The following is a 40,453-nucleotide window of genomic DNA, read 5'->3' as shown; positions in this document are numbered from 1 at the left end:
ATCCCCGCCCCACCCCACGCACCACCACGGAACAGGGAGAACCCACGTGAAGACCCGAGTCCTCGCCGGCCTCGCCATCGCGGCAGCCGCGACCGTCGCACTGTCCGGCTGCGTCCAGAGCGCCAACGCCTCGAACGCTGCCGACGGCAACGGCACCACCGACCTCACCGTGTTCATCAGCGGCGACACCAACGTCCAGGACCTCTGGGACAAGTCGCTCATCCCCGCCTTCGAGAAGGCGAACCCGAAGATCCACGTCAGCACGAGCATCGACCTGCACGGCGAGCACGACGCCCAGACGCAGGCGAACCTCGCCACCGCGGTCAAGGCCGGCAAATCCGTCGCGTACGACCTCGTCGACGCCGGCTTCGTCACCACCGCCGGCAAGGCCGGGTTGATGGCACCGGTCAGCGACAGCACGATCCCGAACCTGAAGGACGTCCCCGACGCCACGAAGCAGCAGGGTGGCGACAGCGCCATCCCGTACCGCGCCTCGAGCGTGCTGCTGGCGTACGACGCGAAGAAGGTCACGGACCCGCCGAAGACCCTCGACGACCTGCTCGCCTGGATCAAGGCCAATCCGGGCGAGTTCGCCTACAACTCCCCGTCCTCCGGCGGTTCGGGCGGCTCGTTCGTGGCCACGGTGCTCGCGAAGTACCTGACGCCCGCCGAGCAGGAGACGATGCAGACGAAGTACGACAAGTCGCTCGAGTCGAAGTGGGACAAGGGCTTCGCCGCGCTCAAGGACCTCGGCCCGTCGACGTACCAGAAGGGCGTCTACCCGAACGGCAACGACCAGGTCGTGCAGCTGCTCGGCAGCGGTCAGATCGCGATGGCTCCGGTCTGGAGCGACCAGTTCATCACCTCGCAGAAGACCGGCATCATCCCGAAGACCGTCAAGGCCGTGCAGATCGACGACCCGTCCTTCACCGGCAGCGCGAGCTTCCTCGGCATCCCGAAGACCGAGCCGAAGGCCAAGAAGGCGGCAGCCGAGAAGCTCGCCGACTTCGTGCTCAGCTCGAAGGGGCAGCAGCTCGTCGCGAGCGCCGTCTCCGGCTACCCGGTGATCCCGCTCGACAGCCTGCCGAAGTCCGTCGCCGAGCAGTTCGCGGACGCGAACCCCTCGCAGCTCCGCCTCGGGTTCCAGAGCGACTTCGCCGCCGACATGAACGCGGCGTGGGACGCGAAGGTCCCGCAGTGACCCAGACCGTCCAGGACGGCCCGGCAACCGGCCGGGAGGCCCGTGGCGACTCCGAGCTCGCAGGCTCGCTCGGCGCGTCCCGCGCGTCGCTGGCGCGCCGCCGCTCAGCGGGACGCGCGGGCCTCCCGCCCGTCCCGCCCCACGCCCAGGGCCCGGCGCAGCCCGGCAGCGGGCGCACGGCGCAGGAGCGACTGGCCCGCCGCCGGCGGTGGCAGGGCCTCGCCCTCGTCGCTGCCCCGGTGCTCGTGGTCGTGCTGTTCGTCGGCGTCCCGGTGGTGAACGCCGCCCTGTTCAGCCTCGGCTTCACCGGCGGCCTGAACCAGGCGCTCGCGGACATCGGCGGCGACACCGTGCGCGGCTTCTCGTTCGCGGTCTACGCCACCCTGCTCGGCAACGCCACGTTCCTGCGCGACCTGGTCGCGACGCTCGGGGTGACGGCACTGTCGACCGGCCTGACGGTGGGGCTCGCCGTCGTCGTCGCGGTGATCCTGCGGCTCCGCGGGGGCTTCCTCGGCAAGACCCTCAGCGTCCTCGCCGTGGTGCCGATCTTCGTGCCGGTGGTCATCGCGAGCTGGTCGATCCTGACCTTCACGGATGCGCAGGGCTTCCTCCGGAGCCTCGGCGCACAGTTCGGGCTCGACGTCCCGGTGTGGGGGTACACCCTCGTCGCCGTGGTGTTCGGCAGCGTCTGGACCAGCCTGCCGTTCGCGGTGCTCATGATCGCCGGGGCGCTGCAGGGCACCCCGGACGCCCTGGTCGAGGCTGCGAAGGACGCCGGTGCGAGCACCTGGCGCGTCGTCTGGCAGGTGCTCCTGCCGATGGCGGCCACCCCGCTCGTCATCGCGACGACGTTCACGGTGATCGGGGTCCTCGGTTCGTTCACCGTGCCGTACTTCACCGGTCCGAACGCCCCGACGATGCTCGGCGTCGACATCTCGAAGTACTTCCAGGCCTACAACCGTCCGCAGCAGTCGACCGCGATGGCGTTCATCGTGTTCGCGTTCGCCGCGGCCGCGAGCATCTTCTACCTCCGCTCGACGGTCCGCTCGAACGCGGGCGAGCTCGACAAGAAGCGTCAGGAGCAGCAGTGATCAAGCGTCTGACCGGCACCGCCCTCGTCTGGGCGACCGCGATCGTGCTGGCCGTCTTCATCCTCGGGCCGCTCGTCTGGCTGGCTGCGCGGGCCTTCGCCACGACGTGGACGTACCCGAACCTGCTGCCCGACGGCTGGACCCTGCAGTGGTGGGGCACGGTGTTCGAGGACCGCAGCCTGGCCGTCGCGGTGCAGAACTCGCTCGTCCTCGCCCCGCTCACGGTCCTCATCGCCGCGGCGGTCTGCCTGCCCGCCGCGTGGGCGATCAGCCGCATCGAGTTCCCGGGGCGACGGCTCGTCCTGGTCGGGCTGTTCGCCACGAACGCCTTCCCGAAGATGGGCCTCTTCGTCACGATGTCGGCGATGTTCACCGCGCTGAACCTCATGAACACCGTGACCGGCATCCTGATCGTCCACGTCCTGGGCTGCGTCGTGTTCATGACGTGGTTGCCCGCCGCGGCGTTCTCGGCCGTGCCGCGGTCCCTCGAGGAAGCCGCCCGCGACGCCGGGGCGAGCCGGTGGCGCACCTTCTGGAAGGTGACGTTCCCGATCGCCTGGCCCGGGATCCTCGTCGCGATGGTGATGTCGTTCCTGGCGTCCTTCGACGAGGCGCAGGGCACGTACCTGGTCGGCGCCCCGACGTACATGACGATGCCGACGGCGATGTACTCGCTCGTCCTGAACTCCCCACGCCAGGTGTCGGCGGTGTTCGCGATCGCGCTGAGCATCCCGTCCGTGGTCCTGCTGCTGCTCGCCCGGAAGCACATCATGGGCGGCCGACTGGCGGACGGCTTCCAGATCCGATGACGCAGCCCCGATGACGCAGCCCCACATGACGCAGATCCCGATGACCACACCAGCACGAAAGGCGACCACATGACGGACGCAGCGCTCGTCACGGAACGCACGCAGGGCCTCCAGGCCGACGGCAGCACGACGGACCGGGCCCGCACCGGCGGACTCACCATCCGCGGACTGCGCAAGACGCTCGGCGGACGCGACGTCGTCGCCGGCATCGACCTCGACGTCGCGAAGGGCGAGCTCGTCTCGCTCCTCGGGCCGTCCGGCTGCGGCAAGACCACGACGCTCCGCATGGTGGCGGGGTTCCTGCCCGCCGACGGCGGCGTGGTCACCATGGGGGACCGCGACGTCACGTCGCTCGGCCCGGAGCGCCGACCGAGCGCGATGGTGTTCCAGAACTACGCCCTGTGGCCGCACATGACGGTGACGCAGAACGTCGCGTTCCCGCTGCGGACCCGACGGGTGCCGAAGCAGCGGATCGCCGAGCGTGTGCGGGACGCGCTCGAGCTCGTCGGGCTGAGCCACCACGCCGGTTCGAAGCCGACCGCGATCTCCGGTGGCGAGCAGCAGCGCGTCGCCCTGGCCCGTGCCATCGTCCAGGAGCCGGACGTCCTGCTCCTCGACGAGCCGCTGTCGAACCTCGACGCGAAGCTCCGCGTGAGCGTCCGCGACGAGATCCGGCGCATCCAGCAGCGTCTCGGCATCACGACCGTGATCGTGACGCACGACCAGGACGAAGCGCTCAGCATCTCCGACCGGATCGCCGTCATGCACGACGGGCGCATCGAGCAGATCGCCACCCCGACCGACCTCTACGCCCGCCCTGGAACGAGCTTCGTGGCGTCCTTCATCGGGTCGACGAGCGTCGTCACCGGTCGGTTCCTCGCCGGCACGTCCGTCAGCCCGACCGCCGCCGACACCGTGCTGATCCGCCCCGAGCAGGTCGTGCTCACCGACGACTCGTCGATCCGGGCGACGGTCGCGCGGGTGCTCATGCGCGGCCACTTCGCCGAGGTCGTCCTCGCCACGGACGGCGCGGAACTCCGCGCCTACGTCACCGGGCCGCCGCCGGCGGTCGGCACCGAGACCGGGGTGCGCCTGGGTGAAGTGCTCGTGCACCGCGACGGCGTGCTGCTCGAGGTCGCCCGATGAGCGCCGGGGTCCCGACGTCGGTTGCGGCCGTGTCGGCTTCGGTTGCGTCTGCGTCTGCGTCTGCGGTCGACCAGGTGGTCGCCACCAGCCCGGACGGGAGGCCCGGCGTGCGTCCGCCACGCCTCGTCGCCCACCGTGGTGCGCCGCGCGTCCGGCGCGAGAACACCCTGCCCGCCATCGCGGTCGCCGAAGCGCTCGGCGCCGAGGTGATCGAGGTCGACGTCCGTCGCACCGCCGACGACGTCGCCGTCCTGCTGCACGACGAGACCCTCGGCCGGATGTGGGGCGACGCCCGCCGGGTGTCCGACGTCGCCTGGTGCGACGTCGCCCGGCTCGGCAACGGCCTCGACCGGATCCCGCGGCTCGACGGTGCGCTCGAACGGCTCGACGGCTGCCGGTCGACACTGCTGATCGACCTGACCGACGCCGAGGACGCCCTGGTCGCCGCCCGGACCGTCGCGGGGTTCAGCGGCTCCACCGAGGTGGCCTGGTGCGGAGCCCCCACGGCGATGGCCGCCGTCCGGTCCGTGCTGCCCGACGCCGACGTCTGGCTCGCGTGGGAGTCCCTCGACCCACCGGTCCCCGCAGACCTCGAGGCGCTGGCACCGTCGACGCTCAACCTCGACGTCGCCTTCCTCACCCCGCGCACCGTCGAGGTGGCGCACGCCCTGGGCCTGCGCGTCGCGGTCTGGACCATCGACGACGTCGAGCCCGCGATCTGGGCAGCCCGGCTCGGTGTCGACTCGATCACCACGAACGACGTCGGCTCCATCGGCGCCGCGCTGTCCGCCGCGGAGCGGGACGGCTGGCCGGAGCGCGACCGCGAGCCCACCGAGACCGAGGTCGCCTCGCGCGCCCAGGCCCTGGCCCACCGCATCGCCCACGAGGTCATCGCCTACACCCGGGAGCACCCCGTCAGCGAGGTGCACACGAAGGCCAACCCCGCCGACCTCGTCACCGACGTCGACCGCCTGGTGGAGCAGCACGTGCGCTCCCGCGTGCGGATGGTGTTCCCGACGCACGGCTTCACCGGCGAGGAGTACGGCGAGGCCCCGGGCGACCGGCACCGCTGGTTCCTCGACCCCGTCGACGGCACCACGAACCTGGCCAACGGGGTCCCGTGGACCTCGATGTCGCTCTGCCTGACCCGTGGCGGACGCCCGCTCGTCGGCGTCGTGGCTGACCCGTGGCGCGGCGAGGTCCTCGAGGCCCGGCGCGGCCGCGGTGCCACCCTGCGCGACCGGCAACTCCGGCTCGACGACGCACCCCGGCCGCTCGCCGGAGCCGTCGTCGGAACCGAGCTCGACGGACACCGGCCGTGGCCGGGCTTCGGGGCGTTCCTCGACGCACTGGCCGACCGGTCCTGCACGCTCCGGGTGCAGGGATCGGGGACGCTGACGATCGCGCAGGTCGCGGCCGGGCGGGGGATCGGCGGCTGCGTCTCGGCGTTCAACCCGGTCGACCACGGGGCCGCGGTGCTGCTCGTGCACGAGGCCGGGGGTGTCGTGCTGACGCGGTCCGGCCCCGTCGACGGCTTCCCGCCCGTGGGGGAGCCGTTCCTCGTGGCGCACCCGGGGGCCGCGGACGAGCTGCACGCGGTGTGGACGGCGGCGCTCGCCGCGGGGTGAGCACGGTGCGGGGTCTGCGATTCGGTGCGGGGTTGGCTGCCGGGTGCGGCGCTGCAAGCGCGCACGGGGCCGCCAAGCCGCCACGGGTTGCGCAAGTGCGCACGGTGCGGACTGGAGGCGCGGGGCGGGGTCGTACCGTGCCTCCCGTCCGGTGGGTGGTGAGCACGGTGCGGGATCGGCGATCCGGTGCGGGGTTGGCTGCTGGGTGCGGCGCTGCAAGCGCGCACGGGGCCGCCAAGCGGGCACGGGTCGTGCAGGTGCGCACGGCGCGCTTGCCGCCGCCGCTCGCTCCGCTCCCGGCCGACTCTGAGCGGGCGCTCAGTCATCCGACGCCGGGGCTTCGTAGTGTTGCAGTCCACGACCGGTCCGACCGGACCGACCGTGCACCCGAAGGAGCATCGACCATGGGATTCCTCGACCGCCTGCTCGGACGTCCGGAGCGCGACCGATCCGCCGACGCACAGCAGAACCAGTGGGGGCAGCCGCCGCAGCAGCCGGGCTACCGGTACGGCCAGCAGTCCTACCAGCAGCCGGCGCCGTCCGCACCGCAGGGCGGGGGCGACCAGTACGGCGTCCCGCAGTGGGGCGGCGCACCCACGCAGCAGCAGGGGGCGACGACCGACGACGAGCGTGCCGTCGAGCGCTACCGGTACCTGCTCCGCACCGCACCGCCCGAGCGCATCGAAGAGGTGCACGCCGAGGCCTTCGCGAAGCTGACCGACGAGCAGCGCCGGATGGTCTACGACGAGTTCACCCGGACGGCCCCTCCCGGTGAGGCACCCCGAGGCGACGACCCGCGGTCGCTCGCGCAGTCGGCGACCCGCTCCGAGATCCGCCAGCCGGGCTTCATGGAGCGATCGCTCGGTGGCGTCGGCGGTGGGGCCGGCGGACGCTTCGGCGGCCAGCGCGGCGGGCCGTCGTTCGGCAGCATGATCGGAGCCTCGATCCTCGGGACGGTGGCCGGGTACGTCATCGGTTCGGCGATCATGAGCGCCTTCCTGCCCGACCCCGGATCGTTCGATGGCGGTACCGACGCTGCGGGTGACGGTGGTTCGGAGGACACTGGTGCTGATTCCGGCGACGCCGGTGCGTCGGACGCTGGCGCATCCGACGGCGGCGGCTTCGAGAGTGCGGGCTGGGGCGACAGCGGATCCGACTTCGGTGGCGGTGGCTTCAGCGACTTCGGTGGTGGTGACTTCGACGTCTGAGTGACGTCCGTCGCTCCACCGACCCACTGATATTCTCCGTGGTCGACGAAGGAGCGACATGGCCATCATCGAAGCCTCCGGGCTGACCAAGACCTACCGGTCGAAGTCCGGGCCGGTGCATGCACTGGCCGGACTCGACCTGTCGGTGCCGCAGGGCACCGTGACGGCACTGCTCGGGCCGAACGGTGCGGGCAAGACCACGGTGGTGAAGGTGCTCACCACCCTGATCACGCCCGACTCGGGCACCGCGACGATCGACGGCATCGACGTGATCGCCGACCCGCAGGCCACCCGGCGGTCGATCGGGGTCTCCGGCCAGTACGCGGCGGTCGACGAGAACCTGACCGGGTTCGAGAACCTCGAGATGATCGGGCGGCTGTACCACCTGGGGCGCCGGACCTCGCGCGAACGTGCTCGCGAGCTCATCGACGTGTTCGACCTCTCCGAGGCGGGGGACCGTCCGGTGAAGGGGTTCTCCGGCGGCATGCGGCGGCGCATCGACCTCGCCGGCGCGCTCGTGATGAACCCGCGCGTGCTGTTCCTCGACGAACCGACGACAGGCCTCGACCCCCGCAGCCGGCTGGCGCTCTGGGGCATCATCGAGGACCTCGTGGCCGAGGGCGCGACGGTGCTGCTCACCACCCAGTACCTGGAAGAAGCCGACCGGCTCGCCGACGACATCGCGGTCATCGACGGCGGGGCGGTCATCGCCGAGGGCACAGCCGACCAGCTCAAGGCGCAGGTCGGCGGGCACCGGGTGGTCGTGACCCTGGTCGACGAGGCCGACGGTGACGCGGCGACCACGGTGCTCGGCCGGTACGGGGTCGGCGAGGTCGAGACCTCGGGCGACGGCCGCACCCGCGCCATCGCGGTGGAGGCCGGTCCGGCAGCCCTGCAGCGCGTGCTCGCCGACCTGGGCGAGGCCGGCATCGGACTCCACGACGCCGGCATGCGCCGTCCGACGCTCGACGACGTCTTCCTGCGCCTGACCGGGCACGCCGCGACGGACGACGACGCCGACGGACCCGCGGCCACCAAGCAGAAGGAGGCGGCACGATGACCGCCACGTCCCTCGCCCCGGGCCGCCAGCTGCCCGTCGTCGTCACCTCGCCGCTCGCCGTCTGGCTCGAGGACGGCTGGACCGTCACCAAGCGGAACCTCATCAAGCTCAAGCGGTCCCCGGACATGCTCGTGTTCGCCGTGCTGCAGCCGATCATGTTCGTGCTGCTGTTCAGCCAGGTCTACGGCGGCGCCATCCAGGTGCAGGGGACCGACTACACGCAGTTCCTGATGGCGGGGATCTTCGCGCAGACCGTGGTGTTCGGTGCGACGTTCTCCGGGTCGGCGATGGCGCAGGACCTGAAGGAAGGGCTGATCGACCGGTTCCGCACGCTGCCGATGTCGGCGTCCGCGGTGCTCGTCGGGCGCACCAACTCCGACCTCGTGCTCAACTCGATCTCGATGGCGATCATGATGCTCACCGGGCTGGCGGTCGGGTGGCGGGTGAACTCGTCGCCGCTCGAGTTCCTGGCCGGCATCGCCCTGCTGCTGCTCTTCAGCTACGCGTTCAGCTGGGTGATGGCGCTGCTCGGCATGAGCGTCAAGACGCCGGAGGTCATCAACAACGCCTCGTTCATGATCCTGTTCCCGCTGACGTTCATCTCGAACGCGTTCGTGCCGAGCGACACCCTGCCGCTGGTGCTGCGTGTGTTCGCGGAGTGGAACCCGGTGTCGTCGCTCGTGCAGGCCGCGCGGGAGCTGTTCGGGAACGTCGGGTCCGCCCCGGTGCCGGACATCTGGACGATGCAGCACCCCGTGCTGACGGTGCTGATCGGCATCGCCGTGATGCTCGTGGTGTTCGTGCCGTGGGCGGTGAACAAGTACACCCGCATCAGCGCGAAGTGAGGCCATGGGCGGTCAACAAGGCTGCGCAATCCACCCCCAGGATCAGCGCGAAGTTAGGCCATGGGCGGTCAACAAGGCTGCGCAATCCACCCCCAGGATCAGCGCGAAGTGAGGCCGGCGTGGGCGCTCAGAGCAGCTTGCGCTGCAGCGCCCACGCGGTCAACTCGTGCCGGTTCGACAGCTGGAGCTTCCGCAGGACCTTCGACACGTGCGTCTCGACCGTCTTCACCGAGATGAACAGCTCCGTCGCGACCTCCTTGTAGGCGTACCCGCGCGCGATGAGCCGCATGACCTCCTGCTCGCGGTCGGACAGGCGGTCCAGCTCGGCGTCGTGCTGGGCCGTCTCGCCACTGACCGCCCCGAAGGCGTCGAGGACGAAGCCGGCGAGCCGCGGCGAGAACACCGCGTCCCCGTCCGCCACGCGGGTCACGGCCTCGGCGACCTCGGCACTCGACGAACTCTTCGTGATGTACCCGCGGGCGCCGGCGCGGATGACCCGCACCACGTCGTCGGCGGCGTCCGACACGCTCAGCGCCAGGAACCGGGTGTCCGGGTTCTCCGGTGCCGACCGCGTGATCACCTCGGCACCGCCGCCGCCGGCACCGCCCGGCAGGTGCACGTCGAGCAGGACGACGCGCGGTCGCGTGGCCGCGACGACCCTCACGGCCTCGTCGACGGTCGCCGCCTCACCCACGACCTGGAGGCCCGGTGGCAGCCCGGCGCGCACGCCGGCCCGGAAGATGGAGTGGTCGTCGACGATCGCGACCGTCAACGGGGCGGGCTCGGTCATGCGTGCTCCTCGTCGTGGCTCGCGGAGGCGAGCGGCAGGGTCAGTCGGACCTCGGTGCCGGTGCGGCCCGGTCCGGGCGCGATGGTCGCGTGGCCGCCGAGTCGCTGCATGCGGCCGACGATCGACTCACGGACGCCGTACCGGCCGACCGGCACCGTGTCGACGTCGAACCCCGGGCCGCGGTCGCGGATGCTGATCTCGGCCCGGTCGCGAGCGGTCTCGGCGTAGACGCTGACGGTCCCACCGGCGTGCCGTGCGGCGTTCAGCATCGCCTCGCGGGCGGCGGAGACGAGCCCGTCCGGCAGGTCGCTGCGGGCGGGTCCGACCGCGATGACCTCGATGCGGGCGGGGTACTCGGCCTCGATGTCCACGGCCGCGTCCCGCAGCTGCGTGCCGAGGTCGCGCGCCGGTTCCGCCTGCTCGGTGAAGAGCCAGGACCGCAGCTCGCGCTCCTGCGCCCGTGCCAGCCGCGCCGCGTCCGAACCCGGCTCGGCCTTCTGCTGGATGAGGGCCAGGGTCTGCAACACCGAGTCGTGCAGGTGCGCCGCGAACTCGGCCCGCTCGAGGTCGCGGACGCGGGCGGCGCGTTCCTCGGCGAGGTCGCGGACGAGCCGGACCACCCACGGGGCGACGACGACGGCCACACCGACCAGGACGGCCACCGCGGCGGTCAGCACGGTCCAGACGTTCGGCCGGGTGCTCGTCGTGAAGAAGAGCAGGATGCCGAGGACGACCAGCACCAGGGCACCGAGTGCCCGGACGACGAGGGTGGAGGACGCGGCCGAGCGGACGTTTCGGAGCGCGTCGAACTGCCGCCAGGCGAGCGCGGCCCCGGTGACGACCACGACGCCGGGCACGATGACCTCGAGGGGGACCGCCACGCCCATCCGCGCGGCGACGACGGCCCCGGCCGCGGCGAGCAGGGCGACCCCGAGCAGGATCTCGACGACCGGGGTCCGACGGGCGGACACGGGGTCCTCGTCGACGTCGGCTGCCGGGGTCAGCACGGACCCGCGCGCCGCGCTTCCGGCGGCTGGCCCTGCGGCCGCGCTCGGCACGGTCGCCCAGAGCCAGGCGTAGAGCAGCAGCCCGGCGCCGCCGCAGATCACGAGGACCGCCGTGGCGAGCCGGACGGCCCCGACCGGCAGACCGGTGTGGGCCGCGAACCCGCTGCAGACACCACCGACGACCCTGGGGATCGGGCGCGTCATCGTCGCGGTGGCCATGGGCCAATCCTGGCACCCGGACGGCCGCAGCAGCAGGGTCGCGGGGCCGGGATCAGGGTCCGGTCAGGGGGAACCCCGATGGTGTCGGCGCGCCGCTGCCGGGATGCTGGTGGCCATGACCGATCACCAGCACGACTCCGCTCCCGGCACCGCTGCCGGCAGCGCCGACTCGACGACCCGGTTCTTCGACTGGGTCCGCGGCCTCGGCATCACCCGCACCGACGACCGCTGGCTCGCCGGTGTGTGCGGTGCCGTGGTCCGCCGCACCGGCCTCGACCCGCTCGTGGTCCGTGGGGTGACGATCGTCGTCGCGCTGCTGGGCGGCCCGGTCTTCCTCGCCTACGCCGTCGGCTGGGCGTTGCTCCCCGACACCGCCGGACGCATCCACGTCGAGCGGATGATCCGCGGGGTCCTGGACCCGGCGCTCATCGCGATCGGCGCCTTCGTGGCGCTCACCTTCGTGCCCGCCGCCCGCGGCCTCTGGTGGCAGGGGGTCCCGGACGCCTGGGGGATGCCCGGCTGGCTCGAGGCGACCCTGGCCACCGCGTGGAGCATCATGCTCGTCGGCGGGATCGTCTGGCTCATCGTGGTCCTGGCCCGACGCGGGGTGGACGGTGAGCGGACCGCGAGCACCGGCACCGGCACCGGCACCGGACCGACCGCTGCACCGCGGGGCGACTTCTGGACCAGCCCCGAGGAGCCGCACCCGGCCCGGAACGCGTGGACCGCGGAGGCGACCGGCGCGACGGACGCGGGACGGGCCTCCTGGCAGTGGGGTGCACCCGCGAGCCCCGAGGACCGGCGACGGCAGCAGGAGGAGCGGATGCGCGCCGAACGGGAGCGGGCGGCCGAACGGCGGGCCGAGCGGGTGGAGCGGCGACCCGGGGCGGCGTACGTCGCCGTGTCCCTCGGACTCGCGCTCGTCGCCGGAGCCGGGGTCGCGTTCTGGGCGCAGCAGGCCGGGTGGTCCGTCCCGGTCCTCGGGATCGCCGCGGCGCTCGCGGTGCTGGCGATCGCCACGATCGTCGCCGGGATCCGCGGTTGCGATGACGACGTGCTCGGACTGTTCTCGACGGTCGCAGCGGTGGCCCTGGTGGTCACCGGGGTCCTGCCCGCCGGCACCCAGGTCTCGCTGATCGGCGGCACCACGTGGCAGGTGGAACGGGCCGCCCCGGGGACCGAACGGAACTTCGCGATGCTGGCCGGCGGTCCGACGCTGGACCTCCGCGAGCTCGAACCGTCGGCGGTCGGGGGCGACGTGAACCTCTGGCTGGGCGCCGGCGGGGCCGACGTGCTGCTGCCGACCGACGTGCCGGTGCGGGTCGAGGTGAGCGGCGTCGGCTACGGCGTCGACACCGGCGGAGGCGACGACGACGGCGCCGGTGGAGTGCTCCGGACCACCACGCTCGAGAACCGTGCGGCACGCACGGCCGATGCGGACGAGACGACGACGGTGCACCTGTGGATCCTCGGCGGCGGCGTCGACGTGCCGCGGGCGATCACGGTCGGCGAGTGAGGAACGGGACGATGACGAACGACGGAACGACCAACGACGAGACGACTGCGCCGATGGCTCCACCGGCGGCTCCCGACGAGCCCGTCCGGCGGCCCGCGCGCCGTGGCGCGCGCTTCGGCACGATCCTGTGGGGTGTCCTGATGCTCGTGTTCGCCGGGGCGATGGCCGTGAGTGCGCTGCCGATGTTCTCAGTGGACACCACGACCCTGCTGCTCGCCGCCTGCATCGCCGCCGGCGTGCTGCTGGTCGTGGCCGGGATCGTGGCGACACTGTCCCGCACACGGCGGTAGGGGGAGCACCCCGTCCACAGGACCGTCCGGGTGTGCACGTGGGCCACCCGGACGGCTTAGCATCATCCACGTGACCGCGACAGAAGCCGAGCGGGCCGCCCAGCGCGACGCCACCGAGCAGCCCCTCGACCGCAGCACCCGCCTGCGTCGGTGGATGCTGCACGGGGCCGACCAGGGCGCCTCCCACCAGGGTCCGCACCAGGTCGAGGTCGAGAAGACCCACCCGTGGTGGCGGGTCATGTGCCTGACCGGCGTCGACTACTTCTCCACCCTCGGGTACCAGCCGGCCATCGCCGCGCTCGCCGCGGGCCTGCTGTCGCCGATCGCGACGATCGTGCTCGTCCTCGTCACGCTGTTCGGGGCGCTGCCGGTGTACCGGCGGATCGCCCACGACAGCTTCCGGGGCGCCGGGTCGATCATGATGCTCGAGAAGCTCCTGCCGTGGTGGGCCGGCAAGCTCCTCGTGCTCGTGCTGCTCGGGTTCGCCGTGACGGACTTCATGATCACGATGACGCTGTCGGCCGCCGATGCCACAGCCCACATCGCCGAGAACCCGTACACCCCGCACTGGTTCACCGAGATCCCGGTGCCGCTCACCCTGGCGCTGCTGCTCCTGCTCGGCATCGTGTTCCTGCGTGGGTTCAAGGAAGCCATCGGCATCGCGGTGGGGCTCGTCGCCGTCTTCCTCGCGCTGAACGCCGTCGTCATCGTCGTGTCCCTCTGGCACGTGTTCGAGAACCCGATGGTGGCGAGCGACTGGTGGTCCGGGCTCACCGCCCAGCACGGCAACCCCCTCGTGATGGTCGGCATCGCCCTGATCGTGTTCCCGAAGCTCGCGCTCGGCCTCTCCGGCTTCGAGACCGGCGTCGCGGTGATGCCGCAGGTCCGCGGGGACGCCACCGACGACACGAGCGACCGACCCGAGGGCCGGATCCGTGGCACCAAGCGACTCCTGACCGTCGCGGCGCTCATCATGAGCTCGTTCCTCATCACCTCGTCGATCGTGACGACGTTCCTCATCCCGCAAGCCGAGTTCCAGCCGGGCGGCGGGGCGAACGGCCGTGCGCTGGCCTACCTGGCGCACGAGTACCTGGGGGGCGTGTTCGGGTCGGTCTACGACTTCTCGACCGTCGCCATCCTGTGGTTCGCCGGTGCGAGCGCGATGGCGGGGCTCCTCAACCTGGTGCCGCGGTTCCTGCCCCGCTACGGCATGGCGCCGCAGTGGGCACGGGCGGTGCGTCCCCTCGTGATCATCTTCACGCTCATCGCGTTCGTCATCACGATCATCTTCCAGGCCGACGTCGACGCCCAGGGTGGCGCGTACGCCACCGGCGTGCTGGTGCTGATCACCAGCGCAGCGGTCGCGGTGACGCTGTCCGCGCGCCGCAAGCAGCAGCGCAAGCGCACCATCGCGTTCGGCGTGATCTCGGTCGTGTTCGTCTACACCACGGTCGCCAACGTCATCGAGCGGCCCGACGGCGTGCGGATCGCGGCGATCTTCATCATCGCGATCGTCGTCGTGTCGCTCATCTCGCGCGTGCGCCGCTCGTTCGAGCTCCGTGCATCGTCGATCGAGCTCGACGCGACCGCCCGGCAGTTCGTCGAGGCCGACGCCGACCAGTTCAGCTCCGTCTGCATCATCGCGAACGAACCCGGTGCCGGCACGGCCGAGGCGTACCGGTCGAAGGGGCGCGAGGAACGTCGCGACTCCGGCATCCCGGCGCGCGTGCCGACCATGTTCCTCGAGGTCCTGCCCGCCGACTCCTCCGACTTCGAGGAGGACCTGCTGGTCGAGGGTCACGTCATCCACGGGTTCCGCGTGCTGAAGGTCCGGTCCGGCAACGTCCCGAACACCATCGCGTCGACGCTCCTCGCCATCCGCGACATCGCCGGGGTCGTGCCGAGCATCTACTTCGAGTGGAACGAGGGCAGTCCGATCCGGAACGCCCTGCGCTTCGTGTTCACGGGGGCCGGCGACGTCGCCCCCGTGACCCGCGAGGTCCTGCGTGAAGCCGAGCCCGAGGTCAACCGGCGGCCGAGCGTCCACGTCTCGTGAGCCGCGGACCGGGCGCGGGGCGTGCCTCCAGGCCGATCGGCGGTCTGGCGGCGATCGCCGTCGCCGCCGCGGTGTGGGGAACCACCGGGACCGCGACGCACTTCGCGCCCGGCGTGCCCGCGTTCGTGTTCGGTGCGGTGACCTTCGGGCTCGGCGGGCTGGTGCTCGCCGCGACCGCGGGGCAGGGGACCCTGCGTGCCGTCGCACAGCGCCGCACCCGCGGCTGGGCGCTGCTCGGTGCCGCGTCACTCGTGGTCTACGCGGTCGCGTTCTACGCGGCCCTCGCCGATGCGGGGGTCGCGCTCGGCACGACGCTGGCCATCGGGTCGTCACCCGTCTTCGCCGGCCTCGTCGAGTGGGTCGCTGACCGGAGGCGCGTCTCCCGCCGCTGGGTCGTCGCCACCCTGGTGAGCGTGGTCGGCATGGTCGTCGTCACCCTTGCGCGCTCGGAGCACGACGACGGCGGGCGGTCGCTCGCGGTCGGCGTCGGCAGTGCCCTGGTCGCCGGTCTGACGTACGCGCTGTACTCGTGGGCGGTGGTGCGGGGGATGCACGCCGCGACGAGCCGGATGCCGATCGCCGTCGGTCGCGCGGAGTCCGACACCATGCCGGTCGGCGGGGACGTCGGGGTCGCGGCCGCGCGGGCTGCCCGCGGGCCGAACGAACGCGGGCTCGTCGGCGCGGTGTTCGGGGTGGCCGCGGTGCCGCTCGTCGTGCTCGCCGTGGTGGCGGGCGGGCCGTTCCTGACCGACGCCGGCAACTGGCCGGTGTTCCTGTACCTGGCGCTGGTGCCGACGGTGATCGGGCACTCGCTGTACGCGCTCGGCCTCCGGACGGTGACCGCGTCGGTCGCGACGCTGCTGTCGCTGCTCGAGCCCGTCGTGGCCGCGGTGCTCGCGGTGCTCGTGGTGGGGGAGCGCCTGGGCGTCGGCGGATGGGCCGGCATCGTGCTGGTGGTCGCCGGGCTGTCCGTGCTGGCGCTGCCTGCGCGGCGCGCCCGCTGATCAGCGGCGGCGCCCGGCGCCCGCGCGTCAGCCGTCCAGGATCTGGTCCCGCACCTTCCGCCGCAGCACCTTGCCGATCATCGAGCGCGGCAGGTCCTCGACCACGACCACGCGACGCGGCACCTTGTACGCCGCCAGGTGCTCGCGCGACCAGGCCCGCAGTGCCGCGGGGTCGAACGAAGACGGGTCCTTCGGCACGACCGCGGCGACGACCTGCTCGTTGCCGCCCTGCGTGATGCCGACGACCGCGACCTCCTTGACGCTGGGGTGCTTGAGCAGCGTGTCCTCGACCTCGGACGGCGAGACGTTGAAGCCGCCGGTGATGATGAGTTCCTTGAGGCGGTCGACGATCCGGACGTACCCGTCGGCGTCGATGGCCACGATGTCACCGGTGCGGAACCAGCCGTCGGGCGTGAAGACCTCGTCGGTGGCCTCGGCCTTGCCCCAGTAGCCGCGGAACACCTGCGGGCCACGGACCTGCAGCTCGCCGGGCTCGTCGATGCCGAGCACCTTCGTGTCGTCGTCGGGGTCGACCACGCGCGCCTCGGTGGAGGACAGCGGCAGGCCGATCGACCCGAGTCGACGCTCGGGGGAGACCGGGTTGGCCATCAGGACCGGGGAGCACTCGGACAGGCCGTAGCCCTCGACCAGGTAGCCGTCGGTCCGGGCCTCCCACGGTTCGACGATGTCCTGCGACAGCGGCATGGCGCCGGAGATGCCGATCTCGATGCCCTTGAGCGACACCTTCGCCGAGTCGGCCGCGTGCTGCAGCCGGGCGTAGATCGGCGGCACCGCCGGCAGGAACGTCGGCGGGTGGCGCTTGATCGCCGTCAGGACGAGGGCGGGGTCGAACGCGGGGAAGAGCACGAGCCGCGAGGCCATGCTCATCGCGAAGGTCAGGCAGAGCGTCAGGCCGTAGGCGTGGAACATCGGCAGCACCGCGTACACGACGTTGTCGCCGCGGCGGATCTGCGGCACCCACGCCCTGGCCTGCGCGGCGTTCGCCAGCAGGTTCCGGTGGCTCAGCACCGCGCCCTTCGGCGTCCCGGTGGTGCCGGACGTGTACTGGATCAGTGCGACGTCGTCGGTGTCCGGCCGCGGGTGCCGCTTCGACAGCTTGCGGGTGTCGGCGAGGTCGTCCCACTTGACCGTGCCGCGGACCTTCGCCGTCAGCTTCGCGCGGGACTCGCGGGCCTTCGCGACCGGCAGCGACAGGGCGAGCCGGGTGCTCCGGGGCATGGCCCGGGTGATGTCGACCGAGACGATCGCGTCGAGGTGCACGTCGGCCGGGAAGTCCTGCAGCGTCGCGACGGACTTGTCCCACGCGATGGCGACCTTGGCGCCGTGGTCCTCGAACTGGTGGCGGAGTTCCCGCGGCGTGTACAGCGGGTTGTGCTCGACCACGATCGCGCCGAGCCGCAGCACCGCGTAGAACGCCACGATGTGCTGCGGGCAGTTCGGCAGGACGATGGCGACGCGGTCACCCGCGCCCACGCCGAGCTTCCGCAGGCCGTTCGCCGCGCGGAGGATCTGCTCCTCGAGGTCGGCGTAGCTCGTGGTGCGCTTGAAGAACTCGAGGGCGACCTGCCTGGGGAACTTCCGGGCCGACTGCTCGACCAGGTCGTACAGGGAACCACTCTGTTCCTCGATGTCGTGCGGGACCCCCGGTGCGTACGAGGCAAGCCAGGGACGAGGCGTGTCGATGCTCACCCGACCCAACCTAGTGGGCCACCCCCGTGCACGCTGGGAGGGCCACTTTGCGCGATGCCACCCCCGCGCCCAGGTGACGGACGGAACATGACGACATGTCCACTGTCTCCGACGTCTTCCGGTCCCGCCTCAACCAGACGTTCACGGGTGGTTCGACCGGCACGGAAGCCTGGATGGACGACCTGGAACACGGCACCGACGCGGGCTTCTTCGGTCCGGGCTCCGCCACGTGGGCGGTGCACGGCGGGAGCCACGGCATCGTCGCCGGCGTGCGGGCACTGCTCGTCCAGGCGCTGCACCCCGGCGCGCTCGCCGGCGTCGCCGACCACTCCCGGTACCGCGAGGACCCGTTCGGTCGCCTGGCGGGCACCAGCCGGTGGATCGCGACCGTGACCTACGGCGACCGCCAGACCGCCCGCAGCGGCAGCGACTGGGTGCTCCGGCTGCACGAGCGGGTCCGCGGGCAGTACGTCGACGCGCACGGCACCACCCGTCCCTACGCGGCCAACGACCCGGACCTGGCGCGCTGGGTGCACCTCGCCTTCACCGACGCGTTCCTCCGCGCCGCCCAGCGCTGGGGCGGCCCGATCCCCGGAGGCGCGGACGCCTACGTGCGCGAGTGGGCCGAGGCCGGGCGCCTCATGCGCATCGTCGACCCGCCCGAGTCCGAGGCGGAGCTCCGTGCCCAGATGAACGGGTACCTCGACCGCGGCGAACTCCTGGTCGACTCGCGCACCCGCGACGTCGTCCGGTTCATCAAGGACCCGCCGCTCTCCCGCCTGCTGCGACCCGGCTACCGCGCCGTGTTCCAGGGAGCGGTGTCCACGCTCGACCCGCGGCACCGCTCGCTCCTCGGCCTCCGTGCGCCGATCGTCGGCCCGGTGGAGCTGCCGGTGGTCCGCACCACGAAGCTCGTGCTCGACGGGATCGGTGCGGTGCTCGACGACCAGACCGGTTCCGAACGAGCCGCGCGGCGGCGCATCGCGCGCCTGCAGCGCACCGACGGCAGCGCGGTCGCCTGACCACGGCCCGCCCGAGTCCCGCTCCGGCGTCGAAGACGCCGGCGTCTCGACGAGACGCCGGCGAATCCGGCGGCGTCTCCTCGGTGTGGCGGCGTCGTGCGGACACGCCGGCGTCTCCGCGGCGGTGCGCGTGACGAGATGACGGACGGGAGGCACGGTGCCAGCTGGCACCGTGCCTCCCGTCCGCTCGTGGGGCGTCAGAAACCGGACGGCACCCGGGGCGTGTACGCGGACTCGAGTCGCGTGACCTCGTCGTCGGTGAGCGTCAGCGAGGCGGCTGCGACCGCGTCGTCGATGTGGTGCTCCTTCGTCGCGCCGACGATGGGCGCGGAGACCGCGGACTTGCCGGCGACCCAGGCCAGGGCGACCTGCGCCATCGGGACACCGCGCTCGGTGGCGACGGCCTCGACCGCGTCGACGATCGCACGGTTGGCGTCCTCGTCCTGCTTGTACAGGGTCTTGCCGAACTCGTCGGTCTGCGCGCGCGAGCCCGACCCGGAGGCGTCCCAGGGGCGGGTGACGCGGCCGCGGGCGAGGGGGCTCCACGGGATCACGCCGACGCCGGTGTGTTCGCAGAAGGGGAGCATCTCGCGCTCCTCCTCGCGTTCGAGCAGGTTGTACTGGTCCTGCATGCTCACGAACTTCGTCCAGCCGTGGCGTTCCGCGGTGTGCTGCATCTCGGCGAACTGCCACGCCCACATGCTGCTCGCGCCGATGTAGCGCGCCTTGCCGGCCTTCACGACGTCGTGCAGGGCCTCCATGGTCTCCTCGATCGGCGTCACCGGGTCGAAGCGGTGGATCTGGTACAGGTCGACGTAGTCCGTGCCCAGGCGGGTCAGGGAGGCGTCGATCTCGTGCATGATCGCCGCACGGGACAGCCCGGCGCCGTTCCGACCGGGGCGCATCCGGTTGAAGACCTTCGTGAAGACCTGGACGTCCTCGCGCGGGGCCAGCTCGGCGAGGAGCGTGCCGGTGATCTCCTCACTGCTGCCGTCCGAGTACACGTTCGCGGTGTCGAAGGTCGTGATGCCGGCCTCGAACGCGCGGCGGACGAAGGGGCGGGCCTCGTCGATGCCGACGCTCCAGGCGTGCGAGCCCCGGTCCGGGTCGCCGTAGGACATCATGCCGAGGACGACGCTGCTGATCTCGAGCCCCGAGTTGCCGAGGCGCTTCGTGTCGGTGGTCATGTTGCTCGTGTCGCTCGTCTCCGTGGTCGTGCCGCTCGTGTCTGAGGTCATGCCGTCACTCTGGCATCGCGGCCTGTGACGGCGAGCAGGCGGACCTGGAGCGGGGCGTCCTCGGTGACGTCGACCGGGGGTGCGTACAGGCCGGTGGCCGCGAGGTCCTCGATCTGCGGCTCGAAGTACTCCCACACCGCGCGGACGAGGTCGTCGGGCAGTGACTCCTCGGTGCCGGTCGCCCGCGCGAGGTCCCAGGTGTGGATCGTGATGTCGCTCGTCTGCTCCGTGAGGTACTGCGCGGCGGGCACGACGTCGGTGCTGAGGTGCACGGGGGTGTCCTGCGGGGCGTTCCGCCAGGCCTCGGTGGCGGCGGTGGCGAAGCGGTGCCACTCGGCCACCAGGTCGTCGCCGATCGGCTCGAGGTCGGCCTGGGCCTGGGCGTAGTCGCACCCGGTCAAGAGCTTCGGGATCCAGCGCTGCTCGTCGACGACGTGGGCGACGAGGTCACGGGTGGTCCACTCGGAGTCGGGTGTGGCGGCGTCCCAGTCGGTGACGGCGGCGACGCGGCGGCCGAACTCGGCTGCCGCGAGGGCCTGCATCGCGATCCAGTCGGTGGCCATGGGTGCTCCTGTTCGTCGTGCGGGTGGTGCGGGGCTGGGGGTGGTGCGGGGGCGTGCTCTGCGTGCAACTCGGGGTCCGTCGTGCGGATTCCCGGGCGTGCTCGTACGGCCCAACGGTACGCGGGCCGGGCGCTCCCGTGCCGTCGCGGTTCGGGCCGGGGCGGGGCAGGGCAGCTGCGAGCGGGCGAAATGCCGTGGTCGTTGTCTCGGTGAGCCGGGGTGTTTCGCCCGCTCGGGCCTGGCTGTCCGCTCCGTTTCGCCTCCCCCTGCGCGAGTGGGCGAAATGCCGAGGTCCTCCCCGTCGCGTCCCGGGTCTTTCGCCCGCTCGGTCGTGCCTCCCCGCATCCACTCCTGCTCGGGCTCGTGTCCACGGCCTCGCGTCCATGGCCGAGCGGGCGAAATGCCGGGCGGGTACGAGCGGTAGCCCAGGTGTTTCGCCCGCTCGTGGCCGGCGAGTGAGCCAGCGCGCAACGAAGAACGCCCCGACTCCGTGGGGAGTCGGGGCGTTCTTCTCGGGTTCGGGTGGTGCGTTCGGTGCCCTCAGTCGGGCGGCGAGGCCGAGGAGGCTCAGGCCGCCTGGAGGACGAACTGGACGTCGAGGTTGATCGTGACGTCGTTGCCGAGCGTGAAGCCGCCGGCCTCGAGCGCCGCGTTCCAGTTCACACCGAACTCGGTGCGGTCGATCTTCGTGGTCGCCTCGGCGCCGAACTTGACCTGGCCGTAGCCGTCCGTCGTGAAGCCACCGAGCTCAGCCTTGAGCACGACGGGCTTGGTGACGCCGCGCAGGGTCAGGTCGCCCGAGATGTGCAGGTCGTCGCCCTTGGCCTCGATGCTCGTGGAACGGAAGGTGAGCTGCGGGTGCTCCTCGGTGAGGAAGAAGTCGCTCGTCTTGAGGTGCTGGTCGCGCTGCTCCTGGCCGGTGTTGATCGACGCGACGTCGATGTTCGCCTCGACGGTCGACTCCAGGGGGTTCTCGGCGGTGACGACCGTGGCGTCGAACGTCTCGAACTTGCCCTTGACCTTGCTGATGGCGAGGTGGCGGACCGAGAACGTGACCTCGGAGTGGGTCGGGTCGATCTTCCAGGTGCCGGTCTGGTAGCCGGGAACGGTGTCAGCGGTGAGCGTCATGGTGGTCCTTCTTCCGAACGAGAGTCTGCGGTGCGACGCGTTCCATGCGCCTGCATCGAGTTGATACTACGCCAGTGTGCACCGTTTTGGTTGAAGCGTCAACCATTGTTCACCGAAGTGTCGCGAACCGCGTGTCGTGCATGCCCCGCGACCCGACCACGAGCAGCCGGCGGACACGTTGCACGAAGCGCTCCACGCCGTCAGCGAGGTCGTCCGCAGTCACCCGGACGAGCCACCAGTCGACGTCCTTGAGGTGCTCGCCGCGCGTGAGGTCCTTCCGGAAGCTGGCTGGATCGGTGCGGTGCAGATCGCTCTCGTACTCGATCGCGACCCTCGAGTCGGGGTAGGCGAGGTCTACGCACGCGATCCACCGACCGTCGACGACGACATCGTGATTGAGGGCGGGCTCGGGGAGTCCACGGCGGACGAGCGCCAGTCGTGTCCTGGTCTCCCCAGGAGACCGAGAGCCCCTCCGGATCTCCTCCAACGCGAGGCGGAGCTTCACGATGCCTCGAATCCCGCGCCGTCGCCGGACTGCGTGGACGAGCTCTTCGAGTGTGGCCCAGCCGAGCCACCCGACGAGCGCGTCCCCGGCGACGATCAGTTCGTCGAGGGTCAGCATCGTGCCGAGCGCTACGAACGTGTCTGCCGGGGTGGTCAGTGGTACGCCGCGGGCGACGGTTGCACGGACCGTCCCGTACTGCGCCCGGTGGCCGACAGCGCCACGAACCCGGAGTGCCTGGTCCGCGCCGATGGTCGTGACGTGCAGCCGTCGGTCGCGCTCGAACCGACGGGGGAGCGGGACACCGAGGATCGCCGCCGCCGTGACGTGACTGAACACCTGGTCGGGACGGAGCCGAGGGGCGAGTGCCCTGGCGCGCTCGTCCACGGACTCGGGTGGGAACGCAGAACGGACGCCGTGGAACGGGCGAACGAGGTCGCGCGCCTCGAGCCGGGCGCGTGACACGCCGCGGTGCAGCGCGTTCCGCACGCGGAACGAAGCGTCGCGGAGTGCCATCGGGAGTCGGTGCCTGGCGGTCATCTGCACAGCGTGACGGCGAGCCGATCTTGCGGACGGGAGTCGGGCCTCCCTTGTGGACAGCGGCATCGCATCCGGCGCGTGTGGAGGGATGCGGTTCCGTCGAGCGGGCGAAACACCGTGGTGGCGGCGCGATCGCACCGCGGTGTTTCGCCCGCTCGCGGGCGCGGACTGCCGACCTGGGGCTGAACCGCAGAGCGGGCGTCGCGCTCGGTGCGAGTGGGCGAAAACTCGGGGTACTCCGCCGAGAACACCCTGGTACTTCGCCCGCTCGGCGGCCACCCAAGCCCGCCACCGCACCCGCACCCGCACCGCACCCGCCACCAGCACGCGCGCCCGACAGGCACTCGCGGGACCCCTCACGTGTGCGCTCACTCCAGTAGCGTCAGGACCATGGAATTCAGGTACCTGGGCAACTCCGGACTCAAGATCTCCGAGATCACCTACGGCAACTGGCTGACGCACGGCTCGCAGGTCGAGAACGACGTCGCCACCCAGTGCGTTCGGGCAGCGCTCGACGCCGGCATCACCACGTTCGACACCGCGGACACGTACGCCAACACCGCGGCCGAGACCGTCCTCGGCGAGGCGCTCAAGGGCGAGCGGCGCCAGTCCCTCGAGGTCTTCACGAAGGTCTACTGGCCGACCGGGCCCAAGGGGCACAACGACGTCGGCCTCAGCCGCAAGCACATCATGGAGTCGATCGACGGTTCGCTCGAGCGACTGCAGACCGACTACGTCGACCTCTACCAGGCGCACCGGTACGACTACGAGACCCCGCTCGAAGAGACGATGCAGGCCTTCGCCGACGTCGTCCGCCAGGGCAAGGCGCTCTACATCGGCGTCAGCGAGTGGACCGCCGAGCAGATCCGTGCCGGTGCCGCGCTGGCCAAGGAGCTCGGCTTCCAGCTCATCTCGAACCAGCCACAGTACTCGATGCTGTGGCGTGTCATCGAGGGTGAGGTCGTCCCGGCATCGAAGCAGCTCGGCCTGTCGCAGATCGTCTGGTCGCCCATCGCGCAGGGCGTCCTGACCGGCAAGTACAAGCCGGGTCAGCCCCTGCCCGAGGGCTCGCGTGCCACGGACGAGAAGGGCGGCGCCGACATGATCAAGCGGTTCATGCGCGACGAGGTCCTCGAAGCCGTGCAGCGCCTGCAGCCCGTCGCCGACCAGGCCGGCCTCACGCTCGCGCAGCTCGCGATCGCATGGACCCTGCAGAACGAGAACGTCGCCTCGGCGATCGTCGGCGCCTCGCGTCCGCAGCAGGTCACCGACAACGTGAAGGCCGCCGGCGTGAAGCTCGACGCGGACGCCCTCGCGGCGATCGACGAGGCACTCGGCGACATCCCGGAACGGGACGCGTCCAAGAACGTGTCCCCGTCGTCGCGCCCCGCGTAGACGCAACCGACCGACCGACGGGAGGCCCGGTGCCAGCTGGCACCGGGCCTCCCGTCCGTCTCGGTGCGCGTCCACCCCGCCGGCACCCAGGCGCGGACCGGTCACGCTGATCGTGTTCGCAGCGCGCTCTTCGGAGGGCCGCAGCCACCGGTCGGTACATTCGGGTGGAGCACGAGGAGCACCATGAGCGAGACCCTGGTCATCATCCCGACCTACGACGAAGCCGAGAACGTCCGGCCCATCGTCGAGCGCACGTTGGCGGCGACCGACGACACGGTGCACGTGCTCGTCGTCGACGACAACTCACCCGACGGCACCGGCGACATCGCGGACGCCATGGCCCGCGAGACCGACCGCGTGCACGTGCTGCACCGCACCGTGAAGGACGGCCTGGGCGGGGCGTACCTGTCCGGCTTCGCGTGGGGTCTGGAGCACGGCTACGCCAAGCTCGTCGAGATGGACGCCGACGGCTCCCACCACCCCGAGTACCTGCCGTGGATGCTCGAGCTCGCGGACTCCAACGACCTGGTCCTCGGCTCCCGCTGGATCAAGGGCGGCACGGTGGAGAACTGGCCCTGGTACCGCCTCATGCTCTCCCGCGGCGGCAACCTGTACACCCGCCTCGCCCTGGGCATCGCGGTGCGGGACGCCACCGGCGGCTTCCGGGTCTTCACCTCGAAGGCGTTCGAGCGGATCGACCTCGCCGGGGTGGCGTCGAAGGGGTACTGCTTCCAAGTGGACCTCTGCTGGCGTGCCCTCGAGGCGGGCCTGCGGGTCGTGGAGACCCCGATCACGTTCACCGAGCGGGAGTTCGGCGTCTCGAAGATGAGCGGCAACATCGTCCGTGAGAGCCTGGCGCTCGTCACGAAGTGGGGCATCGACCGCCGGATCCGCGAGACCCGCTCCCTCGTCAAGGACCACCGCAAGCTGCCGTCCGTGCGGAAGAACGCGCACGCGGTCGCCGACCACACGGCCTGAGCGGACGACGAACGGCGACGGACCCCGGGGTCCGTCGCCGTTCGTGTGTGCGGGGGCCGGCAGCTAGCGCAGCACCACGACGCCCCGACCGTGGAACCGGACCACGCCGGCATCGACCTCGGTCGCGCCGAAGCCGTAGAGCTCCTCGCCCACGGCGTCGGGCACGGGCACCTCGGCTGCATCGTCGGCGAAGTTCACCACGACGTGCACCGGCGCCACGTCAGGGCCGAGCAGACCGCGCGTGAGCACGAGCCAGCGGCGGTCCTCGTCGAAGCGGACGGCGTTCGCCTCGTAGCGGTGGTCGACGAACGCCTGGTCGGTGCGCCGCAGGGCGATGAGCACCCGGTAGGCACGGAGGATCGCCGCACCGCGCTCCGAGCTGACGTCCGCCCAGTCGAGCTTCGAGTTCGTGAACGTCGTCGGGTCCTGCGGGTCCGGCACGGCGGACTCGTCCCACCCGTGCTCGGCGAACTCGGCGATGCGTCCCTCGGCGGTGGCCTTGCCGAGTTCGGGCTCCGGGTGCGAGGTGAAGAACTGCCACGGCGTCGAGGCCGCGAACTCCTCGCCCATGAACAGCATCGGGGTGAACGGCCCGAGCAGCGTCAGGGCCGCCGCGATCACGAGGCCTTCGTCGTCGAGCGTCGCCGCGAGCCGGTCGCCGGCGGCGCGGTTGCCGATCTGGTCGTGGTTCTGGTTCGCCACGACCAGCGCCGTCGCGGGGGAGGTCCCGCGGTCGATCGGCCGACCGTGCCGCTTGCCGCGGAACGACGACCAGGTGCCGTCGTGGAAGAAGCCGTCCTCGAGCACCTTCGCCAGCGCGGACAGCGGGGCGAAGTCGGCGTAGTAGCCGTTCGTCTCGCCGGTGAGCGCCACGTGCACGGCGTGGTGGAAGTCGTCGGACCACTGCCCGGCGAGACCGTACCCGGCGGCCTCGCGCGGCCGGAACATCACCGGGTCGTTGAGGTCCGACTCCGCGATGAGCGACAGCGGCCGGCCGATGAACGACGAGTACGCGTCGGTCTCGTCGGCCATCGACGCCAGCACGTGCGGTCGGGTGGTGTCGCGGATCGCGTGCACGGCGTCGAGCCGGAGCCCGTCGACGTGGTGGTCGCGGAACCACATGCGCACGTTGTCGAGCACGTACCGGCGGACCTCGGGGTGCTCGACGTTCACCGAGTCGCCCCAGGTGTTGCCGAGTCCGGCCAGCAGGTACGGGCCGTACAGCGGCAGGTAGTTGCCGCTCGGTCCGAGGTGGTTGTAGACGACGTCCTGGATGACGCCGAGTCCCAGCGCGTGCGCCGTGTCGACGAACCGGTCGTAGGCGTCCGGTCCGCCGTACGGGGCGTGCACGGAGAACCACCCGACACCGTCGTAGCCCCAGTTCCACTCGCCGTTGACGGCGTTGACGGGGAGCAGCTCGACGAACTCGACCCCGAGCTCGACCAGGTGGTCCAGCTTCTGGGCGGCGGCGTCGAGCGTGCCCTCGGGCGTGTAGGTGCCGATGTGCATCTCGTAGATCACGGCGCCGCGGGCCGGGCGTCCGGTCCACGACTCGTCGGTCCACGCGAACCGCGCGGGGTCGACGACCTCGGACGGGCCGTGCACGCCCTCGGGCTGGTACCGGCTGCGCGGGTCCGGTCGGACCGCGTCGTCGTCGCCGATGCGGAACCCGTACCGGGCGCCGACGACCGGCATCACGGCGTCTGTGGCCCACCAGTCGTCGTCGCCCTTGGTGAGCGGGTACTCGACGTCGTCGACGACGAGCCGGACACGGTCCGGCTCGGGCGCCCAGACGGCGTAACGGTCGGGTGCGGTCATGCGTGACCCTCCAGGATGTCGATCTCGGCCTGCGCGTCGGTCTCGGTGGCGTCCGTCGTGCGGTCTTCGGCGGGCCGGGAGGCGCCGCTCGCGCCGCTCGCGTCGGACGCAGCGGTCGCCGCGTCGGCGTGGCCGGCTGCACCGACCGCGTCGGCGGGCACGAGCAGCGCGACCGGGTAGGTGGTGAGCAGGTCGGCCAGCGCGATCCCGCGGTCAGCGGGGACGTGTCGGCCGGTGAGCAGGTCGATGCGCTCGACGGGGACCGCGTGCACCAGGGTGTCGCCCCAGCCGCCGACCCGGCCGAGGCCGATCGGCAGACGCGTCGCGATCGTCACGGCACCGCCGCGGTCGAACGCGATGACGTGGTCGGCGGCGCTGCCGGTGGCCTCGAGTTCCAGGTACCGGGTGAACAGCTCCGGGCGGTCCCGGCGGAGCCGCAGCGCCCGCGTGGTGACCAGGAGCTTCGCGGCACCGTCGATGCCGATGGCCGGCAGGTCCTCGGGGCCGTCGTCGTCCGGGCCGTCGAGCTCGGCGAGCACGTGGCGCCGCTCGGCGTAGTCGACCGGCCGACGGTTGTCGGGGTCGACGAGCGAGCGGTCCCAGAACTCGGTGCCCTGGTAGACGTCGGGGACGCCCGGGGCGGTGAGCTGGACGAGCTTCTGGGCCAGGCCGTTCGACCACCCGGCGGCGTCGATCTGCTCGTCGAGGGCGTCGAGCACGGCGACCACGTCCGGGTCGTCGAACGCGGCGTCGACGATCGCGTGCATCTGCTGCTCGAACGCCTCGTTCGGCTCGGTCCAGGTGGTGCTGTCCCCGGCTTCGCGCGAGGCCTTCTCGGCGTAGGCGTGCAGGCGTTCACGACTCGCGGGTCGGGCGCCGACGATCGCCTGCCAGAGCAGGTCGGCGAAGACGCGGTCCTCGAGCGGGACGAGCGACTGCAGCCGCTCGAGCGTGTCGGCCCACTCGTCGCCGAGCTCGGCCAGCACTGCGATGCGGGCGCGGGTGTCCTCGCTGCGCTTCGTGTCGTGCGTGGTGAGCGTCGTCATGGTGTGCGGCCAGCTGCCGAGCCGTTCGCGCTGCGCCCGGTGGAAGTCCGGCACGGAGACCGCGAAGACGCTCGGGTCGCCGCCGACCTCGCTGAGGGACGACAGGCGCGAGGTGCGGTAGAACGCCGTGTCCTCGACGCCCTTCGCCATGACCATGCCGCTGGTCTGCTGCAGCCGGACCGCCGCGGCGTTCGTCGGGTCGACGAGTGCCGGAGCGATCCGGTCGATGACGTCGTCGAGGTCCGGACGGGCCTCGGCGGCACGCTCGAGCGCGGTGATCAGGTGGTGGGCGCCCTCGGGCAGGTACGTGCGGTACACGTCGAACGAGGCGACGATCTCGGCCACCGCGTCGACGATCCGTTCGTGCGTGATCGTCTCCGTCACGGCGCTCGGTGCGAGCAGGCGCGCGAGCCGCTCGACCTCGCTGCCGAGGATGCCGTCCGCGATGCCACGCCGGGTGTCGTGCGTGAGCTGCTGCCAGTCGGTCGGCTCGGCTCCCGAGGCTGCGGTCAGGGACTGCTCACCGGCGGGGTCGACGAACACGCGGTCGAGCACCCCGAGGGCGTCGTACCCGGTGGTGCCGTCGACCGGCCAGGAGCTCGGCAGCTGCTCGCCGGGCTCGAGGATCTTCTCGACCAGGGTGTAGGCCCCGCCGGTCAGCACAGCCAGGTCCTGCAGGTAGCCCGCCGGGTCGTACAGCCCGTCCGGGTGGTCGATGCGCAGGCCGTCGACGAGCCCGTCGCGGAACCAGCCGCCGATGACCCCGTGCGAGGCCGCGAAGACCTCGGGCTCCTCGACGCGGATCGCCGCCAGGGTGTTCACCGCGAAGAACCGGCGGTAGTTCAGGTCGTGGTCGGCGCGCTTCCAGTGCACGAACGCGTAGTGCTGCCGCTCGTGGACGGTCTCGACGCTGTCGCCGTCCTGCACGGTGCCGGGCGCGGTCGGGTAGGCGGTCTCACCCACGCGGAGCACGGGGCGCTCGGCGTCGGAGGTGTCGAGCGTCACCGCGTCGAGCAGCCGGTCGTCGAGCACGGGGACCCGGAGCTTGCCGTCGCCAGCGTCCCAGTCCACGTCGAACGCCCACGCGACGGGGGAGCCCTGCCCGAGTTCGAGCAGCGACCACCACCACGGGTTCGACTCGGGGGTGGCGACGCCGACGTGGTTCGGCACCACGTCGACGATCACCCCGAGGCCCACGGCGTGCGCGGCCTCGGACAGCACCCGCATCGCCTGGTCGCCACCGCGGTCGGTGTCGACGCGGGTGTGGTCGACCACGTCGTAGCCGTGGTTCGACCCGGACTCGGCCTGCAGCACGGGCGACAGGTACAACCAGTCGGCCCCGAGGTCGTGGACGTAGTCGACCAGGTCGCGCGCGGCCGCCAGGTCGAAGTCGGCCGAGACCTGCAGCCGGTAGGTGGAGGCGGGGACGCGGTTCGATGCGCCGGGCGTCGTGGCGGTCATCGTGCGGCTCCGCTCGGAGCGGTGGAACCGGCCGGGTTCACCGGGGTGACGGCGTCCTGCGGGGCGACCGGTTCGGGTGCGCCGTCCTGCTCGGCGTCGACCGGGGTGCTCGTGACCTCGTGGTCGGGCTCGGCGCGCAGCACGATCATCGACCGGGCGGGCACGTCGAGCGGAGAGCCCGCGTCGAGGACCTCGTCACGGGCGCCGGGGTTCGCGGTGTCGATGCGGACGGTCCAGCCGGGGGAGTACTCCTCCGGTGGGAGCGTGAAGGTCACGACGTCGTCGTGGGCGTTGAAGTACGTGATGAAGCCGACGTCGGTGACGCGCTCACCGCGGGCGTCGCGTCCGCGGATGCCCTCGCCGTTCAGGTACATGCCGACGCTCTTGCCGAAGCCGGAGTCCCAGTCCTCGGGGTCCATCGCGTCGCCGGAGGGCGTCAGCCACACCACGTCGGGCAGCGGCTCGCCCTCGCCACGACGGACGGGACGGCCGTTGAAGTACCGGGTCCGCCGGAACGTGGGGTGGTCGTGCCGGAGCTTGACGACGTCGGCCGTGAACTGGATGAGTTCTTCGTCCGCGCTGTCCCAGTCGATCCAGCTCAGCTCGGAGTCCTGCGCGTAGACGTTGTTGTTGCCGGACTGCGAGCGACCGAGCTCGTCGCCGTGCGCGATCATCGGCACGCCCTGGCTCAGGAGCAGGGTCGCCAGGAAGTTCCGGCGACGCTGCAGCCGCAGGGCGTTCACGGCCTCGTCGTCGGTCGGGCCCTCGGCCCCGGAGTTCCACGACCGGTTGTGGCTCTCGCCGTCGTTGTTGTCCTCGCCGTTGGCCTCGTTGTGCTTCTCGTTGTAGGCCACCAGGTCGTACAGCGTGAAGCCGTCGTGCGCGGTGATGAAGTTGATGCTCGCCTTGGGCGTGCGGCCGTCGTGCTCGTACAGGTCGGCCGAGCCGGAGATCCGGGAGGCGAACTCGCCGAGCGTCGACGACTCGCCGCGCCAGAAGTCACGGACGGTGTCGCGGTACTTGCCGTTCCACTCGGACCACTGCGGCGGGAAGTTGCCCACCTGGTAGCCACCGGGGCCGACGTCCCACGGCTCGGCGATGAGCTTGACCTGCGACACGATCGGGTCCTGCTGCACCAGTTCGAAGAAGGCCGACAGCCGGTCGACCTCGTAGAACTCCCGGGCCAGCGCCGACGCGAGGTCGAAGCGGAAGCCGTCGACGTGCATCTCCGTCACCCAGTAGCGGAGCGAGTCGAGGATGAGCTGCAGCGAGTGCGGGTGCCCGACGTTGAGCGAGTTCCCCGTCCCGGTGTAGTCCATGTAGAACTTCTTGTCGTCGTCGACCAGGCGGTAGTACGCCGCGTTGTCGATGCCGCGGAAGGACAGCGTCGGGCCGAGGTGGTTGCCCTCGGCGGTGTGGTTGTAGACGACGTCGAGGACGACCTCGATGCCGGCGCGGTGCAGCTCGCGCACCATCGTCTTGAACTCCTGGACCTGCTGGCCCTGGTCGCCCGACGACGAGTACGCGGAGTGCGGCGCGAAGAACCCGATGGTGTTGTAGCCCCAGTAGTTCGACAGCCCCTTGTCCTGCAGGGTCGAGTCGTTCACGAACTGGTGCACGGGCATGAGCTCGAGCGTCGTGATGCCGAGACGCTGCAGGTGCTCGATGACCGCGGGGTGGGCGACGCCGGCGTAGGTGCCGCGCTGCTCTTCCGGCACGTCCGGGTGGGTCTCGGTGAGGCCCTTGACGTGCGCTTCGTAGATGACGGTCTCGCCGTAGGGCGTGCGCGGCGGTCGGTCGCCCTGCCAGTCGAAGAAGGGGTTGATCACGACGCCCTTCATCATGTGCGACGCGGAGTCCTCGTCGTTGGTCGAGTCCGGGTCGCCGAACGTGTACGAGAAGAGCGACTGGTCCCAGTCGATCTCGCCGCTCGTCGCCTTGGCGTACGGGTCGAGCAGGAGCTTCGACGGGTTGCAGCGTGCGCCGGACTCGGGGTCGTACGGGCCGTGCACGCGGAAGCCGTACTCCTGCCCGGGGCCGATGTTGGGGAGGTACGCGTGCCAGACGTAGGCGTCCACCTCGAGCAGGCGGACGCATTCTTCGTTGCCGTCGGAATCGAACAGACAGAGTTCGACGCGCTCGGCGACCTCGGAGAACAGCGCGAAGTTCGTGCCGCTCCCGTCGTAGGTCGCCCCGAGCGGGTACGGGTTTCCGGGCCAGGTGTGCAAACGGTCCTCCAGGTGTGGGTGCGGCCAACATATCGGCGCGGCTCGTCCGCGTCCGCAGACAAGCCCCAGCTGTGGATGCCCACTGCGCCCCGCGGCCTGTGGAGGAACGGACGAGTAGCGTCGCGCGCATGGCCAACATCGTCTCGAAGATCGCAGACCAGGTCCGCCCGCTCGGGGTCTCCACGAACTACGGAGAGCCCGTCGAGGTCGGCGACCAGACCCTCATCCCCGTGTCCGTCAGCTGGTTCGGCTTCGGCGGCGGCGGGGACGACGAGAACGGCGGCGGCGGTGGCGGCGGCCTGTCGGCCCCGGTCGGCGCGTACGTCCGTCGCCCGGGCAAGGACCTCGTGTTCGAGCCCAACCCGATCTCCCTCGTCGTCGTGGCCATCCCGTTCGTGTGGGTGGCCGGGCGTGTCCTCCGCAAGCTGGTGCGCGCGCTCAAGAAGTGACCACCTGAGGGACGGGAGGCCCGTGGCGACGCCGCCACGGGCCTCCCGTCCCTCACGCGGTCGCGACCGCGTCTAGACTGCTGGCACACACACGGGAGTCCGGGACCGCCGGGCTGAGAGGGAGCGAACGGCGCTCCGACCGTCGAACCTGATCCGGATCATGCCGGCGCAGGGAGGAGTCAGCACCATGCCTTCAGGCACGTCAACAACCGTCACCACCGCTCCGCGGCGATCGCTGCGCTGGCGGGTCGTCGACATCGTCGTCGCGAGTGTCCTCGCGGTGGCGCTCGGAGTCGTCTTCCGGCTCTGGGAGTTCGGCTACGAACCCATCAGCGCCGTCATGGACCTGGTGCTCCCCGGCACCAAGGCCCTGTTCGGCGGGGTCTGGCTGCTCGCCGGCCCCATCGTCGCGATCGTCGTCCGGAAGCCGGGCGCTGCGCTGTACGGCGAGATGGTCGCCGCCTCGGTCGAGGCGCTGTTCGGCACGCAGTGGGGCTGGCTCACGCTCGAGGCCGGACTCGTCCAGGGCCTCGGCGCCGAGCTCGTCCTCGCGCTGTTCCTGTACCGCGTGTACCGTCTGCCGGTCGTCGTGCTCGCGGGCGCCGCGGCCGGACTCGCACTCGGCATCAACGACACCGTCCTCTGGTACCCGGGGCTCGACGTCGCCTTCAAGGTCGTCTACGTGATCTGCGCGGTGATCTCCGGTGCCGTGATCGCGGGGGCGGGGTCGTGGCTCATCGTCCGGGCACTCGCCCGTACCGGGGTGCTGTCGTCCTTCGCGGCCGGCCGCGAGCACAGCCGTCGCGAACCCCGCGCCCTGGTGTGACGGTGCCCGCTCCGTCGGCGACGTCCCCTTCCACCGGCGGCGACGCCGGGGCAGGTGTCGGAGTCCCCGGGGCGCGCGTCGCGTTCCACGATTGGGGATGGCGGTACCCCGAGCGGGACGCGTGGGCGGTCCGCGGTGTCGACCTGACCGTCGAGCCGGGGGAGCGGGTCGCGATCGTCGGACCGTCCGGATCCGGTAAGTCGACCCTGCTGCGGGCGGTCGCCGGCGTGCTGCCCGACGAACCGGATGCCACCGACGACACGGCGGCGTCGGTGCAGGGAACACTGCTCGTCGACGAGTCCGACCCCCGCGCGGTCCGCGGGCGTGTCGGCCTCGTCATGCAGGACCCCGAGGCACACACCGTGATGTCCCGCGTCGGCGACGACGTGGCCTTCGGCTGCGAGAACGCCGGCACCCCCCGCGACGAGACCTGGGACCGGGTGCGGACAGCGCTCGACGTCGTCGGCCTCGACCTGCCGCTCGACCGTTCCACAGCACAGCTGTCCGGTGGGCAGCGACAGCGGTTGGCGCTCGCGGGCGTGCTCGCGATGCGGCCGGGTGCGCTCGTGCTCGACGAACCCTGCGCGAACCTCGACCCGGACGGCGTGGCGCAGGTGCACGAAGCCGTCCGGGCGCTGCTCGACGAGACCGGGGCGACGCTGCTCGTGGTGGAGCACCGGATCGGCACCTGGCTCGACCTGGTCGACCGGCTCGTGCTGCTCGAACCGGCCGGCGGCGTGGTCGCCGACGGTCCGCCGGCCCAGGTGCTGGCGGACCACGGCGAGGCGCTCACGGCGGCCGGGGTCTGGGTGCCCGGTGCCGAGCCGGAGCGCGGTTCGGCCCGGCGGCGGCGTGCCCCCGGACGAGCGGGCGAAATGCCCGGAGCGTCCGGTGGGCCGACCGTGGCATTCCGCCCGCTCGGCGAGGGGGAGCTCGGCGAGGGGGTGCGTGGCGATAGGGAGCGTGGCGACGGGGTGCGCGGCGACGACGGCGTGCGTGAACCGAGTGCCCCCGGACGAGCGGGCGAAATGCCCGGAGCGTCCGGTGGGCCGACCGTGGCATTCCGCCCGTTCGGCGAGGGGGAGCTCGGCGAGGGGGTGCGCGGTGCGGACGGGCCCGGGCTGCTCGAGGCTCGGGGACTCGGGACGGCCAGGGGGAAGCACGGCGTGGGGAACGGCATCGACCTCGGGCTCCGGGCCGGGCAGGTCCTCGCCGTCACGGGACCGAACGGCGTCGGCAAGTCGACGCTCGGGCTGACCCTCGCGGGACTCCTGGCACCGGCCGCCGGCGAACTCCGCGCCACCGAGGCGCTCGCGGACGGCATCGGCGCGGCGCCCCACTCCTGGACGAGCCGCGAACTCGCCGCCCGGATCGGCACGGTGTTCCAGGACCCCGAGCACCAGTTCGTCGCCCGCTCGGTGCGAGAGGAGGTCGAAGTCGGCCCCAGTGCCCTGGGCGAGCCGGACGCCGCCGAACGGGCCAGCGCACTGCTCGACGAGTTCGGGCTCGCGCACCTGGCCGACGCCAACCCCTTCACGCTGTCCGGCGGGGAGCAGCGCCGACTCGCGATCGCCTCGGTCATCGCAGCCCGGCCGCCGGTCGTCGTGCTCGACGAACCGACCTCCGGGCAGGACCGTGCCACCTGGCAGGCGGTCGTCGGTCGGCTCGGAGCGCTCGCCGACGCCGGGACAGCGGTGGTGGCGGTCACGCACGACCGCGACCTCGTCCGGGCGCTCGACGCCGACGAGGTCGTGCTCGGGGCGGACGGCGCTCGGTCCGTCGGGCGCGAGCAGGGGCCGTCGACGGCGACCACCCCGGAGACGGGGCGGACAGCGGCAGGCCGCCCCGGGCCTCCAGACCGGATCGCCACGGCGGACGGGACCGACGCGGCGGACCGCGCCGCCGTCGACGCGGCGGACCGGACGAACCGGACCGACGTGGCGGACCGGACGAACCCGGTGCGACGCGCGCTGCCTGCCCGTGCGACCGGCATCCCCGGCGTCCAACCGGTCGCCTCCCTGATCGGCGTGCTCGCCCTCGGCGTCTGCCTGGTGCTCAGCCTCGACGTCGTCTCCGCCGCCGTCGCCCTGGCCCTCGAACTCGTGCTCCTGCCGCTCCTGCGCCTGCCCCTCCGGACCCTGCTGCTGCGGCTCGCGCCCGTGCTCGTCGCCGTCCCGCTGACGGCGGTGAGCATCGCGCTGTACGGCAGGCCCTCGGGACGGGAGTGGTTCGACCTCGGCTTCGCGCACGTCACCGACGGATCACTGACGCTCGCGTTGGCCACCGCACTCCGGGTCCTCGCGGTGGGGGTGCCGGCGATCGCGCTCTTCGTGCGGGTCGACCCGACCGACCTGGCCGACGGACTCGCGCAGGTGCTCCGGCTGCCCGCGCGGTTCGTGCTCGGGGCGCTCGCCGCCGTCCGCATGATGACGCTGCTGGTCGACGACTGGCGGCAGCTCGCGATGGCGCGACGAGCCAGAGGGGTGGCGGACTCCGGGCGGCTGCGACGCGGGGCCACGATGGCGTTCGCGCTCCTGGTGCTCGCGCTGCGCCGGGCGACGACGTTGGCGGTGGCGATGGAGTCGCGCGGGTTCGGCGCTCCCGGGCGGCGGACGTGGGCGCGGGGGGCTCGCTTCGCGTGGCCGGAGTGGGCGATGGTGGCGGTGCTGCTCGGGATCGGCGCGGCGTCGATCGCGGTCGCGGTGAGTCTGGGGACGTGGCGTGCCTGACGTGGAGCGCGGGGACGGGACGACGGCCGACGACCGGACGCCCGGCATGGCAGGCACGGCAGACAGCCGGGCGATCGGGACCGCCACCGCGGACCTCGCCCCCGGTCTCGCCGCTGCCGCCGCCGGTGTGGCCGCCGCCTCGGGCCGGCGCGCCGTCGTGCTCATCGACGGCCGGTCGGGCACGGGCAAGACCACCCTCGGTGCGCAGGTCGCCGAGCAGCTCGGTGCCCAGCTCGTGCACCTGGACGACCTCTACCCGGGGTGGGACGGCCTGCGGGCGGCTGCCGGTGCCGTGGTGACCGACGTCCTCGGAGCGCGGAGCGGGTACCGACGCTGGGACTGGGTGGCCGATGCGCCCGCGGACTGGGCCTCGGTGGACCCGGACCTGCCGATCGTGGTCGAGGGCTGCGGGGCGTTGTCCCGGGCCTCGGCACCGCTGGCGTCGCTGCGGGTGTGGCTCGAGGCCGACGACACCGTGCGGTGGGACCGGGCGATCGGGCGCGACGGCGAGGTCTTCGCGCGCGAGTGGGACCGGTGGGCGGCGCAGGAGCAGGCGTTCATCGCCGCCGAGGACCCGGCCGCCCTGGCCGACGTGGTGCTGCGGACGTAGCGCGCCGCGGGCCCGCGGCAGGCACAGCGGCAGGCACAGCGGCAGGCACGCGGCGGCACCGAGGATTCGCGTTCAGCGACACCTCACGCCCTCCGGAAGGCGAGACTGTCGCTCAGCGCGAAACGTCAGCGTGCGCCCCCGCGCCCGCGTCCGCACGCGCCCCCGCACGCGCCCCCGCCCCCGCACGCGCCTCCCGCCGCGCCGCGGCCCGCGGATCCACCGCGAACACCGCCGCCACGATCGTCAGCACCGCGTACACCCCGAGGTACCCGCACAGGATCCACGGCGAACCGCCCCCGAGCTGCACGAACACCGCGGCCAGCAGCGGTGTCAGCCCGACCGAGAAGATCGACCCGATCTGGTACCCGAGCGACATCCCCGAGTACCGCCTCCCGGTCGGGAACTGCTCCGCGAACCACGCCGCCTGCGGCCCGTAGATGCTGTCGTGGAACACGCACATCCCGATCAGCGCCACGAACGGCAGCAGGACGAGTGGCCCGGCGTCGAGGAACGCGAAGAACGGCCAGATGAGCACGGCGATGCCCACCGCCGACCAGATCGTCAGCACCCGCCGCCCGACCCGGTCCGACAGCCACCCCCAGAACGGCGTCGACACGAGCGACACCGCCGAGATCACGAGCACGGCCTGCAGCCCGGCGTCCGAGCCAGCAGGGCCGCGCACGTTCCCGAGGTAGGTCAGCGAGTACGTCGTCAGGATCGAGTACAGCGCCGGCTGCACGAGGCGCAGGCCCGCGGTCACCAGGATCGACCGTGGGTGCTGCCGGATGGCCTGCCACACCGGGAACCGCTCGACCCGGCCGGAGTCCCGCAGCTCCTGGAACACCGGGGCGTCCTGCACGCCGAGCCGGATCACGAGCCCGACCGCCACGATCACCGCGGAGAACAGGAACGGCAACCGCCAGCCCCAGGCAAGGAACGCCTCGGTGCCGAGCAGCGACCGCACGAGCGTGAAGACCCCGGTCGCCAGGAGCATCCCACCGGCCGACCCCATCTGCGTGAACGCCCCGAACAGCCCCCGGTGCCGCTCCGGCGCGTGCTCGACGGACAGCAGCGCCGAACCGCCCCACTCCGCACCGGCCGCGACGCCCTGCAGCAGCCGCAGGAACACGAGCGCCACGACGGCGCCGACCCCGATGGTCGCGGCGGACGGGATCACCCCGATCAGCGTGGACGCGACGCCCATCAGCACCAGCGACGCGACGAGCAGCTTCTTCCGCCCGATCCGGTCACCCAGGTGGCCGGCGATCACCCCTCCGAGCGGCCGCGCCACGAACCCGACGCCGTAGGTCGCGAACGACGCGATGACCCCGACGGCCGGCGTCACGGACGGGAAGAACGTCGGCGCGAACACCAGCGCTGAGGCCGTCGCGTAGAGGTAGAAGTCGTAGTACTCGACGGTCGTCCCGACGAACGACGCGAGGGCGACCCGACGACGGGTCGCGGTGGTCGACGGTGCGGCGGGACGGCCTGGAGGCGCGGTGACGGTGGTCTGGCTCGGCATGCCTCAGGAGCATGGTCGTCTCCAGGGCCTCGGGGAACACCGCGCGTAACGCAAGGTCACCTCACTGTCGTCGGGCGGTGCCCGCCGTCCACGATGGGACGCATGAGCGATGCACCGAACCGCCCGCTGCGCTTCGCGGCCTTCGTCATGAACACGACGTCGCACATCCAGCACGGCCTCTGGCGACACCCGGACGCTCGGCAGGCCGACTTCGACGACGTGACGCTGTGGACCGACCTGGCGAGGACGCTCGAGCGCGGCAAGTTCGACGCGATGTTCTTCGCGGACGTCGTCGGCACGTACGGCCCCGGTCGCGGCGACTACGCGACCAACCTGCGCGAGGGACTCCAGATCCCCTCGAACGACCCCTCCGTGCTGCTCTCCGCGCTCGCCGTGTCCACCGAGCACCTCGGGCTGGCCTTCACCTCGAGCGTCATCCAGGCGCACCCGTTCGACTTCGCCCGCAAGGTCTCGACGCTCGACCACATCACCCGGGGTCGCATCGGCTGGAACGTCGTCACGAGCGCCCTCGACAGCGCCGCCCGGAACTTCGGCGCCGACCGGCTCGAGGAGCACGACGAGCGCTACGTCTGGGCCGAGGAGTACCTCGAGGTCTGCGCGAAGCTCTGGGAGGGCTCGTGGGAGGACGGCGCCGTGCTGAAGGACCCGGTGCGCGGCTACGCCGACCCCGAGAAGGTGCACCGCATCGACCACCACGGCACCCGCTACGACGTGCAGGGCCCGCACCTGAGCGCGCCGAGCCCGCAGCGGACGCCGGTGCTGTTCCAGGCCGGGTCGTCGCCGGCCGGCCGGGCCTTCGCCGCCCGGAACGCCGAGGCCCAGTTCATCCTGACCTCGAACCGCGACGCCACCGAACAGCTCATCCGCGAGACCCGCGACCTGGCCGAGGCCGCTGGCCGGCAGCGGGACGACATCGCGTTCTTCCTCGGCCTGACCTTCGTCACCGGCTCCACGGAGGCCGAGGCGAAGGCGAAGGAGGCGGAGATCGACGAGTACCTGGCAGCCGACGGGTTCCTCGTGCACTCGAACCTCGGCTTCGACCCGGACACCGGCGAGCCCCTCGACCCGGACACCCCGCTGTCCGAGGTCCGTACCCAGGCTGGGCAGTCGCACCTGCAGTGGCTCCGCGAGGCCGCCGGTGACCGCGAACCGACGATCGCCGACCTGGCCCGGCTGTCCGCGAAGCTCCGCGCCCGGGTCGTCGGCACGCCGGAGCAGATCGCCGACGAGCTCGCCGACTGGCAGCGGGTGGGCGTCGACGGCGTCAACGTCATCAACTGGACGCTGCCCGGCTCGTACGAGGAGTTCGTCGACCACATCGCGCCGACCCTGCAGGAGCGCGGGCTGATGCAGTCCGAGTACCGCGAGGGGACCCTGCGCGAGAAGCTCTTCGGCCACGCACAGCTGCCGGACTCGCACCCCGCCAGGCGGTGGCGCGGGGCGTTCTCCGGCGGTGCGAGCGCGACCGAGGCACGCAACGCGGTGGAGGTGCCCGCATGACGGACGCGACGACGACCACCGGACGCGTGACGGGCCTCCCGGCCGACCGTCTGACGGCCCTGCGCGAACGCTTCGCGCCCGTGTTCGCGACCATCCGCGACGGCGCAGTCGAGCGCGAGCTCGCGTCGGGGACGCCGGGGGACCGGCCGTTGCCGCACGCCGAGGTCCGGGCGCTCGCCGACGCGGGGTTCGGGCGGCTGCGCGTGCCGGAGGACCGCGGCGGGTTCGGGGTGACGCTGGTCGAACTCGCGCACCTGGTGGCGGACCTGGCGGCGGCGGACTCGAACATCGCGCACCTGTGGCGGGGGCACTTCGGGTACACCGAACTGGTGCTGCTGCGGCCGTCGTCCGCTGGCCGGGACGAGTGGCTCCAGCGCATCGTCGACGGAGCGATCGTCGGCAACGCGACCTCCGAGCGGACCGGGACGACCCTGGCTGACATCTCGACGACGGTGACGCGGACTGGTGATTCCCTCCGCCTCGACGGGCGGAAGTTCTACTCGACCGGCACGCTCTACGCGGACTGGATCTACCTGGCGGCGGACCGCGACGGGGAGCGCGTGACGTTCGCCGTCGACGCCTCCGCGCCGGGGGTGACGAGCATCGACGACTGGGACGGGTTCGGGCAGCGGTTGACCGCGTCCGGCACCACCGTGTTCGACGGGGTGTCGGTCGACCCGTCGGTGGTGTCGGCGTACCGGGACGCCCCGCTGTCGCACATCCAGGCCTTCTACCAGCTGTACCTGCTGGCGGTCCTCGCGGGGATCGGGCACGCCGTGTCCGACGACGCCGTGGCCTTCGTGCGGCCGCGGACCCGCACCTACATCCACGCGAACGCGGCGGTCCCGGGGGATGACCCACAGGTGCTCGCGGTGCTCGGCAGGTTGTCGGCCGGGGCGTTCACGGCCCGGTCACTCGTCGCCGCCGCCGCGGGGCTGCTCGACGGGGTCGTCGCCACGAACGTGCCCGGCGTCGGGGTCGACCGTGCCCTGCTCGACGCAGCGGAGAACGCCGTGTACCAGGCACAGGTCGAGATCGGGCCGCGGGTGCTGCGGTCGGCGTCCGAGCTGTTCGAGGTCGGCGGGGCGTCCGCCGCGGACCGGACTCGGGCGCTGGACCGGCACTGGCGGAACGCGCGGGTGGTGGCGTCGCACAACCCAGCGGCCTACAAGGAGCGGATGGTGGGCGAGTACGCGTTGCACGGGCGGGGGCCGGTGGGGGCGTGGGAGAAGTACCACGAGGTGGGGCCGACGCGGTTCTGACGGGGGCGTCGCTCGTGGTGCGCGCGGGCGGGGGC

General features: G+C 72.0%; 33 protein-coding genes and 1 riboswitch. Of the genes, 22 read left to right on the top strand and 11 right to left on the bottom strand.

Annotated features, from left to right (window positions below):
- Window positions 1-46 precede the first annotated feature (46 nt).
- The 8 genes from KK087_RS15960 (at window position 47) to KK087_RS15925 (ending at window position 8,988) form a co-directional block, all read left to right on the top strand.
- On the top strand, window positions 47-1,201 hold the full coding sequence (locus KK087_RS15960) for an extracellular solute-binding protein (RefSeq protein ID WP_214566608.1): 1,155 nt from the start codon (window positions 47-49) through the stop codon (window positions 1,199-1,201).
- Window positions 1,198-2,292, top strand: coding sequence for an ABC transporter permease (locus KK087_RS17990; RefSeq protein WP_214566601.1), 1,095 nt, complete (start codon window positions 1,198-1,200; stop codon window positions 2,290-2,292). Before KK087_RS15960 ends, KK087_RS17990 begins: the two co-directional genes overlap by 4 nt.
- A complete protein-coding gene (locus tag KK087_RS15950) occupies window positions 2,289-3,101 on the top strand; it encodes an ABC transporter permease (protein ID WP_214566599.1) in 813 nt (270 codons plus the stop codon). Before KK087_RS17990 ends, KK087_RS15950 begins: the two co-directional genes overlap by 4 nt.
- Window positions 3,102-3,170: 69 nt before the next feature.
- A complete protein-coding gene (locus KK087_RS15945) occupies window positions 3,171-4,247 on the top strand; it encodes an ABC transporter ATP-binding protein (protein ID WP_214566597.1) in 1,077 nt (358 codons plus the stop codon).
- A 107-nt stretch (window positions 4,248-4,354) separates the two neighbouring features.
- Complete coding sequence (locus tag KK087_RS15940) at window positions 4,355-5,875, top strand: inositol monophosphatase family protein (RefSeq protein WP_214531722.1); 1,521 nt, start codon at window positions 4,355-4,357, stop codon at window positions 5,873-5,875.
- A gap of 404 nt (window positions 5,876-6,279) precedes the next feature.
- Window positions 6,280-7,083: a hypothetical protein gene (locus tag KK087_RS15935; RefSeq protein WP_214545554.1), complete on the top strand. Its 804-nt coding sequence runs from the start codon at window positions 6,280-6,282 to the stop codon at window positions 7,081-7,083.
- Window positions 7,084-7,141: 58 nt separating this feature from the next.
- A complete protein-coding gene (locus KK087_RS15930) occupies window positions 7,142-8,143 on the top strand; it encodes an efflux ABC transporter ATPase subunit, DrrA-related (RefSeq protein ID WP_214531657.1) in 1,002 nt (333 codons plus the stop codon).
- Window positions 8,140-8,988 carry an ABC transporter permease gene (locus KK087_RS15925; RefSeq protein ID WP_214531658.1) on the top strand — a complete coding sequence of 283 codons (849 nt, stop codon included), beginning with the start codon at window positions 8,140-8,142 and terminating at the stop codon, window positions 8,986-8,988. Before KK087_RS15930 ends, KK087_RS15925 begins: the two co-directional genes overlap by 4 nt.
- Before the next feature lie 127 nt (window positions 8,989-9,115).
- Here the strand turns inward: KK087_RS15925 and KK087_RS15920 are convergent, their stop codons facing one another.
- Both KK087_RS15920 and KK087_RS15915 read right to left on the bottom strand, forming a co-directional pair.
- Complete coding sequence (locus KK087_RS15920) at window positions 9,116-9,778, bottom strand: LuxR C-terminal-related transcriptional regulator (RefSeq protein WP_214566595.1); 663 nt, start codon at window positions 9,776-9,778, stop codon at window positions 9,116-9,118.
- Window positions 9,775-11,004: an ATP-binding protein gene (locus tag KK087_RS15915; protein ID WP_214566593.1), complete on the bottom strand. Its 1,230-nt coding sequence runs from the start codon at window positions 11,002-11,004 to the stop codon at window positions 9,775-9,777. The genes KK087_RS15920 and KK087_RS15915 overlap by 4 nt, the downstream gene beginning before the upstream one ends.
- Before the next feature lie 115 nt (window positions 11,005-11,119).
- Here KK087_RS15915 and KK087_RS15910 point away from each other — a divergent pair, with 115 nt between their 5' ends.
- From KK087_RS15910 to KK087_RS15895, 4 genes are all read left to right on the top strand, one after another.
- A complete protein-coding gene (locus KK087_RS15910; RefSeq protein ID WP_214566591.1) occupies window positions 11,120-12,520 on the top strand; it encodes a PspC domain-containing protein in 1,401 nt (466 codons plus the stop codon).
- An 11-nt stretch (window positions 12,521-12,531) separates the two neighbouring features.
- Window positions 12,532-12,810 (top strand): hypothetical protein, encoded by a 279-nt coding sequence (locus tag KK087_RS15905; protein WP_111031136.1) that lies wholly within the window; start codon window positions 12,532-12,534, stop codon window positions 12,808-12,810.
- A gap of 154 nt (window positions 12,811-12,964) precedes the next feature.
- Entirely contained in the window at window positions 12,965-14,866 is a 1,902-nt protein-coding gene (locus KK087_RS15900) for an APC family permease (RefSeq protein ID WP_250893493.1), read from the top strand.
- Window positions 14,863-15,870 carry an EamA family transporter gene (locus tag KK087_RS15895; RefSeq protein WP_214566589.1) on the top strand — a complete coding sequence of 336 codons (1,008 nt, stop codon included), beginning with the start codon at window positions 14,863-14,865 and terminating at the stop codon, window positions 15,868-15,870. The genes KK087_RS15900 and KK087_RS15895 overlap by 4 nt, the downstream gene beginning before the upstream one ends.
- Before the next feature lie 27 nt (window positions 15,871-15,897).
- On the opposite strand, the gene KK087_RS15890 is transcribed toward KK087_RS15895, so the two are convergent.
- A complete protein-coding gene (locus KK087_RS15890; protein WP_214566587.1) occupies window positions 15,898-17,580 on the bottom strand; it encodes a long-chain-fatty-acid--CoA ligase in 1,683 nt (560 codons plus the stop codon).
- A 95-nt stretch (window positions 17,581-17,675) separates the two neighbouring features.
- Between KK087_RS15890 and KK087_RS15885 the strand changes: the two genes are divergently transcribed.
- A complete protein-coding gene (locus tag KK087_RS15885; protein ID WP_176708363.1) occupies window positions 17,676-18,602 on the top strand; it encodes an oxygenase MpaB family protein in 927 nt (308 codons plus the stop codon).
- Window positions 18,603-18,799: 197 nt separating this feature from the next.
- Here the strand turns inward: KK087_RS15885 and KK087_RS15880 are convergent, their stop codons facing one another.
- The 4 genes from KK087_RS15880 to KK087_RS15865 form a co-directional block, all read right to left on the bottom strand.
- Window positions 18,800-19,789, bottom strand: a complete 990-nt coding sequence (locus tag KK087_RS15880; RefSeq protein WP_214566611.1) for an aldo/keto reductase — start codon at window positions 19,787-19,789, stop codon at window positions 18,800-18,802.
- 47 nt (window positions 19,790-19,836) lie between these two features.
- Window positions 19,837-20,403, bottom strand: a complete 567-nt coding sequence (locus tag KK087_RS15875) for a TIGR03086 family metal-binding protein (RefSeq protein ID WP_214531667.1) — start codon at window positions 20,401-20,403, stop codon at window positions 19,837-19,839.
- Window positions 20,404-20,970: 567 nt separating this feature from the next.
- Window positions 20,971-21,531 (bottom strand): YceI family protein, encoded by a 561-nt coding sequence (locus KK087_RS15870; protein ID WP_214531646.1) that lies wholly within the window; start codon window positions 21,529-21,531, stop codon window positions 20,971-20,973.
- Window positions 21,532-21,640: 109 nt separating this feature from the next.
- Window positions 21,641-22,153: a putative endonuclease domain-containing protein gene (locus tag KK087_RS15865; RefSeq protein WP_214566585.1), complete on the bottom strand. Its 513-nt coding sequence runs from the start codon at window positions 22,151-22,153 to the stop codon at window positions 21,641-21,643.
- Window positions 22,154-22,240: 87 nt separating this feature from the next.
- Here KK087_RS15865 and KK087_RS15860 point away from each other — a divergent pair, with 87 nt between their 5' ends.
- The 3 genes from KK087_RS15860 (at window position 22,241) to KK087_RS15850 (ending at window position 24,946) form a co-directional block, all read left to right on the top strand.
- Entirely contained in the window at window positions 22,241-22,495 is a 255-nt protein-coding gene (locus KK087_RS15860) for a hypothetical protein (RefSeq protein ID WP_214566583.1), read from the top strand.
- A gap of 468 nt (window positions 22,496-22,963) precedes the next feature.
- On the top strand, window positions 22,964-23,968 hold the full coding sequence (locus tag KK087_RS15855) for an aldo/keto reductase family protein (protein WP_056073081.1): 1,005 nt from the start codon (window positions 22,964-22,966) through the stop codon (window positions 23,966-23,968).
- Between the two features lie 183 nt (window positions 23,969-24,151).
- A complete protein-coding gene (locus KK087_RS15850; RefSeq protein ID WP_214545544.1) occupies window positions 24,152-24,946 on the top strand; it encodes a polyprenol monophosphomannose synthase in 795 nt (264 codons plus the stop codon).
- A gap of 63 nt (window positions 24,947-25,009) precedes the next feature.
- Here the strand turns inward: KK087_RS15850 and treZ are convergent, their stop codons facing one another.
- The 3 genes from treZ to glgX are packed head-to-tail and all read right to left on the bottom strand — an operon-like array spanning window position 25,010 to window position 31,499.
- Window positions 25,010-26,764 carry a malto-oligosyltrehalose trehalohydrolase gene (gene treZ, locus KK087_RS15845; protein ID WP_214545543.1) on the bottom strand — a complete coding sequence of 585 codons (1,755 nt, stop codon included), beginning with the start codon at window positions 26,762-26,764 and terminating at the stop codon, window positions 25,010-25,012.
- Window positions 26,761-29,271, bottom strand: a complete 2,511-nt coding sequence (treY, locus tag KK087_RS15840) for a malto-oligosyltrehalose synthase (RefSeq protein WP_214566581.1) — start codon at window positions 29,269-29,271, stop codon at window positions 26,761-26,763. Before treY ends, treZ begins: the two co-directional genes overlap by 4 nt.
- Entirely contained in the window at window positions 29,268-31,499 is a 2,232-nt protein-coding gene (gene glgX / locus KK087_RS15835; protein ID WP_214531651.1) for a glycogen debranching protein GlgX, read from the bottom strand. Before glgX ends, treY begins: the two co-directional genes overlap by 4 nt.
- 128 nt (window positions 31,500-31,627) lie before the next feature.
- Between glgX and KK087_RS15830 the strand changes: the two genes are divergently transcribed.
- The 4 genes from KK087_RS15830 (at window position 31,628) to KK087_RS15810 (ending at window position 36,113) form a co-directional block, all read left to right on the top strand.
- Entirely contained in the window at window positions 31,628-31,948 is a 321-nt protein-coding gene (locus KK087_RS15830) for a hypothetical protein (protein ID WP_214531652.1), read from the top strand.
- An 81-nt stretch (window positions 31,949-32,029) separates the two neighbouring features.
- Window positions 32,030-32,141: riboswitch (TPP riboswitch) on the top strand.
- Entirely contained in the window at window positions 32,136-32,774 is a 639-nt protein-coding gene (locus KK087_RS15825; protein WP_214531653.1) for an ECF transporter S component, read from the top strand. Its footprint overlaps the riboswitch before it by 6 nt.
- A 2-nt stretch (window positions 32,775-32,776) precedes the next feature.
- Complete coding sequence (locus KK087_RS17985) at window positions 32,777-35,503, top strand: ATP-binding cassette domain-containing protein (protein ID WP_307860110.1); 2,727 nt, start codon at window positions 32,777-32,779, stop codon at window positions 35,501-35,503.
- 46 nt (window positions 35,504-35,549) lie between these two features.
- Window positions 35,550-36,113, top strand: a complete 564-nt coding sequence (locus KK087_RS15810; protein ID WP_214545547.1) for a nucleoside/nucleotide kinase family protein — start codon at window positions 35,550-35,552, stop codon at window positions 36,111-36,113.
- Between the two features lie 112 nt (window positions 36,114-36,225).
- On the opposite strand, the gene KK087_RS15805 is transcribed toward KK087_RS15810, so the two are convergent.
- Entirely contained in the window at window positions 36,226-37,635 is a 1,410-nt protein-coding gene (locus tag KK087_RS15805; protein ID WP_214566579.1) for an MFS transporter, read from the bottom strand.
- Between the two features lie 102 nt (window positions 37,636-37,737).
- On the opposite strand from KK087_RS15805, the gene KK087_RS15800 reads away from it, so the two are divergent.
- Both KK087_RS15800 and KK087_RS15795 read left to right on the top strand, forming a co-directional pair.
- Window positions 37,738-39,156: an LLM class flavin-dependent oxidoreductase gene (locus KK087_RS15800; RefSeq protein ID WP_214566577.1), complete on the top strand. Its 1,419-nt coding sequence runs from the start codon at window positions 37,738-37,740 to the stop codon at window positions 39,154-39,156.
- A complete protein-coding gene (locus KK087_RS15795; RefSeq protein ID WP_214566572.1) occupies window positions 39,153-40,418 on the top strand; it encodes an acyl-CoA dehydrogenase family protein in 1,266 nt (421 codons plus the stop codon). Before KK087_RS15800 ends, KK087_RS15795 begins: the two co-directional genes overlap by 4 nt.
- Window positions 40,419-40,453: the final 35 nt, after the last annotated feature.

This window comes from Curtobacterium aurantiacum (assembly GCF_018598555.1).
Lineage (GTDB): Bacteria > Actinomycetota > Actinomycetes > Actinomycetales > Microbacteriaceae > Curtobacterium > Curtobacterium aurantiacum.
Note: the sequence above shows the minus strand (reverse complement) of the source record. Positions and strands in the feature narration are given on the sequence as shown.

Excerpts from the sequence above, each read along its gene's own strand:
- KK087_RS15810 (WP_214545547.1), top strand. The coding sequence starts at position 35,550 with ATGGCAGGCACGGCAGACAGCCGGGCGATCGGGACCGCCACCGCGGAC.
- KK087_RS15850 (WP_214545544.1), top strand. The coding sequence starts at position 24,152 with ATGAGCGAGACCCTGGTCATCATCCCGACCTACGACGAAGCCGAGAAC.
- treZ (WP_214545543.1), bottom strand. The coding sequence starts at position 26,764 with ATGACCGCACCCGACCGTTACGCCGTCTGGGCGCCCGAGCCGGACCGT.
- KK087_RS15885 (WP_176708363.1), top strand. The coding sequence starts at position 17,676 with ATGTCCACTGTCTCCGACGTCTTCCGGTCCCGCCTCAACCAGACGTTC.
- KK087_RS15865 (WP_214566585.1), bottom strand. The coding sequence starts at position 22,153 with ATGCTGACCCTCGACGAACTGATCGTCGCCGGGGACGCGCTCGTCGGG.
- KK087_RS15900 (WP_250893493.1), top strand. The coding sequence starts at position 12,965 with ATGCTGCACGGGGCCGACCAGGGCGCCTCCCACCAGGGTCCGCACCAG.
- KK087_RS15905 (WP_111031136.1), top strand. The coding sequence starts at position 12,532 with ATGACGAACGACGGAACGACCAACGACGAGACGACTGCGCCGATGGCT.
- KK087_RS15805 (WP_214566579.1), bottom strand. The coding sequence starts at position 37,635 with ATGCCGAGCCAGACCACCGTCACCGCGCCTCCAGGCCGTCCCGCCGCA.
- KK087_RS15945 (WP_214566597.1), top strand. The coding sequence starts at position 3,171 with ATGACGGACGCAGCGCTCGTCACGGAACGCACGCAGGGCCTCCAGGCC.
- KK087_RS15825 (WP_214531653.1), top strand. The coding sequence starts at position 32,136 with ATGCCTTCAGGCACGTCAACAACCGTCACCACCGCTCCGCGGCGATCG.
- KK087_RS15920 (WP_214566595.1), bottom strand. The coding sequence starts at position 9,778 with ATGACCGAGCCCGCCCCGTTGACGGTCGCGATCGTCGACGACCACTCC.
- KK087_RS15935 (WP_214545554.1), top strand. The coding sequence starts at position 6,280 with ATGGGATTCCTCGACCGCCTGCTCGGACGTCCGGAGCGCGACCGATCC.
- KK087_RS15930 (WP_214531657.1), top strand. The coding sequence starts at position 7,142 with ATGGCCATCATCGAAGCCTCCGGGCTGACCAAGACCTACCGGTCGAAG.
- KK087_RS15830 (WP_214531652.1), top strand. The coding sequence starts at position 31,628 with ATGGCCAACATCGTCTCGAAGATCGCAGACCAGGTCCGCCCGCTCGGG.
- KK087_RS15910 (WP_214566591.1), top strand. The coding sequence starts at position 11,120 with ATGACCGATCACCAGCACGACTCCGCTCCCGGCACCGCTGCCGGCAGC.
- KK087_RS15925 (WP_214531658.1), top strand. The coding sequence starts at position 8,140 with ATGACCGCCACGTCCCTCGCCCCGGGCCGCCAGCTGCCCGTCGTCGTC.
- KK087_RS15915 (WP_214566593.1), bottom strand. The coding sequence starts at position 11,004 with ATGGCCACCGCGACGATGACGCGCCCGATCCCCAGGGTCGTCGGTGGT.
- treY (WP_214566581.1), bottom strand. The coding sequence starts at position 29,271 with ATGACCGCCACGACGCCCGGCGCATCGAACCGCGTCCCCGCCTCCACC.
- KK087_RS15870 (WP_214531646.1), bottom strand. The coding sequence starts at position 21,531 with ATGACGCTCACCGCTGACACCGTTCCCGGCTACCAGACCGGCACCTGG.
- KK087_RS15875 (WP_214531667.1), bottom strand. The coding sequence starts at position 20,403 with ATGGCCACCGACTGGATCGCGATGCAGGCCCTCGCGGCAGCCGAGTTC.
- KK087_RS15855 (WP_056073081.1), top strand. The coding sequence starts at position 22,964 with ATGGAATTCAGGTACCTGGGCAACTCCGGACTCAAGATCTCCGAGATC.
- KK087_RS15795 (WP_214566572.1), top strand. The coding sequence starts at position 39,153 with ATGACGGACGCGACGACGACCACCGGACGCGTGACGGGCCTCCCGGCC.
- KK087_RS15880 (WP_214566611.1), bottom strand. The coding sequence starts at position 19,789 with ATGACCACCGACACGAAGCGCCTCGGCAACTCGGGGCTCGAGATCAGC.
- KK087_RS15800 (WP_214566577.1), top strand. The coding sequence starts at position 37,738 with ATGAGCGATGCACCGAACCGCCCGCTGCGCTTCGCGGCCTTCGTCATG.